General features: G+C 62.7%; 57 protein-coding genes, 1 tRNA gene and 1 pseudogene. 29 read left to right on the top strand and 30 right to left on the bottom strand.

Annotated elements, in window-relative coordinates; all coding sequences use genetic code 11:
* Positions 1-65: 65 nt before the first annotated feature.
* The 4 genes from WCZ84_RS04000 (at position 66) to WCZ84_RS03985 (ending at position 2,666) form a co-directional block, all read left to right on the top strand.
* Positions 66-1,055 (top strand): diaminopimelate dehydrogenase, encoded by a 990-nt coding sequence (locus tag WCZ84_RS04000; protein ID WP_372684969.1) that lies wholly within the window; start codon positions 66-68, stop codon positions 1,053-1,055.
* A gap of 14 nt (positions 1,056-1,069) precedes the next feature.
* Positions 1,070-1,657 carry a DUF924 family protein gene (locus WCZ84_RS03995; protein ID WP_372684968.1) on the top strand — a complete coding sequence of 196 codons (588 nt, stop codon included), beginning with the start codon at positions 1,070-1,072 and terminating at the stop codon, positions 1,655-1,657.
* 212 nt (positions 1,658-1,869) lie between these two features.
* Positions 1,870-2,208 (top strand): carboxymuconolactone decarboxylase family protein, encoded by a 339-nt coding sequence (locus WCZ84_RS03990; RefSeq protein WP_372684967.1) that lies wholly within the window; start codon positions 1,870-1,872, stop codon positions 2,206-2,208.
* Between the two features lie 95 nt (positions 2,209-2,303).
* Positions 2,304-2,666 carry a DUF4870 family protein gene (locus WCZ84_RS03985; RefSeq protein WP_372684966.1) on the top strand — a complete coding sequence of 121 codons (363 nt, stop codon included), beginning with the start codon at positions 2,304-2,306 and terminating at the stop codon, positions 2,664-2,666.
* A 44-nt stretch (positions 2,667-2,710) separates the two neighbouring features.
* On the opposite strand, the gene WCZ84_RS03980 is transcribed toward WCZ84_RS03985, so the two are convergent.
* The 3 genes from WCZ84_RS03980 to WCZ84_RS03970 are packed head-to-tail and all read right to left on the bottom strand — an operon-like array spanning position 2,711 to position 5,188.
* Positions 2,711-3,508 carry a biotin/lipoate A/B protein ligase family protein gene (locus tag WCZ84_RS03980; RefSeq protein ID WP_372684965.1) on the bottom strand — a complete coding sequence of 266 codons (798 nt, stop codon included), beginning with the start codon at positions 3,506-3,508 and terminating at the stop codon, positions 2,711-2,713.
* A complete protein-coding gene (locus tag WCZ84_RS03975) occupies positions 3,505-3,804 on the bottom strand; it encodes a biotin--protein ligase (RefSeq protein WP_372684964.1) in 300 nt (99 codons plus the stop codon). The genes WCZ84_RS03980 and WCZ84_RS03975 overlap by 4 nt, the downstream gene beginning before the upstream one ends.
* The gene (locus WCZ84_RS03970) at positions 3,797-5,188 is read right to left on the bottom strand and encodes an amidohydrolase family protein (RefSeq protein WP_372684963.1); all 1,392 of its coding nucleotides are present in this window, start codon (positions 5,186-5,188) and stop codon (positions 3,797-3,799) included. The genes WCZ84_RS03975 and WCZ84_RS03970 overlap by 8 nt, the downstream gene beginning before the upstream one ends.
* 390 nt (positions 5,189-5,578) lie before the next feature.
* Here WCZ84_RS03970 and WCZ84_RS03965 point away from each other — a divergent pair, with 390 nt between their 5' ends.
* Genes WCZ84_RS03965 through WCZ84_RS03950 form a run of 4 tightly spaced genes read left to right on the top strand, consistent with a single transcriptional unit; the run spans position 5,579 to position 10,441 of the window.
* Complete coding sequence (locus WCZ84_RS03965; protein ID WP_372684962.1) at positions 5,579-5,842, top strand: YtcA family lipoprotein; 264 nt, start codon at positions 5,579-5,581, stop codon at positions 5,840-5,842.
* Positions 5,843-5,847: 5 nt separating this feature from the next.
* Complete coding sequence (gene mdtN / locus WCZ84_RS03960) at positions 5,848-6,909, top strand: multidrug transporter subunit MdtN (RefSeq protein WP_372684961.1); 1,062 nt, start codon at positions 5,848-5,850, stop codon at positions 6,907-6,909.
* 10 nt (positions 6,910-6,919) lie between these two features.
* Complete coding sequence (locus WCZ84_RS03955; protein WP_372684960.1) at positions 6,920-8,725, top strand: FUSC family protein; 1,806 nt, start codon at positions 6,920-6,922, stop codon at positions 8,723-8,725.
* A gap of 30 nt (positions 8,726-8,755) precedes the next feature.
* Positions 8,756-10,441, top strand: a complete 1,686-nt coding sequence (locus tag WCZ84_RS03950; protein WP_372684959.1) for a TolC family protein — start codon at positions 8,756-8,758, stop codon at positions 10,439-10,441.
* Here the strand turns inward: WCZ84_RS03950 and WCZ84_RS03945 are convergent.
* The gene (locus WCZ84_RS03945) at positions 10,399-11,322 is read right to left on the bottom strand and encodes a LysR substrate-binding domain-containing protein (protein WP_372684958.1); all 924 of its coding nucleotides are present in this window, start codon (positions 11,320-11,322) and stop codon (positions 10,399-10,401) included. The genes WCZ84_RS03950 and WCZ84_RS03945 overlap by 43 nt on opposite strands.
* A gap of 107 nt (positions 11,323-11,429) precedes the next feature.
* Between WCZ84_RS03945 and WCZ84_RS03940 the strand changes: the two genes are divergently transcribed.
* The 12 genes from WCZ84_RS03940 (at position 11,430) to pxpA (ending at position 25,158) form a co-directional block, all read left to right on the top strand.
* Entirely contained in the window at positions 11,430-12,542 is a 1,113-nt protein-coding gene (locus WCZ84_RS03940; protein ID WP_372684957.1) for a tartrate dehydrogenase, read from the top strand.
* 99 nt (positions 12,543-12,641) lie between these two features.
* The gene (locus WCZ84_RS03935; protein ID WP_372684956.1) at positions 12,642-13,904 is read left to right on the top strand and encodes an aspartate aminotransferase family protein; all 1,263 of its coding nucleotides are present in this window, start codon (positions 12,642-12,644) and stop codon (positions 13,902-13,904) included.
* A gap of 66 nt (positions 13,905-13,970) precedes the next feature.
* Entirely contained in the window at positions 13,971-15,428 is a 1,458-nt protein-coding gene (locus WCZ84_RS03930; RefSeq protein WP_372684955.1) for an NAD-dependent succinate-semialdehyde dehydrogenase, read from the top strand.
* Positions 15,429-15,620: 192 nt separating this feature from the next.
* A complete protein-coding gene (torT, locus tag WCZ84_RS03925; RefSeq protein ID WP_372684954.1) occupies positions 15,621-16,694 on the top strand; it encodes a TMAO reductase system periplasmic protein TorT in 1,074 nt (357 codons plus the stop codon).
* A gap of 156 nt (positions 16,695-16,850) precedes the next feature.
* Positions 16,851-17,099: an acetyl-CoA carboxylase gene (locus WCZ84_RS03920; RefSeq protein ID WP_372684953.1), complete on the top strand. Its 249-nt coding sequence runs from the start codon at positions 16,851-16,853 to the stop codon at positions 17,097-17,099.
* A gap of 2 nt (positions 17,100-17,101) precedes the next feature.
* Positions 17,102-18,484: an acetyl/propionyl/methylcrotonyl-CoA carboxylase subunit alpha gene (locus WCZ84_RS03915; RefSeq protein WP_372684952.1), complete on the top strand. Its 1,383-nt coding sequence runs from the start codon at positions 17,102-17,104 to the stop codon at positions 18,482-18,484.
* Between the two features lie 9 nt (positions 18,485-18,493).
* Positions 18,494-19,357, top strand: coding sequence for an allophanate hydrolase subunit 1 (locus tag WCZ84_RS03910; RefSeq protein WP_372684972.1), 864 nt, complete (start codon positions 18,494-18,496; stop codon positions 19,355-19,357).
* 1 nt (position 19,358) lies between these two features.
* Positions 19,359-20,345 carry a biotin-dependent carboxyltransferase family protein gene (locus tag WCZ84_RS03905; protein WP_372684951.1) on the top strand — a complete coding sequence of 329 codons (987 nt, stop codon included), beginning with the start codon at positions 19,359-19,361 and terminating at the stop codon, positions 20,343-20,345.
* Positions 20,346-20,401: 56 nt separating this feature from the next.
* Entirely contained in the window at positions 20,402-21,955 is a 1,554-nt protein-coding gene (locus WCZ84_RS03900; protein WP_372684950.1) for a sugar ABC transporter ATP-binding protein, read from the top strand.
* 61 nt (positions 21,956-22,016) lie between these two features.
* Positions 22,017-23,033, top strand: coding sequence for an ABC transporter permease (locus WCZ84_RS03895; RefSeq protein ID WP_372684949.1), 1,017 nt, complete (start codon positions 22,017-22,019; stop codon positions 23,031-23,033).
* A 77-nt stretch (positions 23,034-23,110) separates the two neighbouring features.
* Entirely contained in the window at positions 23,111-24,367 is a 1,257-nt protein-coding gene (locus tag WCZ84_RS03890) for an aspartate aminotransferase family protein (protein WP_372684948.1), read from the top strand.
* A 53-nt stretch (positions 24,368-24,420) separates the two neighbouring features.
* Positions 24,421-25,158, top strand: a complete 738-nt coding sequence (gene pxpA / locus WCZ84_RS03885; RefSeq protein WP_372684947.1) for a 5-oxoprolinase subunit PxpA — start codon at positions 24,421-24,423, stop codon at positions 25,156-25,158.
* Positions 25,159-25,251: 93 nt separating this feature from the next.
* Here pxpA and WCZ84_RS03880 read toward each other — a convergent pair whose 3' ends face one another.
* The 9 genes from WCZ84_RS03880 to WCZ84_RS03840 form a co-directional block, all read right to left on the bottom strand.
* On the bottom strand, positions 25,252-25,608 hold the full coding sequence (locus tag WCZ84_RS03880; RefSeq protein ID WP_372684946.1) for an EF-hand domain-containing protein: 357 nt from the start codon (positions 25,606-25,608) through the stop codon (positions 25,252-25,254).
* Positions 25,609-25,627: 19 nt separating this feature from the next.
* Positions 25,628-25,876, bottom strand: a complete 249-nt coding sequence (locus WCZ84_RS03875) for a hypothetical protein (protein WP_372684945.1) — start codon at positions 25,874-25,876, stop codon at positions 25,628-25,630.
* Positions 25,877-25,966: 90 nt separating this feature from the next.
* Positions 25,967-27,253: a TRAP transporter large permease gene (locus WCZ84_RS03870; protein WP_372684944.1), complete on the bottom strand. Its 1,287-nt coding sequence runs from the start codon at positions 27,251-27,253 to the stop codon at positions 25,967-25,969.
* A 10-nt stretch (positions 27,254-27,263) separates the two neighbouring features.
* On the bottom strand, positions 27,264-27,731 hold the full coding sequence (locus WCZ84_RS03865) for a TRAP transporter small permease (RefSeq protein WP_372684943.1): 468 nt from the start codon (positions 27,729-27,731) through the stop codon (positions 27,264-27,266).
* Between the two features lie 24 nt (positions 27,732-27,755).
* The gene (locus WCZ84_RS03860) at positions 27,756-28,745 is read right to left on the bottom strand and encodes a TRAP transporter substrate-binding protein (RefSeq protein ID WP_372684942.1); all 990 of its coding nucleotides are present in this window, start codon (positions 28,743-28,745) and stop codon (positions 27,756-27,758) included.
* A 43-nt stretch (positions 28,746-28,788) separates the two neighbouring features.
* Positions 28,789-29,880, bottom strand: coding sequence for a glycerol dehydrogenase (locus WCZ84_RS03855; protein WP_372684941.1), 1,092 nt, complete (start codon positions 29,878-29,880; stop codon positions 28,789-28,791).
* A 6-nt stretch (positions 29,881-29,886) separates the two neighbouring features.
* Complete coding sequence (gene xylB, locus WCZ84_RS03850) at positions 29,887-31,401, bottom strand: xylulokinase (protein WP_372684940.1); 1,515 nt, start codon at positions 31,399-31,401, stop codon at positions 29,887-29,889.
* Between the two features lie 41 nt (positions 31,402-31,442).
* Positions 31,443-32,210 (bottom strand): SDR family NAD(P)-dependent oxidoreductase, encoded by a 768-nt coding sequence (locus WCZ84_RS03845; RefSeq protein ID WP_372684939.1) that lies wholly within the window; start codon positions 32,208-32,210, stop codon positions 31,443-31,445.
* A gap of 58 nt (positions 32,211-32,268) precedes the next feature.
* Entirely contained in the window at positions 32,269-33,717 is a 1,449-nt protein-coding gene (locus WCZ84_RS03840; protein WP_372684938.1) for an FAD-binding oxidoreductase, read from the bottom strand.
* 158 nt (positions 33,718-33,875) lie between these two features.
* Between WCZ84_RS03840 and WCZ84_RS03835 the strand changes: the two genes are divergently transcribed.
* Positions 33,876-34,754 (top strand): LysR family transcriptional regulator, encoded by an 879-nt coding sequence (locus WCZ84_RS03835; protein ID WP_372684937.1) that lies wholly within the window; start codon positions 33,876-33,878, stop codon positions 34,752-34,754.
* Between the two features lie 68 nt (positions 34,755-34,822).
* Here WCZ84_RS03835 and trxC read toward each other — a convergent pair whose 3' ends face one another.
* From trxC to wrbA, 11 genes are all read right to left on the bottom strand, one after another.
* Positions 34,823-35,254 (bottom strand): thioredoxin TrxC, encoded by a 432-nt coding sequence (gene trxC, locus WCZ84_RS03830; RefSeq protein WP_372684936.1) that lies wholly within the window; start codon positions 35,252-35,254, stop codon positions 34,823-34,825.
* A 77-nt stretch (positions 35,255-35,331) separates the two neighbouring features.
* Positions 35,332-36,219 carry a F0F1 ATP synthase subunit gamma gene (locus tag WCZ84_RS03825; RefSeq protein WP_372684935.1) on the bottom strand — a complete coding sequence of 296 codons (888 nt, stop codon included), beginning with the start codon at positions 36,217-36,219 and terminating at the stop codon, positions 35,332-35,334.
* Positions 36,219-37,811, bottom strand: a complete 1,593-nt coding sequence (locus WCZ84_RS03820) for a F0F1 ATP synthase subunit alpha (protein WP_372684934.1) — start codon at positions 37,809-37,811, stop codon at positions 36,219-36,221. The genes WCZ84_RS03825 and WCZ84_RS03820 overlap by 1 nt, the downstream gene beginning before the upstream one ends.
* Positions 37,801-38,571 carry a hypothetical protein gene (locus WCZ84_RS03815; RefSeq protein ID WP_372684933.1) on the bottom strand — a complete coding sequence of 257 codons (771 nt, stop codon included), beginning with the start codon at positions 38,569-38,571 and terminating at the stop codon, positions 37,801-37,803. The genes WCZ84_RS03820 and WCZ84_RS03815 overlap by 11 nt, the downstream gene beginning before the upstream one ends.
* Positions 38,572-38,577: 6 nt before the next feature.
* Complete coding sequence (locus WCZ84_RS03810) at positions 38,578-38,856, bottom strand: F0F1 ATP synthase subunit C (RefSeq protein ID WP_372684932.1); 279 nt, start codon at positions 38,854-38,856, stop codon at positions 38,578-38,580.
* Entirely contained in the window at positions 38,853-39,548 is a 696-nt protein-coding gene (locus tag WCZ84_RS03805; RefSeq protein WP_372684931.1) for a F0F1 ATP synthase subunit A, read from the bottom strand. The genes WCZ84_RS03810 and WCZ84_RS03805 overlap by 4 nt, the downstream gene beginning before the upstream one ends.
* Positions 39,549-39,854, bottom strand: coding sequence for an ATP synthase subunit I (locus WCZ84_RS03800; protein ID WP_372684930.1), 306 nt, complete (start codon positions 39,852-39,854; stop codon positions 39,549-39,551).
* A complete protein-coding gene (locus WCZ84_RS03795; RefSeq protein ID WP_372684929.1) occupies positions 39,847-40,188 on the bottom strand; it encodes an AtpZ/AtpI family protein in 342 nt (113 codons plus the stop codon). The genes WCZ84_RS03800 and WCZ84_RS03795 overlap by 8 nt, the downstream gene beginning before the upstream one ends.
* On the bottom strand, positions 40,185-40,595 hold the full coding sequence (locus WCZ84_RS03790; protein WP_372684928.1) for a F0F1 ATP synthase subunit epsilon: 411 nt from the start codon (positions 40,593-40,595) through the stop codon (positions 40,185-40,187). The genes WCZ84_RS03795 and WCZ84_RS03790 overlap by 4 nt, the downstream gene beginning before the upstream one ends.
* The gene (atpD, locus tag WCZ84_RS03785) at positions 40,592-41,965 is read right to left on the bottom strand and encodes a F0F1 ATP synthase subunit beta (RefSeq protein ID WP_372684927.1); all 1,374 of its coding nucleotides are present in this window, start codon (positions 41,963-41,965) and stop codon (positions 40,592-40,594) included. The genes WCZ84_RS03790 and atpD overlap by 4 nt, the downstream gene beginning before the upstream one ends.
* A 62-nt stretch (positions 41,966-42,027) precedes the next feature.
* Positions 42,028-42,624 carry an NAD(P)H:quinone oxidoreductase gene (wrbA, locus tag WCZ84_RS03780; protein ID WP_372684926.1) on the bottom strand — a complete coding sequence of 199 codons (597 nt, stop codon included), beginning with the start codon at positions 42,622-42,624 and terminating at the stop codon, positions 42,028-42,030.
* A gap of 162 nt (positions 42,625-42,786) precedes the next feature.
* Here wrbA and WCZ84_RS03775 point away from each other — a divergent pair, with 162 nt between their 5' ends.
* Positions 42,787-43,689: a LysR family transcriptional regulator gene (locus WCZ84_RS03775; protein WP_372684925.1), complete on the top strand. Its 903-nt coding sequence runs from the start codon at positions 42,787-42,789 to the stop codon at positions 43,687-43,689.
* Positions 43,690-43,751: 62 nt separating this feature from the next.
* Here WCZ84_RS03775 and WCZ84_RS03770 read toward each other — a convergent pair whose 3' ends face one another.
* A complete protein-coding gene (locus WCZ84_RS03770; RefSeq protein ID WP_372684924.1) occupies positions 43,752-44,486 on the bottom strand; it encodes an NYN domain-containing protein in 735 nt (244 codons plus the stop codon).
* A gap of 195 nt (positions 44,487-44,681) precedes the next feature.
* On the opposite strand from WCZ84_RS03770, the gene WCZ84_RS03765 reads away from it, so the two are divergent.
* From WCZ84_RS03765 to WCZ84_RS03750, 4 genes are all read left to right on the top strand, one after another.
* Positions 44,682-44,897 (top strand): hypothetical protein, encoded by a 216-nt coding sequence (locus tag WCZ84_RS03765; RefSeq protein WP_372684923.1) that lies wholly within the window; start codon positions 44,682-44,684, stop codon positions 44,895-44,897.
* A complete protein-coding gene (locus WCZ84_RS03760) occupies positions 44,894-46,345 on the top strand; it encodes a sodium:solute symporter (RefSeq protein ID WP_372684922.1) in 1,452 nt (483 codons plus the stop codon). Before WCZ84_RS03765 ends, WCZ84_RS03760 begins: the two co-directional genes overlap by 4 nt.
* Positions 46,346-46,462: 117 nt before the next feature.
* Positions 46,463-47,653, top strand: a complete 1,191-nt coding sequence (locus tag WCZ84_RS03755; RefSeq protein WP_372684921.1) for an NAD(P)/FAD-dependent oxidoreductase — start codon at positions 46,463-46,465, stop codon at positions 47,651-47,653.
* 81 nt (positions 47,654-47,734) lie between these two features.
* Complete coding sequence (locus WCZ84_RS03750) at positions 47,735-48,145, top strand: DUF2628 domain-containing protein (protein WP_372684920.1); 411 nt, start codon at positions 47,735-47,737, stop codon at positions 48,143-48,145.
* An 86-nt stretch (positions 48,146-48,231) separates the two neighbouring features.
* Here the strand turns inward: WCZ84_RS03750 and WCZ84_RS03745 are convergent.
* Positions 48,232-48,322: transfer RNA gene (locus tag WCZ84_RS03745), tRNA-Ser, on the bottom strand.
* A gap of 172 nt (positions 48,323-48,494) precedes the next feature.
* Here WCZ84_RS03745 and WCZ84_RS03740 point away from each other — a divergent pair.
* Positions 48,495-48,854, top strand: coding sequence for a hypothetical protein (locus WCZ84_RS03740; RefSeq protein WP_372684919.1), 360 nt, complete (start codon positions 48,495-48,497; stop codon positions 48,852-48,854).
* Here WCZ84_RS03740 and serS read toward each other — a convergent pair.
* From serS to WCZ84_RS03720, 4 genes are read right to left on the bottom strand one after another with little or no spacing between them, the layout of a single operon-like run.
* Positions 48,818-50,158: a serine--tRNA ligase gene (serS, locus tag WCZ84_RS03735; RefSeq protein WP_372684918.1), complete on the bottom strand. Its 1,341-nt coding sequence runs from the start codon at positions 50,156-50,158 to the stop codon at positions 48,818-48,820. The genes WCZ84_RS03740 and serS overlap by 37 nt on opposite strands.
* Positions 50,159-50,202: 44 nt before the next feature.
* Positions 50,203-51,537: a replication-associated recombination protein A gene (locus WCZ84_RS03730; protein WP_372684917.1), complete on the bottom strand. Its 1,335-nt coding sequence runs from the start codon at positions 51,535-51,537 to the stop codon at positions 50,203-50,205.
* Positions 51,537-52,229 carry an outer membrane lipoprotein chaperone LolA gene (gene lolA, locus WCZ84_RS03725; RefSeq protein WP_372684916.1) on the bottom strand — a complete coding sequence of 231 codons (693 nt, stop codon included), beginning with the start codon at positions 52,227-52,229 and terminating at the stop codon, positions 51,537-51,539. Before lolA ends, WCZ84_RS03730 begins: the two co-directional genes overlap by 1 nt.
* Positions 52,226-54,577, bottom strand: coding sequence for a DNA translocase FtsK (locus tag WCZ84_RS03720; protein ID WP_372684915.1), 2,352 nt, complete (start codon positions 54,575-54,577; stop codon positions 52,226-52,228). The genes lolA and WCZ84_RS03720 overlap by 4 nt, the downstream gene beginning before the upstream one ends.
* A gap of 44 nt (positions 54,578-54,621) precedes the next feature.
* On the opposite strand from WCZ84_RS03720, the gene trxB reads away from it, so the two are divergent.
* Complete coding sequence (trxB, locus tag WCZ84_RS03715; protein WP_372684914.1) at positions 54,622-55,581, top strand: thioredoxin-disulfide reductase; 960 nt, start codon at positions 54,622-54,624, stop codon at positions 55,579-55,581.
* Positions 55,582-56,013: pseudogene (locus WCZ84_RS03710) on the top strand (hypothetical protein); the annotation flags it as partial.

The following is a 56,013-nucleotide window of genomic DNA, read 5'->3' as shown; positions in this document are numbered from 1 at the left end:
GCCGCTGCAGATTGCCGTGGTTCGGGCATAAAATATTATTCCGACAGACCACGGCAAGGACATCCATGAAAACAGACACGATTCGGATCGGTATCGCAGGGTACGGCAACCTGGGGCGCGGGGTGCTGGCCGCACTGGCGCACAACCCGGACATGCGGCTGGCCGGCGTTTTCACCCGACGCGACCCGGCCCGCCTGTCGCTGCCCGATCCCGCGATCCCCGTGTGGCCGCTCGACCAGGCTCAGGCCCATCAAGGCGAGATCGACGTCATGATCCTTTGTGGCGGATCCAGGCAAGACCTGCCCAAGCAAGGCCCCCTGCTGGCCCAGTGGTTCAACACCATCGACAGCTACGACAACCACGCCCACATCCCCGACTACTTCCAGGCCATGGACCAGGTCGCGCAGGCGCACGGCACCGTATCCATTTTGTCGGTGGGCTGGGATCCGGGGCTGTTTTCCATCCAGCGCCTCATGGGCGAGGCCGTACTGCCGGCCGGCGCCACCTATACATTCTGGGGCAAGGGTCTGAGCCAGGGCCATTCCGATGCCATACGGCGCATCCCCGGGGTGCAGGCGGGGGTGCAATACACGCTACCGGTCCAGGCAGCCGTCGATCAGGTCCGTTCGGGTCGGCAGCCCCAGCTGAGCACGCGTCAGAAGCATACCCGCGAATGCTTCGTGGTGGCCGAAGCAGGCGCCGACACCGAGGCCATCCGCCAGGCCATCGTCACCATGCCCGACTACTTCGCCGACTACGATACCACCGTGCACTTCGTCACGGCCGACACGCTTGTCCAAGACCACGCCGGCATGCCGCACGGGGGGTTCGTGATCCGCAGCGGCCAGACGGCCGCTCATGAAAACCAGGTCATCGAGTTCTCGCTCAAGCTCGACAGCAACCCGGCCTTTACCGCCAGTGTGCTGGTCGCCTATGCGCGCGCCGCGTGGCGCCTCAGGCAGGCGGGCGACAAGGGCGCGCGTACCGTGCTCGACGTCGCGCCCGGCCTGATTTCCCCCAAATCACCGGCCACGCTACGCAAAGAGCTGGTCTAGGTACAAATCCCCACATGTCCGACCGCCATCACCCAAAACACGAACCCACCCAGCCCGAGCGCTTGGCTGGCACCGCCCGCCAGCTGCTCGATTTCTGGCGCGACGCCGGTCCACGGCACTGGTTTGCCAAAGACGAGGCATTTGACGCCACGTTCCGGACCCGCTTCCACGAAGCCCATTTCGCCGCAGCGCGCCGCGAACTCGACGCATGGCTCGTGCAGCCCGATACGTCCCTGGCACTGGTCCTGCTACTCGACCAATACCCGCGCAACGCCTTTCGGGGCACGGGGCACATGTTCGCCACGGATGGCCTGGCCCTGCACTACAGCCGGCAGTGCCTGGCGCGCGGATACCTTGCCCTGGTCGAACCCGAGCTGCGCAATTTTCTGTGCCTGCCCTTCATGCATGCCGAGGACTTGGCCACCCAGGAAGAATCCGTCGTCCTGTATGGCCAGCACTTGCCCGACTCTCTCGAATGGGCCGTCGTGCACCACGACGTCATCGCCCGCTTTGGGCGCTTTCCGCACCGCAATCCAGCCCTGGGTCGCGACACGACCCCCGAAGAAGCGCGGTTCCTCGCCGACGGCGGGTTTTCCGGCTGAACAGACTGAAACACGCCGAAACGCACTGAAAACGCACTAGAGCAGGCTAGGCGGACCGGGCGAACCAGGGCGCGGCGGAACCACCGGGCGTCCCGGGATGGCACAGCCCTGCCGGCCGCCCTTCCGGCCGCCCTGCCGGCATCAGGGTCGTGCTGGTCATGCCCAGGCCTGCGGTCTATGATGAAAAGACCCAACTGACTCAGGAGACCATCATGGCCGACACCCCTCTATACCCGCACTTGACCGCCGAGATTGCAAAAAAACGGGCCGAACTGGCCCCCGAACCGCTGGCTGCATTCAAGGCCTTCAGCAAGGCGGTGTTTGCGGCCGGCGCGCTGGATGCCAAGACCAAGCAGCTGATCGCCGTGGCGGTCGCACACGTGACGCAATGTCCATACTGCATCAAGGGGCACACCGAGGGCGCCGCCCGCGCCGGGGCCAGTGAGGCCGAAATCATGGAAGCCATCTGGGTGGCCGCCGAAATGCGGGCGGGGGGTGCCTACGCGCATTCGGCACTGGCGCTGCAGACCCTCGAAGAACGCAAGGGCTGAACGAACGGCCGATCATTCCGCCACCCAGGCATGCCGCGCACCACGCCGCGGGGGCATGCTACGATAGGCGCGATCCGTCATTTCCGATCCGAGCCATGAATCCGACGCCCACCCCCGCTTCCCACCCGGCCCCCGGGGCTGCCCAGGCCGGCCGCAACGTCGCGCTCCTGGTGTACGCCTTGCAGGTGGCGGGCTTCTTCCTGGGTGGCATCCCCACCCTGATCGGCATCATCATCAACTACGTCAAGCTGGATGACGTCCGGAACAGCTGGGTGGAAACGCACTTTCGCTGGCAGATCCGCACATTCTGGTACGGCCTGCTGTGGGGCATCCTGGGCGCGTTGTTGACCACCATCTACATCGGCATCGTCATCCTGGCCGCCAACTTCGTCTGGCTGATCTATCGCATCGTCAAGGGCTGGCTGCGGCTGAACGAAAACCAGCCGATGTATCCATAGCCAGCGCGACCCGCAGCCGATCGGCCCAGACAGAGCATCCAGGCTCAGGGCACCTTGGCACGCCAGGCATCGGTGGCGAATTTCTCGTGAATCAGCGCTTCGGCCACGGCCAGCTCGTGGGGCGTCAGCACCCCCGGCTGCAGGCCAGCCCGGCGCTTGAAAACGTCGACCATGCGGTCGATCAGTACGGCCCGCGGCAAACCCGTCTGGCTGCGCAGCGGATCCACCCGCTTGGCGGCGGACGTCGTACCCTTGTCGGATAATTTTTCGCGGCCGATGCGCAATATCTGCAGCATTTTGTCGGCATCGATGTCATAGGCCATCGTGACGTGATGCAACACGGCCGCACCGCGCCGCGCCTGCGCCGCGCCACCGATCTTGCCCGCATCGGACGTGATGTCGTTGAGCGGCTGATACCACGCGCGTATGCCGACTTCGCCCAGCGCCTCGAGCACGAAATCGTCCATGAACGCATAGGCATCCTTGAAGCTCATGCCCTCGACCAGCGCCTTGGGCGCGTAGATCGAATACGTGATCGTGTTGCCGGGTTCGACGAACATCGCACCACCCCCGCTGATGCGGCGCACGATCTCGACGCCATGCCGTTGCGCGGCGGCGGCATCGACCTCGTTGCGCACCGACTGGAAAATACCCAGTACCACGGCGGGTGCGGCCCACTCCCAGAAGCGCAGTGTGGGCAACCGGCGCCCCGCAGCGACCTCATCGAGCAGGACTTCGTCGAGCGCCATATGCTGCAACGGCTGCAGGGGCCCCGTATCGATCAGCTGCCAGTCGTATGCCCGCCAAGCCGCTTGACGACCACCGGTGGATGCGAGGTTCATGATACGGCCCTCCGGACGACCTCGGCGATTCCTTGCGCGCTCAGGCCGAACATTTCGGCGCCGGCCGGCAAGGCGGCCAGCACGCATTCGGCCACACGCTTGGGCGCGGTATCGGCCGGCAAGCCATTCAGGGCCTGGTTGATGGCATCCAGGGCCTCTGGAGGCTCGAGGAAGAAATCACCCGAGATCCGGACGCCGTGGAGCCGGCCATCGAGCACCTGCAGGTCGACCACCACCAGCTTGCCCCCAGGAATCTTGTACTCGCCGTGAAACCGCGAGCCCGAAGCTTCAGCCATGCGTACCCCCTTGTGCTGTCAGGCTGTCCTTGAAAATTTGCCCGCCTTTCATGATCATGCGCAAATGCGTACCCGGTTCGGCGATGAAATCGAGATTGTGCTCGGGTTCGCCATCGATCACGAGCAGATCGGCGAACGCACCGGCCTCGAGCACCCCGATCCGGCCATCGTACGGGTTGCGCAGACCCGACAGGGCGAGGAGTTCGCCATTGCTGCCCGTGGCCATGCGCAAGACCTCGAGGGGCGGGTAGAAGCGCGTCAGCTTGGCCAGCATGCGCCCGTGGTTGGCCAAGTGGGCTGGATTGAACAGGATGTCTGTACCCCATGCCGTCTTGACGCCAAAATGGCGCGCCATTTCGTACGCACGCACCGTACCTTGCGCCACCCGTTCCTGTTCGATGCGGGCCCGCGGATTGTCGGGATACACGTTGGCGTCTTCATCGGCCAGAAAGGGCTGCAAACTCCACCAGATACCGTCGTCGGCCATCATGCGTACCGTGGCCTCGTCGGCCAGCTGGCCATGTTCGATGGATTGCACCCCGGCGCGGATCGCACGCTGGATCCCGGCGGACGTATATACGTGGGCCATGGCGTAAGTGCCCCAGTCTTTGGCGGCCTGCACGCCGGCGCGCAGTTCTTCGCCAGTGAACTGCAGGGATGCGATCGGGTCGTAGGGCGAGGCCACGCCACCGCCCGCCATGAGCTTGATCTGCGATGCACCCAGCATGAGCTGCTCGCGCACCCGTTGCAGAACCATGGGCACGCCATTGGCAATCGAGGCAAACCCGGCTTTTTCGGCATGCCCCAGGACATCCGGGATGGCGGGCAGTTCGTAGCGCAGGCGGAAATCACCATGCCCCGACGTCTGTGAAATCATCGCCCCGGACGGATAAATGCGGGGCCCCCGCACCAGACCCTGGTCGATGGCCTGTTTGAGCGAGAAGCTGGGGCCGCCGGCATCGCGTACCGTGGTAAAGCCCCGCATCAGCGTATCGCCCGCAACGTGGCCGGCCACCAGATGCAGGTAAGGGACTTCGGCCGTCATGGCCATGGTTTGCGTCACCCCACACAACAGGGCATGCCAGTGGGCATCGATGAGCCCGGGCATGATCACCCGCCCGCCGCAGTCGATCACCCGGGCATCCCCCTGTTCTACGCCAGCTGGATCGATGGACTGGATGCGATTGCCCTGGATGCGCACGGCCCGCCCCTGCTGCAGGGCCAGTTGCCGGCCATCGAACAGGCGGCCGTTGACCAGCACCAGCGGCTTGCCTGCAGCGGCACCCGCCGCATGCCGCCCGTTGGCCGGCCCGCCCTGGAGGGCCGCGCCCGCCACGGCACGCCCCGAAGCCAACCCCCCCGCCGCCGCGAAAGGGAGCATCATGGCGGCCGCGCCCCCCAGGAAGCGGCGCCGGGAAAGGTCTGTTGCCAACTGGCGATGCACCCACGGTATCAGTGGATGCGCGCAATGGCAGCGGCACCCTGCGGCCGACCCCCGATGGGGAGAATGGAAGCGACCTGATGCCCGTGATGAATACATGGAGACTCCGATGATGTCCCGTGACCCCGAACGACCGGCCTGCCGGGGCCGACGACGCACGGACCGGCCAGCAGACGCGCAGCCCGCACGGCGCCGGGAGGCGCCGGGACCACCGGCTCACTGTACGACAAAACCGTTTTGATTGGAACAACCCGAGGGGATAAGGGATAATCATCCAAATTGCGCCGAGGCCGGATGACGCCGGCTGCCCACTGCCCAACCTGACCCTCTGCCATGCCCCTCTTCAAGCCCCTCGCCCTTTTGCTGGCTCTCGCCTGTACTGGATGCGGGCCGCGGGCACCCGCCTTTCTGTTCCTGGGCTCTTATTTCCCTTCCTGGCTGTTCGGCATCGCGGCGGGCACCGTCGCCGCCGTCCTGCTGCGGCTCGCGCTGATCCGTGCCGGCATCGATGACGTCCTGCCCTTGCGCCTGCTGGTGTATACCTGCCTGGCGGTCCTCTTCGCCATGGTCTTCGCCTTCACCTTCTCGCCTCGGTAACGCGCATGAACCCGACCCCATCCGCCCCCCGTCCCTCTCGCGGCAAACGCCCGCTCGCCATCGCGCTGGCGGTCGTGATTCTGGCCGTGACGGCATTCATGGGCTGGCGCTACTGGGGTTACTTCACGTCGAACCCCACATCGGATGATGCCCAGATCAGCGCCGACGTGGTGCACATCAGCCCAGGGATACCCGGCGTATTGCAAACGCTCGAAGTCCAAGAGGGTTCCAGGGTCGCCCGGGGCGCCCTGCTGTTCACCCTGGACCCCCATGATTACGAACTGCGCGTACGGCAGGCGCGTGCCGAGGTGGACGTGGCCCAGGCGGCACTGGACGCCCGTGAACGGCAAATGCGCGCCGAGCAGGCCAACGCCGACATCGCCCGCGAGCAGATCCACCGGGCCGAGTCCAACCTCGAACTCGCCCAAAAGACCGTCAGCCGTCTCGAGCCGCTCGCCGCCAAAGGCTACGTACCGCGCCAGGAACTCGACACGGCTCAAACGGCGGCCCGCGACGCGCAAGTCAGCCTGACACAAGCCTACTCGCAGGCCGAGGCCGCACAAGAACTGGTCGGCAAGCTCGAGGCGGCGCAGGCGGCCGTCGAGGTCGCCCAGGCATCCCTGGCGCTGGCTGAAAAAGCCCTCGAAGACACCCGCGTACAGGCACCCAACAACGGGCTCGTGGTCGGCCTCACCGTGTCGGCCGGCGAGCGCCTGGCGCCTGGTCAGGCGCTGTTCACGCTGATCAATACCGACGCCTGGTACGCCACGGCCTTCTTTCGCGAAACCGACCTGCCCCATATCCAGGTCGGCGACTGCGCCAGCGTCTACACCATGATGGCCCCCCAGACCACGCTGCATGGCAAGGTGGCCAGTACGGGCTGGGGCATCACCTCGGAAAGCGCCATCCAGCTGCCCCGGGCGATGCCCATCGTGCAGAAGTCCCTCAACTGGGTGCGCGTGGCGCAGCGCTTCCCGGTCCGGGTGCGCCTCGAATCCCCACCCGCCGAACTGATGCGTGTCGGCGCATCGGCCACCGTGGTCATCCGTTCCGGCGAACGCTGCTAGGGTGCCCGCCGTGCAGCAGTACACCCTGCCCACCCTCCTGCGCCGCGAACTCGCGCCATTCGACGGGCGCCTGAATACCGCCTGGCGCGTGGCGGCCACCTGCTCGCTCACGGTCATGCTATTCATGACCTACGGCATTCCGCTGGTAGCCATCGGCTGCTATCTGGTGCTGTTCGTGATGAAGCCGAACCAGGCCGAGACCCTGCTGATGGCGATCGGCATCTGCCTGCTGGTGGGGCTCATGATCCCGATCCTGCTGGGGATCACGCGCATTTCGCTCGAATATCCGGTCTGGCGCATGGCCGTGCTGGTGGCCTGCTCGGTGTTCTTCATGTTCCTGCAGGCCGCCAGCCAGCTGGGGCCGGCCGGCGGCATCATTGCCCTGGTGATCGTTTTCATCCTCACCATGCTGGGCGAAGTCCCAACCGGTGAAATCGCCACCCGCGCCATCCTGTATGCCGGCCTGATGGCCGTGGTGCCCATGGGTACCCTGCTGGCGTTCAATTCGGTATTCGGCCCCTCCGTAAGCGGGCGCTTGCGCGCGGCCCTGGCCGAGCGCCTGGAAACGGCACACCAGGCCTTGCTCGGCGATGCCCCCGCAAGCCGCGCCGCGGTGCGCGACGCACTGGATGAAGGCAACGAGGGCGTCGACAAGATGCTGCTGTTCATCCGCCTGTTCCACCTGGTCCCGCAAACCGAACGGCGCGCCCTCGAGCAGGCGGCCGACGCTACCCGCAGCCTGTTGCTGGCCTGCGCCGCCCTGCCGGGGCACCGCCAGGCCACCCAGATCGAAGCGCGGGCCCGGCTGGCCGCACGCTGCCAGACCCTGGCCGCCAGCCTGCGGGCCGGGCCCCGGCTGCCCCAGGCCGGCACCCCACAGGCGGATGGCCCGCAATGGGACGCCCCGCTGAGCGCGATCCAGGGCATACTGGCGCAATTCCCGGCCCCACCGCCGGCGGTGCAGATCCACAGCGCACTGGCCCCAGGGGGCTTTTTCCTGGCCGATGCCTGGCGCAACCCCCAGTATCAGCAATATGCCCTAAAAACCACCCTGGCCGCCGTTCTGTGCTATTGGATCTACACGGCAATCCAGTGGCAGGACATTCACACGGCGCTGATCACCTGCTACGTGGGGGCGCTGGGCACAACGGCCGAGACCCTGCACAAATTGACCCTGCGCATCACGGGCTGCCTGATCGGAGCCGCCATCGGGGTGGCCTCGATCTGGTTCCTGATCCCCTTCATGACCTCCGTCGGCCAGCTCATGCTGCTGGTATTTGCCGTCACACTGCTGGCGGCCTGGGTCTCCACGGGGTCCGAACGCAGCGCCTACGCCGGGGTGCAGATCGGCCTGGCCTTCCTGTTGACCGTGCTGGACGGCTTCGGTCCCTCGGTCGACATGTCGGGCGCACTGTACCGCATCATGGGGATCCTGCTGGGCAATGTCGTGCTGTACCTGGTGTTCACCCGGATCTGGCCGATCAGCGCCGCCGCCTCGGCGCGCAGCCATCTGAGCCTGCTGTGGGACAACCTGCAGCAGCACGACCAACCGCCCGGCCTGCCCAAAGCCGTCGCCCTGCGGGCAGACGCCCCCAATGCCATGCGCCTGATCGCACAGACTCGCGCCCAACTGGCCCTCATCCCTTTCGAGCCCCAAACCGTGCGCCCGCCCGCAGAGCAGATCCGCGCCCTGCGCGACATCACCGAAAAACTCGAACAGTACTATCTTCGCAGCGCGTATCCCGATACCATGGTACGGTCCGACCAGCCATCGACGCTGGCAGACGATCTGAAAGCCGTGCTGACATCCACATGAACGCCACCTGATCCCGGGTTTTACAAGACAATGGCCGTCACGCCCCACCGCCTGCCTGCAAGTCCAGCTGCCCGCCCCGCCAGGCCGCGCCACGGCCCGCAACTCGGGTGGGCCGTGCTGGCGCTCGCCTGCATGCTGGCAGGCTGCACGTCGGTCACACTAGAGCGCGCGCCCGAACGCCCCGACGCCCCCTGGTCGGGCCCCGCACCCAGCCACCAGGCCGGGCACGCGACGGCGCCCGCCGAATCCGGTATTGCTGGTGGCTCGCCCATCCAGGCCGACCAATCCGGCTATGGGGTGCCGCCTGGCATCGCCTTGCCCCCCCTGCCGCCACCCGGCGTGCAGATCGACCCACAGCATCCCCTGAACCTGGTCCAGCTCATCGACATCGCACAGCGTGAAAACCCACTGACACGCCAGGCCTGGAATGCGGCGCGCTCGGCAGCGCTGGGCGTGGGCATGGTCGAAGCCACATTCCTGCCCATGCTGTCGGCCAACGTGCTGGCCGGTCGGCTCGACAGCCGCTACCCTCTCAAACACGACATCCTGGGCCATGATGCAATCCACGTGCGCAACACCGGCGTCATGCCGCTGCTGGCGCTCAGTTGGCTGCTGTTCGACTTCGGCCAGCGCGCAGCCCTGCTCGAAGGGGCCGAGCACGCCTCGTTTGCCGCCAATGTCCTGTTCAACGCGACCCACCAGAAAGTCATCCGCGACGTCACCGATCAGTACTATCAATACATGGCGGCGCGCGAACGGGTCGATCTGGCGCAGCGGGCCCTGGGCCAGCAGCGTCAGGTGCTGGCCGCAGCCCAGGCGCGCCTCGATGGCGGGGTGGGCACGTCGCTGGACACCGCCCTGGCCCGCCAGGCCGTCGCCCAGGCCCGGCTGCACCAGGTCAACAGCCAGGGGCTCGAAAAAACCACCCGGCTGGCCCTGCTCAGGGCCATGGGCCTGCCCCCCGACACCCCGCTGAAGATCGCCGACCCCGCCCCTGCCCCGCTGCCCACGGCCGTCGATCCGCTCACCCGCCAGGCCTTGCAGCAGGCCCTATCGCAGCGCCCCGACCTGGTGGCGCAATACGCGGCGGCACAGGCGGCGCAAGCCCGGGTGCGGGCCTCCGAAGCGGATTTCCTGCCCAAGGTGTTCCTGGGGGCCGTGTACGGCCACCAGCGCAACGGCTTTCAGGCGGGCAACATGCCGCAGATCGAGATCCCGTCCACGTCCAACGGCGTCATGCTGGGGGTGACGCTGCCCTTGTTCGACGGGGGCCTGCGCCGCAGCCGCCTGCGCGCCGCCGAGATCGATGCCGAACAGGCGCGCGACGACCTGCAGACCCTGCAGCGAAACGCCCTGAGCGAGATGGTGGCTGCAGAAACAGCGCTGCAGTCCGCCCTGCAAAGCCACGACACGGCCGTCGAACTGGTCAAGACGGCCCGCACCGCCTACGATGCAGCGCTGGCGTCCTATCGCGAAGGCCTGGGCACGCTCACCGTCGCCACCGAGGCTGCCACCCAGCTGTTGATGGCACGCCAGGCCCGGACGGATGCCCGCATGGCCAGCCAGATCGCCGCAGCCAACCTGGCCTTCGCCACTGGGGCCATGGTGCAGCCGCACGAGCACTGGCTGCCCAACGAACCTTCTGTGGGCAAAAACAAGAACGCAAAGCGCCTTCAGGGCCTGGCGGTCGGCAAGGACACCATGGTGGCAAAATGATGCGCCAGGAACTCGACACAGACCTTGATTTTGGCAGAATGTTCCAGGCGCTGCGGGTACACCGCCCAGATGTTGGCAATTTGGCGATAGTCTGGCAGGATGACCCGCAGGCGCCCTGATTCCAGATATTTGCCGGCATCCCATACAGAACGCAGCACAATCCCGTGGCCGGCCACCGCCCAGCTCAGGGCCACCTCGCCGTTGTTGGTAATGAGAGGGCCGTTGACCTTGACATTACTGACAGTCGAGCCGCAATTCAGGGCCCAGATGCCGACCGGGTGGTCGCGTTCCCGAACGATCAAACAATCGTGCCGGGTCAGCTCTTGTAGCTCGCGCGGCTCGCCCCGGCGCTCGAGATAGTCGGGCGACGCGCACAGCACCCGATGGTTGTAGGCCAGATGGCGCGCGATGTAATTCGGGTCGATCAGGTCGCCAATGCGGATGTCCAGGTCGTAATGCTCCAGCGCCAGGTTGACCAGCTGGTCCAGCACCTCGATCTGGATCTGGATGTCCGGGTAACGGCGCGTGAATTCGGCCAGGGCGGGTGCCACCACCTGCCGGCCGAAGCCAAAGCTGGTGGATACCTTCAGCCGCCCGCGGGGTTCCTGCTTGTATTCGGCCACCGTATCGTGCAGCTGCTCGATGTCCTGCAGGATTTGCCGGGACAGCGCGTAGATTTCCTCGCCCTGTTCGGTCAGGGCGACGTGGCGGGTGCTTCGATGAAACAGCATGACGTCCAGCTCTGCTTCCAGCGCCTTGATGTTCTTGCTGATGTAGGCCGGGGACACGCCCATCATGCGGGCCGCCTGCGAAAAATTACCGTATCGGGCGGTCAGACAAAAGACCCTAAGCTGACGGCTATTAACATTTTCTTTATCCATCGGTCAAAACTGTTTTTACATATTGGGAATTGTATAAGGCCTGTCTTGATCTTAGACTGATTTCACATGAAGAGAAACAGAGCCACCAAGCTTGAAGGGAGATCTCGATGACGGAATACCGGATTGCCACGATCCCGGGGGATGGCATCGGCAACGAAGTCATGCCCGAGGGGCAGCGTGTCCTGGAAGCAGCCGCGCGCCGCTATGGGTTTTCCCTGCGATTCGACACGTTCGACTGGAACTGCGAATACTATGCGCGCCACGGGCGCATGATGCCGGCCAACGGCCTTGAGCAGATCCGGCATCACGATGCCATCTTCCTGGGCGCGGTCGGCTTTCCTGGGGTACCCGACCATATTTCGTTGGGGGGCCTGCTGCTGGAAATCCGCCGCGGCTTCGATCAATACGCCAACGTGCGCCCCGTGCGCTCGCTGCCGGGGCTCAAGTCGCCATTGATCGACCGGATGCCAGGCGACATCGACATGATCATCGTGCGCGAAAACACCGAGGGCGAATACTCCAGCGTAGGTGGGATCATCGGCAAGGGCACTGCCGGCGAAACCGCCGTCCAGGTCAGCTCGTTCTCACGCCGGGGGGTCGACCGCATTCTCAAGTACGCGTTCGACACGGCCAGCCAGCGTCCCAGGAAACATGTCACCTCCGCCACCAAGTCCAACGGCCTGGCCATCACCATGCCGTACTGGGACGAGCGCTTTGCACAAATGAGCCAGGCCTACCCCGGCATTCGGGTCGACCAATACCATATCGACATATTGTCTGCCCGATTCGTGCTCAGCCCCGAGCGCTTCGACGTGGTCGTGGCGTCCAACCTGTTTGGCGACATCCTGTCCGACCTGGGCCCTGCCTGTACCGGCACCATCGCCGTCGCGCCCTCGGCCAACATCAACCCCGAAAGGGCTTACCCGTCGATGTTCGAGCCCGTGCACGGCTCGGCACCCGACATCTTTGGCCAGAACATCGCCAATCCCATCGGCCAGATCTGGTCGGGCGCCATGATGCTGGCGCATCTGGGCGAAACAGAGGCGGCGGACGGCGTGATGGATGCGATAGAAGCCGTCTTGTGCAACGGCCCCCGCACCCCCGACCTGGGCGGCAATGACTCCACCAGCACGGTCGGCAAAGCCATCTCCGCCGCACTCCTTCAAGAAGACATGCATGACTTCCCTCACAAGACACAGCGCCGAATCCCCCAAAACTGATACAGAGAAGCCAGCGCTCGAGCACAGGAACTCACGAAGCCGGCCCATGATCGAACAGTTTTCGAAGATTCATTGACCTATCCATGACAGGAGACAACCATGTCTGCTGAAAAAATCACCCACTTGTCCCCCCTGCTCCACCAGGCCAGCCACGTGCTGGCCGAGCGCGGCGAGGGGATCTATCTGTATACCCGCGAAGGAAAACGCTACATCGACTGCACGGCCGGTATCGGGGTCACCAGTACAGGACATTGCCACCCCAAGGTGGTGGCCGCCGTGCGCGAACAGGTCGGCAAGCTGATCCACGGCCAGTACACCACCATCATGCATCAGCCGATCCTGGACTTGTCTGCCCGCTTGGCCGAAAAAATGCCTGGCGACATCGACACCTTCTTCTACGCCAGCGCCGGCGCCGAGGTGGCCGAAGGCGTGATGCGGCTTTTGCGCCATGCGACCGGCCGGCCCAACATCATCGTGTTCCATGGCGGTTTTCACGGCCGCACCATGGGGGCGGCCTCCATGACCACCTCCGGCACGGCCTACACGTCGGGCCTCCAACCCCTGATGGGCGGGGTGATCGTGGCGCCCTTCCCCGCGGCCCTGCGCTACGGCTGGTCCGAAGAACAAGCCACGGATTTCTGCCTGCGCGAACTCGACTTCATCTTCGACACGCTCAGTGCGCCACAGGACACCGCCGGATTCCTGGTCGAACCCATCCAGGGCGAAGGCGGCTTCATCCCGGCCAACCGGCGCTTCATGCAAGGTCTGCGCGAACGCGCCGATCGGCACGGCATGCTGCTGGCGGTCGACGAAGTACAAACGGGCAATGGCCGCACGGGCAAATACTGGGCCCATAGCTACTTCGACGTGCAACCCGACATCCTCATGACGGCCAAAGGCCTGGCCTCGGGCTTCCCACTCTCCTGCTTCGCGGCGCCCCGCGCGCTCATGAAAAAAGGCCGGCCCGGGTCACAGGGGGGTACTTACGGGGGCAATGTGGTGGCTTGCGTGGCGGCGTTGGCCACCATGGACGTCATCGAAGAAGAACAACTGGTAGAGAATGCTGCCCGTCAAGGCCAGCACCTCAGGCAAGGGCTGGAGGCCTTGCAGCAGAAACACCCCGACATCGCCGAGGTACGCGGGCTGGGCCTCATGCAGGGCTGCGAATTCCACAAGAACGGCAAGCCCGACGGCGATCGCGCCGCGCGCGTCGCCCAAGCCTGCGAGGACCAGGGTTTGCTATTGCTGCGTTGTGGCCCCCAGCGGCAGGTCGTCCGTTGGTTGCCCCCGCTGATCATCACGCAGTCACAGGTCGACGAAGCGCTGGGCATTTTTGGCAAAGCGCTGGAATCGGCCCACTGAACGCTTGCGCCCAGCGGCTGACGGGGCGCATCGCACCCATGTTCTTTCATATTTTGCAGGTTCAACATGATTCAATCTTCTCTTCTTGATCCGATATCCGGCTACATCAACGGTCAATGGGTCGATGCCGACTCGGGCGCCCGATTCAACGTCATCAACCCGGCCACCGCCCAAGTCATCGCGACAGCGCCCAAAATGGGGGCGAGCGAAACCGAACGCGCCATTGCCGCTGCGAACGCCGCCCTGGCGTCCGTACCCAGTGCCGAAACCCGCCAGAAATGGCTCATCCAAGCGCGCGATGCCCTCTTGGCCAACAAGCAGGAAATCGGCCGCATCCTGTGCATGGAACACGGCAAGCCCTGGCCCGAGGCCCAGGGCGAGGTCGAGTATGCAGCCAGCTTTTTCGACTACTACGCCAAGGTCATGCTGGAATTCCTGGCCCCCGAACCTCAACCGGGACAGTTCAAGGACTGCACCTGGACCATCCACAAGCGGCCCGTCGGCGTCGTGGGGCTCATTACGCCCTGGAACTTCCCCATTGCGATGATCGCCAAGAAAATCGCGCCGGCACTGGCCGCGGGATGTCCTTCGATCATCAAGCCAGCCACCGACACACCGCTGACCATGGTCGCGGCCTTCAAGATCTTTCATGATCATCTGGACCTGCCGGCCGGGATGCTCAACCTGGTCATGGGCAGCTCGGGGCAAATCGGCGGCGTACTCATGAAATCGCCCATTGTGCGCATGATCTCGTTTACCGGCTCCACCGAAGTCGGTCAGCTGCTGATCGGGCAATCCACGACCGACGTCAAGAAACTGGGCCTCGAGCTGGGTGGCAACGCACCTTTCATCGTTTGCGAAGACGCCGACCTGGATGCCGCCGTCGACGGCCTGATGGCCAATAAGTTCCGCGGCGCGGGCCAGACCTGTGTCTGCGCCAATCGGGTTTTCGTGCACAGTGCGGTCTACGACCGCTTCACCCAAAAACTGCTCGCGCGCGTCAACGCACTGAAGGTGGGCAATGGCATGGACGAAGGCGTGGACATCGGCCCGCTGATCAATGCGGCCGGTTTCGACAAGGTCAAGGAACACGTCATGGACGCCGTCGCCAAAGGCGCCAAAATCGAAGCGGGGCCGGATCCCAAGACGCTGGATTCCGCCAAGAGCCTGATGTACCCGCCCACCGTACTGACCGGGGTGACGCACGACATGCGCTGCTGCCAGGAAGAAACCTTTGGGCCGCTGGTTCCGTTGATCCGCTTCGACGACACCGACGCCGTGCTCGAACAAGCCAACGACACCCTGTTTGGCCTCGCGGCTTACGTATACGGCCAAAACAAGCAGCGCGATGCGAACCTGATCGCGCGCCTGCACTTCGGGCACTGTGGCTACAACACGGGCATGGGCCCGGCTGCGCACACACCATTTGGCGGGATGCTCACATCGGGGCTTGGACGGGAAGGCGGGCAAGCCGGCCTACTGGAATATGTCGAACTGCAGACCGTACCCGACGGCACCCGCTGACAGACCGAGACCCCAGGAGACCCCAGGAGACGCCTGAAACCAACCGTCCAGAAATCCCGCCAAATCCACAACGGGCGTTCCCGAAAAGGTAGGTCACGTCAATTTACGATCTATGGGAGTAGGCGATGCGTAAATATTAATAACATATTTATAACTTTATCAATCAAAACATCGAGGCAATAGGATAAATTTATGCAACCGAACAAATTCAAAATCACCATACTGGCCGTCAGCCTCTTCATGGGGCTCAACGTCGCTGCGCACGCAGAGACCAACTGGTCAGCGCCCGCCAATTTCACAGCGGACGGCACGACGACGGAAGGCGTCTATGAGCCGATTGCAACGGACAAAATAACGAAGGAATGGAAGATCTGCGCCCTGTTTCCCGACATGCATCATGCCTATTGGTTGGCGGCAAACTACGGGATCATATCGGAAGCCGAACGCGATAAAGTGCAGTTGGACATGTTCCAGGCCAACGGATACACAAACCTGGACAAGCAGATGGCCCAAATGGATAACTGCATCACCCAGCAATACGATGCCATCATCCTCGGGGCCATCAGCGATCAAGGCACATGGGCAGGCATTCACCGGGCCAAGCGGGCCGGCATACCCGTCATCGACTTCGTCAACGGGGTTACGAGCGAGGATATATCGGCACATGCCCGTGTAAGCTTTCATGACCTGGCCGTTCAAACCGCCAAGTATCTGATTGATCATTCCGACGGGGAAAAGATCAAAGTAGGCTTTTTCCCGGGGCCCGAAGGAGCGAACTGGTCTGATCAGGCCGTCATCGGGTTCAACAAGACCATCGAAGGCACCAATGTCGAAGTGATCGTCACAAGAAGGGCGGATACGGAGCTCAACACGCAACTCAATCTCATACAGGATGCATTGCTGGCGTACCCCGACATGAATGCGATCGTTGGGGTTGACGTGGCTGGCGCCGCCGGAAGCGTTGCCGTTCGAAACCTGAAAAAGGCAGACTCCGTGAAGGTCTACGCCTTTGACATCGATCCACAGGTGTACGAAAACATCCTCAATGGCACCGCGGTGGCATCGCCAACGGACTTCACGGTCATCCAGGGGAAAATGGCGGTAGACCTGGCCGTGAGGCTGTTGGAGGGCGAGACGCTCAAAGCCAAAATGGTGGGCCCCATACCTGAAGTCATCGACATCAAAAATGCAAAGACCGTGCCGCACGACGACATGTTTGCGCCATCCAACTTCAGCGCCACGTACTCCTATGCTCCCGCCAAATGACGACGGGCCGGAATTCGTATCCTTCAATTTACTGAATCAAACAACAGGTAAATACGATTAACCATCATTCAATTCATCAGGGCAGCCTTGCAGCATCACACAAGGCTGCCCCGCGATGATAGTCAAGCAATATTGACGTATGCCAGGAGCAAAGACATGAGCGTTGAAATAATAAAGAGCCAACTGCCAGGCATCTTCTACCGCAAACCCGATCCCGACAGCGAGCCTTTCAAGAACGCAGGAGACTCCGTCAACGAAGGGGACATCGTCGGTATCATAGAAATCATGAAGCAATACACGGACGTGAAATCCACGGTCTCGGGGAAAATAACCGAATTTCACGTGGAGGATGGTGCCAGCATCGACGTGGACATGCCTCTCCTAAGCGTAGAACCAGAGAAGTAAGCATGAAGGCAGCAAGAATAAGCAAGATCCTGGTAGCGAACAGGGGCGAGATTGCCGTTCGGGTAATCCGGGCGGCCAAAGAGCTGGGCAAAAAAACCGTAGCCATCTACAGCGACGCAGACCGGGATGCACTCCACGTCAAGATGGCCGATGAATCGGTCAGGATCGGGCCCAGTCCGGCCAAGGACAGCTATCTGTCCATGGGCGGCATCATTTCCGCCGCAAAGGACTTCGGCGCCGATGCGATTCACCCCGGGTATGGGTTCCTGGCCGAATCTGCAGAATTCGCGGATACCGTGCAGTCCGAGGGCCTCATCTTCATCGGGCCGTCCGCAGAAACGATACGGTCGATGGGCAACAAAATAAAAGCCCGAGAAATCATTCGCGCGGCAGGCGTGCCGACCGTTCCCGGTAGCGCCATCTCGTCGGACAGCGTCGAAGATGCCCTGGACACAGCCGATGCCATCGGCTACCCAGTCCTCATCAAAGCGGCCGCCGGCGGTGGCGGGCGAGGGATCAGGATCTGCAACGACCGGCAGGATCTGCAGAACCAGTGGAAGATCGCCCGGTCCGAGGCTTATTCTTCATTCGGCAGCAACGAGACCTACGTAGAAAAATACATAAAAAACGCGAAACACATCGAAGTGCAAATCCTAGGCGACGGCGTCCATCAGATACATCTGTTGGAGCGCGATTGCTCGATCCAAAGAAAGCGTCAAAAAGTATGGGAAGAAGCACCGGCACCGATTCTTCCCGGCGACGTACGGGCTGCCATACACCAGAGTGCAGTCGACATCGCCAGAAATATTCATTATTCGGGTGCGGGAACGATCGAATATCTGTTCGACACCGATGAGAATCGGTTTTATTTCATGGAAATGAATACAAGAATACAAGTCGAACATGGGATAACCGAAGAAATAACCGGGATAGACATCGTCAAAGAGATGATAAAAATCGCCGAGGGGAACGAACTGTCGATCACGCAACAGGATGTGGCCAGTCGGGGCGCATCCATTCAGGTCAGGGTGATCGCCGAAGACCCGGAAAACAATTTATTGCCGAATATCGGGAAAATCTCCAGAATGAACTGGCCGTCAGGGCCTGGGGTACGGGTGGACCACGGGCTGAGCGTGGAATACTTCGTGCCACCCTATTACGACGGGCTGCTGGCAAAAATCATCGTTCACGATGCGTCCAGGATTGACGCACTGAAACGAATGGCCAGGGCGCTGGACGAAACGGCAATAGAGGGTCTGAAGACAAACATCAAGCTATTGCAGGCATTATCGATCGATGATGGCATAATGGCTGGTGAGTTCAACACGAATTACTTCGAAGACTGGTTGCGCGACAATGGCTATCTCAAGAAAGTACGGAGCTGACTTATGACGATGGTGTCTGAATATTCATTCGGCGGTGACGAACATCTGTTCGTCAAAATATCCGAAAGCATGTCGATACAGGCATTTGCAAAAGCGTTGACGATCGCCGAACGGCTAAAGGCCAAAAATATCGACGGCGTCACCGAAATATGCCCGGCCAATGCATCGCTTCTCGTGCGGTTCGATCCAGACGTGATAGCGCCGGAAAAGATAAAAAGCATCACAGAAGAAATCGATGGGACACTGAGCGGCACGGCAACGAACATCGACACGCGGTTCATCACCATCCCAGTGTTTTTCAATGACCCCTGGACCACCGCCACCGCTCAGAAATTTCGAGACAGGCGCCAGGAACCGGACTTGTCGGACATTGAATTCGCGGCCAAGTCCCACAACATGGCAAGTGTCGATGAATTCATACACCGATACAGCGCGGCGCCCTGGATCGTCACTATGGTCGGGTTCGTGGCCGGCTTGCCGTTTTGCTATCAGCTGGTGCCGAATTCCGAGCAAATACAACTCCCCAAATACCTGCGGCCGCGTACCGATACCCCCAAACTGACGATCGCGCACGGCGGTTGTTTCTGTTCGTACTACTCCGTCAGGGGGGCCGGTGGGTACCAGATGCTCGGCATTTCACCTGCACCGATATTCGAAGCAGATTCCAAGCTGACGTACTTTCAGGATTCGATGATCTTTTTCAAGCCAGGGGACATCATCAAATACAGGCCGATCAGCCAGAAAGAATACGAACGGCTGGCAGACGAAGCAAACAAAGGGACCTTGCAGCTGGACATAAAAAACGTGACTTTTTCAATCGAAAAATTCATGAATGACCCTTCACAGCCAAACTTAGCCATCGAGGAGAAATAAGATGATCCAAGTACTAGATGGGGGTCTTTCTACTACGATCCAGGATCTCGGACGGCCCGGCTACTACCACGTGGGGATCCCTTTAAGCGGCGCGGCAGACATAGAAGCGTGCACGATCGCAAACTGGCTGGTTCGCAACGAGGCTGATGCAGCGGTGCTCGAAGGCACGCTGTTGGGTCCGAAGCTGCAATTTCATGCGGATACGGCGATCGCGGTGACAGGCGCCGACGTCGAGGTAAAGGTCAACGACACCGTGCATCCCATGTGGGAACAATTGAAGATAAAAAAGGGCGACGTCGTTTCCTTCGGGTATCCCAAAAAAGGCGCAAGAATATACATTGCGGTCGCCGGCGGCATCGACGCGCCGTTGGTGCTGGGCAGCCGGTCCACTTATCTTGCGGGCGGCATTGGCGGGCTGTCCGGGCGCCGGCTCAAGGAAGGCGACTCACTGTCCACCGTTCAGCAACAGGGCGCCCCGACGGCGGCCACTCACGGCGCTCCAGCCGAGCAGTTGCGCGACGGGTCCAGCCCCACCCTATTGCGCGTGGTGTCAGGGCTCTTCAGCTACAGGCTGACCGACCGTTCCCTGGACGCTTTCTATAACGACGAATGGAAGGTGACCAACGAATCCGATCGGATGGGTTATCGGTTTTCGGGCGGAAGAAAAATAGAATTCGCACCCCGCCCCATTCCACCCTTTGGCGCGGGCTCAGACCCCTCGAACATCGTGGATGCCGGCTATCCCTATGGTTCCATCCAGATTCCGGGCGGCATAGAGCCGATCATATTGCACCGCGACGCGGTCTCCGGCGGCGGCTACGCCACGATAGGCGCGGTGATCAGCGCCGACATGGACAAGATCGCGCAACTGCAGCCAAATGCCAAGGTGCGGTTCCAGATGGTGAGCATGGAAGAAGCGCTCGAGGCCAGGAAGGCCCGAAAGCACCGGCTGGATACGCTGCGCGATCATATCAAAAGGCCGGTTTGACATTCGATTCGAATCAAATCGACCACCGCTTGTGAAATGGGTGAATTATGGGCGACATGAATGAACAGAAAATGGGCCTGATCGTCGAAGATGTATCCATGGCGTTCGGGCCCAATCAGGTATTGAGCAATGTCGGCCTGCACATTCGCCCAGGCACCGTGCACGCGCTTTTGGGCGAAAACGGGGCTGGAAAATCGACGTTGGTGAACATCATAATCGGAGTGCACAAGCAGACCCAGGGGAACTTATACCTGAATGGCAGTTTGATATCGAACAATTCTCCACGGACGTCACGCCAGCTGGGGATCAACGCGGTCCTGCAGGATCTGGGGCTGGCGCCGACGCTGAGCATCGTCGACAACCTGTTCCTTGGGCGTGAAAAAACCAACAAGCTGGGGGTACCGCAAAAAAAGCACATGCAAAGCCTGTGCCAGGATGTCTGCGGGAAACTCTCGATTCACGACCCGGTCAACACGACACTGGAAAACCTCAGCGTGGGCACCCAGCAACTGGTTGCCATAGGCCGCGCCATCATGGGTAAAAAGGGCGTCATACTTTTCGACGAGCCGACGGCAAGTATTTCCCGAACAGAAACCGACAATCTGTTCAAGGTGATTCGAAACCTGAGGGACGAGGGCTGGGCCATATTATATATAACCCACCGTCTGGAAGAATTGACCGAAATAGCCGACGAAGTGACCGTGCTATACAACGGCACCGTTTCTCTTACGTCGGACATCAAAGCGGTCACGGTGGATGAACTCATCCACGCCATGTGCGCCGAGAGCTTCAGCGACTTGTATCCGCCACTTCCCCAATTCAAGGCCACCAAGGACCGGCCCGCCCTCGAAGTCGAAAACCTGTCCACCGCGGACGCCAGTGTGACGGATTGCAGCCTGCACGTCCACAGGGGTGAAATCGTTGGCATCGCGGGCCTGATAGGCTGCGGCAAGGATCGGCTGGGTGCGGCGCTCTTTGGCAGTATCGAGTCCGATTTCAAGCGCTTCACGATCGACGGCAAAGACGTCGGCCAAATACGCCCGGCAGCCATGCTGGATCTCGGGGTCTCGCGGGTACCAGGGGATCGGCACGCGGAAGGGCTGTCCCTGATTGGAACGGTGGGCGAAAACATCAACATGGGCGCGGAGCACAGGCTCAATGCTTTCAGGCATGGCGTCGTGGACAACAAGGCACTGAGAAAAAACGCCGATCAGATCATCGATGCGATGGATGTCCGGCCACCCGACAAGGACGCCATCATTGGCCGATTATCGGGCGGAAACCAACAAAAGGTGTTGATTGGGAGATCCATCCAAAGCACCCGTTCCGTACTGATTCTGGAAGAACCCACAAGCGGTGTGGACGTAGGGGCCAAAGAACATATATACAGAAAGGTTCTGGCGCTCCTGAACGAAAAGAAAGTCGCGATCATCATGATTTCCTCTGACCTGGAGGAAGTCAGCCGGTTATGTCATCGCGTGTACGTCATGCACCGTGGAAGAATCGTGTCCGAACTCGGCCAGGAAGAGATCAGCTCAGACCAGATCCTGAAGGCATCGTTTGGCATTACCCAAGCCACCCGTGAAAGATCCGAGAGCCCAGCCGCCTGATCACCGATTTCACGTATAAGTAAATGACAAACCAGACCAAATAACTTAGTGAGCGATAGCAATGCCTAGATCATCACAGGTATCCGCAAATTATTTTGCAGTTATTTTCAAGAAACTGATCGTCAAGACCAATCTGGTCATATTGCTGCTATTGGCATCGGTGATTGTTTTTTCAATATTGAATCCAATTTTCATCAGCTCGACAAATATCTCCAACTTAAGCACCCAAGTCGTCTTTCTGTTATTGATCACCGTAGGGCAGATGCTGGTTCTGATCACAGGCGGGTTCGACTTGTCGGTCGGCGCGGTGACGGCACTGACCAGCATTACCAGCGCCATGGTGATGGCGTCGGTATCGAATGGCGGCACCGAGAACGTCGCGCTGGCCATCACCCTGGGGCTCCTGGCGGCACTTGGCATCGGGCTGATTTGCGGGATCATCAATGGTGTCACGGTCAGCCTGCTGAAAGTCAATCCATTCATAGCAACGCTTGCGACGGCATCGATCTTTCAAGGCGCCACGCTGCTCCTGAGCTCGGGTCAACAGATCAGCGGCATTCCAATGAGCTTCGTCATCGGTTTTGGCTCGGGCGACGTATTCGGGATTCCGGCCTTGTTGATCGCAGCCATACCGGCCATATTGATCGTCGCCTTCTTCGTGATATTTCAGCCTTACGGCAAGGCGCTATATGCCATTGGCGGAAACGAAAAGGCTGCCCACGTGACTGGAATCCCCATCACCAAGTACGTCAGCCTGACGTATCTGACCTGTTCCGTACTGACGGCTTTCGGCGCCTGGCTACTGACGGCGCGGGTGTCGGCAGGCCAGCCGCTGCTCGGCAGCGCTTTTCCCCTCGAGTCGATTACTGCGGCAATCATTGGTGGCGCCTCGTTGCGCGGCGGCCGGGGCGGCATCGGCGGCGCAATAGGCGGTGCGATATTTGTCGTGATGTTGTCAAACGGCATGGACCTGGCAAGACTGGGATCGAACTGGCAAATGGTCACTTTGGGCGTGGTATTGATCGCCTCCGTGATCATTGACGTCAAAAAAGAACAATGGAGAAAACAGGTTTTCTAGATGGACCGCCGTTCATCAGGCCTTATGCGCGTGAACGGCCATTATTTACAATGTGCTTCATTACTTAGAGTATTCAAATGACAAAATTGAGTCCTGTCCTGAAACAATCCACGAATTTGGTCGTTCAATCAGGCCACGGATGCTGGTTGAAAGCGACCAACGGCAAGGAATACCTGGATTTCACATCGGGGATCGCGGTCACCAGCACGGGCCACTGCCATCCGAAAATAGTGGAGGCCGTACGGGCGCAAGCAGAAAAAGTGGCGCACGTGCAATACGCGGTTGCCTTGCACGAGCCATTGCTGAACCTGACGGATGCGCTTGGTACCGTGCTTCCAAAATCGCTCGACAGCATCTATTACGGCAATTCTGGCGCCGAAGCGGTCGAGGCAGCCATACGGCTTGCGCGCATGGCGACCGGCAGGCCGAACATCATTTCCTTCATGGGCGGCTATCACGGCCGCACCGTGGCCAGCGCATCGCTCACGTCGGCAAGGGCGACGGTCCGCTCTGGATTCTCACCCCTCATGGCGGGCGCCTATGTCGCTGCGTTTCCCCATGCCGCGCGCTGGAACATGAGCGAAGACGAGGCCGTGCGCTTCGCACTGGCCGAACTGGACCTGTTGTTCAAAGCGATTTCCGATCCGCGAGATACGGCCGCATTCATCATTGAACCTGTTCTCGGCGATGGGGGCTACATACCCACGCCTGTAGAGTTCATAAAAGGGCTCAAAAAGCGGGCGGATGAGCACGGCATACTGCTTATTTTTGACGAAATCCAATGCGGCGTCGGCAGAACCGGCAAATATTGGGCGCAATACCATTACGACGTGACGCCCGACATCCTGATATTCGCAAAAGGCATCGCCAGCGGATACCCGATCTCCGGCATCGCAGCACCCGAATCCCTGATGCGCAAGGCATGGCCCGGCTCGCAAGGGGGGACGTACTGCGGCAATGCCGTAGCCGCCGCTGCCGCCATCGCAACGATCGAAGTCATTGCAAACGAGTCGTTGGTGGAAAACGCCGCGCTGCGCGGATCCGAACTCAGATCGTCGCTCGATCAGCTGGTTAAGGACCACCGCAACATGTCATGTAACGTGCGAGGGCTGGGCCTCATGCAGGGGATCGAATTCTTCGACGCAGACAGAAAGGCGAACTGGAAACTGGCAGAAGAAATCCGCGCCGAAGCCGAGAATCAGGGGCTGTTGCTGCTGACTTGCGGCCAGGAAGGAAATGTCATAAGAATCGTGCCGCCGTTGATTGTTTCCAAGAAAGAACTGGAACAGGGCATGGATATATTTTCCTCCGCCATACAGGCTGTTTTAGGCTAGCATCGCGCCGATTATGCATTCATTCAAGCCGGCCATGTAACATCTCGAGGAACATGAAAATGAAGGTGACAATAAACTGCGATATGGGAGAAAGCTTCGGCATCTATCAGCTAGGCGATGATGCCAGTCTCATGCCGCTGATCGACTTGGCGAACATCGCATGCGGATTTCATGGGTCCGATCCCAACCACATGGCAAAAACCGTCGAACTCGCCTGCCGGCACGACGTTCGCATTGGCGCGCATCCGTCCTTGCCCGATCTGCAGGGTTTCGGCCGGCGCGAAATGAAGATTCCCAGAGCCGAGCTGGCCAACATCATTATTTACCAGGTGGGGGCTCTGAACGGTTTCCTGCAGAAAGAAGGCTTGAGCCTGAACCACATCAAGCCACACGGCGCATTGGCCGGAATGGCCTTCAAAGACCCTGAAATCGCTCACACCATCTGCGACGTGGCGGATATTTTCCAGGTGCCCATCCTGGGGTTGCCCGGAACGGTCGAAGAAGACGTGATCCGGCAAAGAGGGCATCCGTTCATAGCCGAGTTTTATGCCGATCTCGAATATGATGACAAGGGCTTATTGATCATTACGCAGAAGCACGCGCCCGTCGACCCCGCACTTGCGGCAAAGCGCGTGGAAAAGGCGGTTACCAAAGGTAAGATGGACAGCGTTTCGGGCAAGGAAATCAGCGTATACGTGAATTCCGTGTGTGTCCATTCTGATACGCCTAACGCGGTCGAAGTGGCAACGGCCGTTCGCGATGTGCTGAATAGGCTGCAGAAACCTAGCTGACGCCCTATAACCTATATGTTGCAAAACAGGCAGTCAAGGGCCTTGATGAATCATCACGACCCTTGAGCGCGCCGCCGGTATCTCATTGCACCTTCATTCGCGCGATAAGAACCCGTCGCCATCGCGGTCCTGGCGGTCGAAGTCGGCCATGACCGCATCCATGAATTCGGTTTTCCCGATGGTGCCATCCTGGTTGGTATCGACGCGGGCGAACTGCTCGATCGTCAACACACCCGCGGCCTCGGCCGGCGTGACCCGGCCATTGCCATCTTTGTCGAGATTGGCGTAGGCCTCTTCCATGAACTGGCGGTACTCGGCCCGGCTGACCTGGCCATCCTGGTTGGCGTCGAGGCGGCTGAAGTGGTCTTCCGTCCAGGCCGATGGGCCTTGCTGGGCCCACGCCGACGCACTGATCAGCAGTGTCGCCAGAAGAAACAGATTTTTTTTCATGATGTGTTCCCCCTGTGCCTTAGCGGCAACCCATGCGATTGCCCAAATAACCCCCCCCGCCGATACCGGCCGCCGTTGCCAGTGTCTTGCCACTGCCACCGCCTATGGTGCTGCCCACCAGGCCGCCAATGACGGCGCCGCCCACCGTGGCTGCGATGCAGTCGAATTCAGACGCATTGGCCTGCCCGCCGCGCGCACCCATGGGCGACTGGCACGCGGCCAGAAACCCGGTGGCCAGCACCGCTGCAATCAACGCTGTTTTGCTCATGAAGAGACCTCCTGCTCAATCAGATTCAAGCTTCGAGAACTTCATCATAGCGTGAAAAGCGCTTAGGTGATGCGTTTTGCATGCCGGCCATCAGCCAAACATCATGTGCGGCAAATAGGTCACCATCGATGGGAAGAGGATCGCCAGGAGCACCACGAACAGGTAGACGCCCACGAAGATACCCATATAGCCCAGGCAACGCCCGGGGGTCACGCCGGCCAGGCCACAGGTGATGTTGAGCAGCACGCCCACGGGCGGTGTGGCCCCGCCGATCTGCATGAGAATGGCGAGGATCACGCCAAAAAAGATGGGATCAAAGCCATAGCCGATCGCCAGCGTATGCAGTAGCGGGCCGAATATGGTGGCGATGGCCAGGACCTCCATGACCATGCCCAGCAGCAGGACGAAGCCGATGACGATGGCCAGAAACAGGTATGGGCTGCTGGCGACGGACTGGATCCAGGCCCCAAGCGTATCAGGCACGTTCTGCCAGGCCAGAAGCCAGCCAAAGATGGCGGCAAATGCGATGATCGCCATTACCATGACGGTCACGCCAGCCGAGGCAATCAGGATCTGCGGCAGGTCACGGAGACGAAAGCCACGATAATAGAACCGGCCGACCAGGAACGCATATACCACCGCGACGGCGCCCGCCTCTGTCGCCGTGAACACCCCGCCGGCGATGCCGCCAATGATGATCACAGGCATGGCCAGCGCCGGCAAAGCCTGGCGGGTCGCCGACTTGATCATGGACCAGCCGGCAAAGGGCTCGCGCACGATGCCTGGCTGCCGCCTGGGCGAGGTGAGCACATACACCACGGCCATCAGGCACAGGGCGATCAGGTAGCCTGGAATGACCGCCCCAAGAAACAAGGCCCCGATCGAGACATTGACAATGGAGCCGTAAAGAATCAACAGGATGCTCGGGGGCACGATGGGCGCCAGGCAGCCCGCACTGGCCTGCAGCGAGGCCACGAAGGTCGGCTTGTAGCCCTTGTCGATCATGGACGGCACCAGCACCGAACCGATGGCTGTCGTGTCGGCCACGGCCGAGCCGGATACGTTGGCAAAAATGAGGCTGGCAAAAACGCCGGTCTGGCCCAGCCCGCCCCGCAAATGCCCGATCAGGGCCTGGGCAAAGCCGATCAGGCGGCTCGTCAGGCCGCCATGGTTCATGAGCTCGCCCGCCAGCACGAACAGCGGAATGGCGAGCAGGGCAAAACTGTCGGCGGCGTTCGCCGCCCGTTGTGCAAAAATCAGGACGGGCACGTCACTGACGAGCAGCATGGTCAGGACGGAAAGACCGATCGAGAAGGCGATCGGAATACCGATGGTCAGGAAGGCGAACAGCAGCAGGAGCATGAAGACCGCTTCCATGTCGATCTCCTTAGTTCGCGTTCTGGCCAGACAGCCGGCGCTTGATGCGCAGGCCGTATTCGATCAGCATCAGTGCCGAGCCCAAAGGAACGGCGGCATAGACCCAGGACTTGGATATGCCCAGGGCGGGGGTGATCTGCGTGCGGGCCATCTCCATCAGCAACAGCCCGCCAACCAGCAGCGCGCCGAACAGCACCATGCACGCCAGATCGATCAGGTTCAGCATCCAGACCCTGAGCCGGCCGCGGTAGCGCACAAGCAGGATCTCTACGCAGACGTGCTGGCCGCGCACCAGGGTGCTGACCATACCGACATACACCAGCCAGACCAAGGCATAACGAGCCACCTCGTCGGCCCACGGCAAGGAGTATTCAAGCACGTAGCGGCTGACCACCCCGAGAAAGGTGGCCAGCACGATGGCGATGAAACAGAGGATCACGATCACCTCGCTGAACAGGGGATGCCAGGATTTGTTCATCGGGTGACTCCATTCAGGCCGTGATCATTTACCCAGTTCTTCGCGTACCTTGACCACGTAATCGTAAATGCCGCGCTGCTTGGCGTAGTCATCGACCATGGGTTCGAACAAGGCGTTGAGTTCGGCTTGATCGAGCTCGACCACTTCGACCCCATGCTTCTCCTGAAGCTCTTTACGTGCTGCCAGCTCGGCCTCCAGGCCCGTCAGCGGACGGAACCAGATCCCGGCTTCACGCGCCGCATCGATGAAAATCTGGCGATCCTTCTCGGGCAGCTTCTGGAAAAACTTCTCGCTGACTTCCCAGACGGCGGACTGATACATGTGACGGGTCACCACCGCCTTGTTTTCGACCTCGTAGAATTTCATGGCCAGCATACCGGGGTCTTCCTGCTCGTGGCCATCGACCACGCCCGTCTGTACCGCAGTATAGATTTCATTGAACCCCATGGGGGCCGCATTGAAGCCCATCGTACCCAGCACCTGGAGATACAGGGGCGAGTTGGGCGAACGCAGCTTGATCCCCTTGAGGTCGGCCACGGACTTCACATCCTTGTCTTTCAGGAACACGTTGCGATGCGCCTGGTCCACGAACCAGAGGATCCGCACGCCCGTGCTGTCCAGGACTTTCTGGGCCAGATCCTCGCCGATCGGGCCGTTCATGATCTTGTGGACTTCGTCGAAATTGGACAGCAGGCCCGGCAGGCCGATGATTTCGGTTTCCTTGACGTAGTTGGGCAGGATGGCCGAATAGCCGAACATCATGTCGAGCAGCCCGGCCTGCATCTGTTCGAACATCTCGGATTCACTGCCGAGCGTGCTGTTGTAGTACACCTTGAAATTGTAGGCATTGTCTGTTTTTTCACGGACGATTTCTTCGAATTTCTTGATGTACGGGTTCATGTAGAATTCTTCGGACTGGATGCTGCCGACCCGCACGGTCGTTTCAGCATGCAGTGCCGGCGCCCCCAGGGACAGGGCGACGGCTGTAGCGCAGATCGAGAGCCATTTGTTCATGGTGAGTCTCCTTGGTGTTTCACACCATCATGGATTCAGTCCATCAGCCTCTGGTGTTTGACTGATGAACGTCGAGAATTGCAGCCGAAAGTTGCTTTTGATCCAACGGGTGGGTAAAGGCCCCGATGTATGGCGCCCGTTCCCACGTGATCTGGGCGATCAGCTCGGCTGCCTGAGCAGGATCACCCTGCAAGCCAAGTCCGGTCAGGGTTCTGGGTAAACCCATGCGACCATAGAATGCCAGCAGGTCTGCCATGAAATCCGCAGACCGGCCTTCAAGCCATAACTGAACCAACAGGCCGAAAGCAACCTGCTCTCCGTGCAGGGCGGCGGCCGGCCCCGGCACCGCGGACAGCCCGCGAGTCAGCGAATGCGCGATGGACAACCCGGCACTTTCGAAGGCAAGCCCCGACAGCAATATGGTGGCCTCGACCGTACGCTCGAAGTCGTCGTTGACCTGCTTGCCCCTGACGGCCCGCAACGCCCCTTCGGCGTGTGCCCGCACGGTGTCGTAGCAGAGATCGGCAATCGACTGCGACAGCAAGGTGGCCTGGCCCGCATGGAAATTCTGGCGGCCGGCGCCGATGCACTGCGCCGCCTCGAATTTCTTGGACAGCGCATCCCCCACCCCCGAGACGAAGAACCGCTCTGGCGCCTGCACCAGCACGCTGGTGTCGACCAGAACCAGATCCGGGTTGGTGGGCATCAGGTCGACCTGGTCCACGGCATGATCGGGGGTATACAACACGACCAGCCGGCTGGTGGGGGAATCATTGGAGGCAATGGTGGGCACAATGAAGATGGGCCGCCGGGTCTGGATGCGAACCCCCTTTGCACTGTCGATGGTCTTGCCACCGCCGACGCCCACGATCAGATCGGCCTGCGCATCCGCTGCCAGGCCCGAGAGCCGGTCGATCTCCTGACGCGTGCATTCGCCATTGAAGGGCGTGATGGTGGCTTGCCGGGCGAGGCCGCCGAGGCCCTCTTGGAGGCGCGGCAGGAGCAGCCCCTGCACGACCGAATCGACGATGACGAATGGGCGCTGCGCCCCCAGGGACGTCGCCAGCGAGCCGAGTTGCGCCAGGGCGCCGTGGCCCTGAATGTAGCGATGGGGTGCGGCAAAGACTTTCAACATACTGGGTCACCTCGGGCTGATGGCGGACAAGCGGTGGTTGATATCGAACAGCGCCCTGGCCGCGTCACGGTAGATGCCGTGCATGTCTTGGTACCGCCGGTGCTGTTGCGCATCCGGCTCGTGATGCGCCACGATGCTCACCGTGTGCTCTGCGGCCGTCGGTAAATCGGGGAAGGCGCCCACGCCGACCGCTGCGACCAGAGCCGCCCCAAATGAGGCATCGGTAATGCGCGGCATGGCGATCGAAATCCCCAGCACGTCGGCCACGATCTGGCGCCAGGTGGCGCTATGCGATCCGCCGCCGATGATGCGGGCTGCGGTCATCCCCCTGCCCTGTTCTTCGAGCGCCTGCAATACGTCATACAGGGAAAACGCCACCCCTTCGTATAGGGCGCGAACGAAATGTCGACGTTCATGCGCGAAGGTAATGCCAAGAAAATCTCCGCGCAGCAGCGGATCCCAATAAGGTGTGCGCTCACCCTGCAGATACGGATGGAACAGCAGGCCGTCGGCCCCGGCCGGAACACGGGCCGCGTCGTCATCCATGGCCTGGAAGGCGCGGGCGCCCGTCATCCCGTTGCCGGAAAAAAACGTGTCGCGCAACCAGCGGTGCGCAGAGGCACAGGAGTTGGTGGCACCAATGGCGTACCAAAGATCGGGCACGCAGAATGGGTAGTGGATCACGGAGGCCGTGGGTCCGGGCTCGGCATTGACCATGGTGATCGTGGCGGCCGTCGCCAGCTTGACCGCGCCGGTACCCAGCGCGACCGCCCCGGCGCCATAGGTTTCTATGGAGGTATCGGAGCTGCCGCACACCACGGGTGTACCGGCGGCCAGGCCACTGGCCCGGGCGGCTTCGGGCGTAACCTGGCCCACGACGTCCGTCACGGCGACGAGCGGCGGCAACTGCGCCGGATCCAGCCCGATCATTTCGCAGAGGCGATCCGACCATTGCCGGCGCTGCGTGTCATACAGCAAGGTGCCTGCGGCTTCCGTGTGATCGGTCTCCCAGGTATCGGTCAGTTGGGCCCGCAGCCAATCCTTGGCCACATACAGGCGCTGGGTCCGCGCCAGTGCCTCGGGTTCATGGCGCGCCAGCCAGAGCAGCTGCGGCTGCGTCCAGGTGGCGGCGGGGACGTTGCGGGCGATTTCGAAGATCTCGCTGCCGTGTTTCTGCTTGAGCTCGGCCGCCTCGAGGTGGCTGCGCGTGTCGCTCCAGAGTATGGCTGGCCGGATGACCTGGCCGTGCCCATCGACCAGGACAGGCGTGTGGGCACCGGCGCTCAGGGCAACCGCGCCAACCTGTTCGGCAGGGACCGCGCCCTGGCCCAGCGCCTGCCGGACCGTCGCGCACAAGGCCTGCCACCAATCCTGCGGATTCTGCTCACTCCAGCCCGCGTGAGGGCTGTGCGTGGTGAGTTCCGCGCTCGCCGACCCGACGACCGCACCCTGCAGATCGATGACCGTCGTCGTCAGGCTGCCGGCACCGATGTCGATACCTATGTAATAGTGCTTCCCCATCGAATTAATGTGTCCCTGTCATCATTGGTCTCGAGCCCGCCTCAACCCCAGTAAAAATCACGCCGGCCCCCATCCATGCAGATCAGTTCGCCGTTGATGAACCCGGCATGACCAGAGCACAGGAAAGCGGCCAATGCGGCCACTTCTTCGGGCAGGCACAGGCGCCCAACCGGATTCTGCGTCTGCAGGCGTTCCATCATGTCGGCGGAGAACTGGGCGATCAGTTCGGTCGCGACATAGCCCGGGGCAATCGCGTTCACGGTGATTCCGTAGGTGCCCACTTCTTTGGCCATGGTGCGGGTCAAGCCGACGATGCCCGCTTTGGCAGCCGAATAGTGCGCCACCCCGGGACGCCCCCCACCGGTGAAGTTCATCGAGGAGGTATTGATGATGCGCCCGAAGCCGTTGCGGCGCATGGGAGCGACGACCGCCCGCGACCACAGGAACGTGCTGTCCAGATGGACGTGCAGCATCCGTTGCCAGGCCTCGAAAGGCATTTCTTCCACCCGCGCCGCCGGCTTGACCCCGATCCCTGCATTATTGACCAGGATATCCAACCGGCCGTGCCCAGACAACACGTCGGTGACGGTGTGCTCGACCACCTGCGGATCGGTGGCATCCCCCACGTGAAAATCCGCCTGTATCCCCTCGGCCCGCAAGCGGTCCACCGCCTGGCCGGCCGCCTGCGCATCGAGATCGTTGAGGATGACGACGGCGCCTTCACGGCCCAGGGCGCGGGCATGCGCCAGGCCAATGCCGCGCGCGCCGCCGGTCATCAGCGCCACACGCCCCGATAAGCCCAGATCCATGATATCGCCCCCCTGCCATGTATTGAAAACCGCGGCGCTTTCCGCCATCAGCCCGCGATCAGCCCGCCAGCGGGCTGGCCAGGCCGAGCTTTCCGGGACACAGAATCCCCTGGGGATCCAGACCCGACTTCACCCCCTGCAACAGGCTCATGCCCGCCGTACCAAACTGCGCCCCCATATGGGGCCCCAAACGCATCCCGACGCCGTGGTGATCGTTCATCACCCCGCCCGCCTCCAGGGTGGCCTGCACCGCGGCATCAACAATCCGGTCGTGCAATGCCACGGCCTCTTGCAGATTGTCGGGCCCTTGCGGCACGTTGATCCTGGAATAAATCATGGCGCCCCATTCATACCAATGCGATAGATGGGTCTTGACGGTAAGGCCCCACTTGGGATCGATCGACTGGGCAATCGCCCGGGTGACGTCGTCGTACAGCCCCTGCAGGGAACTGAAATCCGATACCGCATCCATCGTCATCCAGATTTGCGGCAGCGCCGGCGTATGAGGCGGATGGGACATCCCATAGCGATCGTCCCACCACACGGCACCGATCTGGTCATCGAGAGCCTGGCCGCCGTGAGCCCGGCAGATCTGGCCGCAGGTTTGCGCTTCGAGTTCGACCAATGCTTCATGCTGCCCTTGAACCATCAGCACCATGGTCTCGCCCTGCAGGCCCGCGCGCACGATTTTCTCGAGACTGAGCACCGCCGCATGCGCGTCATACAGGCGGATCACCGCAGGGCGCAGGCCCGAGGTGACGATCTCGCGCCCCGCCGCAATCCCGGCGGCGAGCGAGGGAAAGTGAAAGGCGCAAAAGCGCCGTGCCTTCGGTTGCCGCTGTATCTTGACGCGCGCAGCCGTGACGATGCCCAGCACCCCCTCGCTGCCCACGAAAAGCTGGCTCAGTTCGGGCCCGACGCCGTGCTTGGGCACGGCCGGCAATTGAGCGACCTGGCCGTCAGGCAGGACCACCTCGAGAGAAAGCACGTGATCCTGGATGTTGCCATAGCGTGTCGAGAGCACCCCCGAGCCCCGCGCGGCGATTGCCCCGCCGATCGACGCCCACTCGGCCGATGCCGGATCATGGGTGAAGGTCAAGCCCTGCCGGGCCAGTTCGGCATCGAACCGCTTGACGTTCATCCCGCATTCGACAGTACAGGTGAGCGACGTCTCATCGATTTCGCGAACACGATCCAGACGCGTGAGGTCCAGCAGCAAGCCGCCCAGGTTGGCGTTCGCCGCGCCCTGCACGCCTGAGCCGCCACCCAGCGGCGTCACGGCCAGCCCGGCGCGCGACGCCAGGCGCATGATGTCCGAGACCTGCGCCACGGTCGCCGGCGCGACGGCGATTTCAGGCTGGTTCAGCGGCTCGCCATAGTGCGCGTGCACGATCGTCAGCCAGCTTTTGTCGCCCGGGTAGCGCTGCCGTGCCTGTTCGCCGCTCCAAACCTGGTCGGCCCCCACGATCCGGGCCAGCTCGGCGGCCACGGCGTCACGAGTGGCCAAAGGCATCGCCTGGCGACGACGATATGCATCATGCGGTTGACTGCCCACACGTTTCTCCTTCGATACAGTCGAATTTCAATTACCTTGATTGATTGTAGGGAGGCGCTAAAATAAATAAAAGTTGAATATCCTGACCTTTTGATTCAGAAATCCTGAACATGCGCGAACTCAATCTGGACCGCCTCAGAACCCTGGTGACAATCGCGGAACAAGGCTCTTTCGTCGCGGCGGCAAGGGCGCTGCATCTCGCCCCGCCGACCGTCAGCCTGCACATCAACGAGCTGGAAGAGCGGCTGGGCGTCGAGCTGCTGCTGCGCAAGCGCAAAAAAGCAGAACCCACCGGCGTTGGGGCGGCGCTGATCGCCCGGGCACAACGCCTGCTGAACCAGAGCGATGCCATGCTGCAAGACATCCAGATGCACGCACAGGGCAAGATCGGCCGGGTCCGGGTCAGCGCGGCTACGCCGGTGATCGCCTACCTGCTGCCCATGGCGCTCAGGCGCCTTTCCGAAAAACACCCTGGCGTAGAAGTCGAACTGGCCGTGCTCAATTCGCGCGAGGCCATGGACCGCCTGGCCAAAGGCCTGCTCGACATCGCGGCGGTGGCCCTGCCACAAAGCCAGATGGCCGAAGTCCAGGTACGCCCCTGGAGAAAGGATCCCGTCGTTGCCCTCGTTCCGGCGCACTGGAGCAGCCCAGACAAGGCCACGGCGGCCTGGCTGGCCGCGCGCCCGCTCATCCTCAACGATGACAGCACCCAACTGGCCCGCATCATCAACGAATGGTTCGCTGCAGATGGCCTGCGGCCCCAGGCCAAGATACGCGTCAATTACAATGACTCCGCCAAGAGCCTGGTCGGCGCCGGCTACGGCGCCACCTTGCTGTCCTACGAAACCCTTCATCCGCAAATCGACGAGCGGATCAAGATCCTGTTCCTCGATCCGCCTCTGTGGCGCCCCATGGGGATCGCCCACCGCAGCGGTCCCCAGGAGATCGCAGTCCAGCATGTGCTGGACGAACTGAATCGTATCCGCTGAAGCCGTCACCCATCACGCAAATCAAAACGGGCCCCCTGCTCGCCCAGATGACCGGCCAGGGCGTCCGCTCAAAGATTCGAGTTCACCCATTGGCGAAACTGCGCCGCCGGCAAGGCGCCGGACACCCGCGCGACCTCGCGGCCGCCCTTAAACATCACCAGGGTCGGGATGCTGCGGATGTTGAAGCGCTGCGCCAGCGCCGGCTCTGTTTCAGTATCGACCTTCAGGAAGCGCACGCGCGGCTCGAACTGCCGGGCGGACTGCGCGAATACGGGCGCAAACTGGCGGCACGGGCCGCACCAGGGTGCCCAGAAATCCACGACGACCGGCAGGTCACTGCCTATATGCGCATCAAATGCCTGCTGGTTGGCCACGATGGGCGCGCCCGTGAACAGGGGTTGTGTGCACACGCCACAATGACCTTCATCCTGCAGACGGTCGGCGGGTACGCGATTCTTGCGGTGGCAGTGCGCGCATGCCACGATCAATGGGGAAGTCATGTCGAAAGGCCTGTATCCAGCCGGAAAACAACGATACGATGCATATGGGGGCGACGGCCCGGCATGCAAGATCCACCTTATTCATGGGCAATGATGATGTCCATGATCTCCTGGGTGATCTGGTCTTGCCGTACGGCCGACAGCTCGCGGCCCAGCTGGGCCAGGCGCTCATCGACCGATTGCTCGGCCTGCTGCATCAGTGCCAAGCGGGCCGCATTCTCGGTGACCATGGCTTCAGCCGAGGCCCGGAACACGCTGGCAAACAAATGATGACGCACCAGCGCCGACAGCTGGGCGGCCGGCGCCAGGGTGAAATCCGGCAGGGCCCGCGAAGGCCATCGATCCGGCGCCTGCAGCAGGGCCGGCGGCAAGGGCAACAAGCGGCTGACCACCGGGGTCCGCATCCCATGCCCGGCCCGGCGCGTGTACGCCAACCAGACGCCCAGCTGGGTCAGCGGCCGGCCTCGGCTGCGCCGCTCGATCTGCGCCACCACCTCGCTGGCCAGGCGCGCCACCCCGTCGACCGACGCCGGCGGCAGCAGACGCTGCGCCACCACGAGCCCGTGCCCCTCGAGCGCGGCCTGCATCCGTGCGCCCACGCACAGAACCTGCAGGCCGCCTGTCGGTCGGCCTGCAGCCGACATTCGCGCGTGCAGCCGCGAGACTTCGGCCGCCAGCAATTCATTGTAATTGCCGCAAAAACCGTGGTCGGAGCCAAATGCCACCACGATCCGATGACTGGGGTCGGCGGCCCCTGCGCCAACGACCTGCCAGCCCGACCTCATCCGATAGGCGAATGCGGAAAACCCCCGGCGGATGGTGGCCTGATAGGCTTCGATGGCCATGGCCGCCTCTTCGTAGGGTGCCGCATTGATGGCCGCCAGACTTTTCATGGTGCGGACGATGCCGCGGATGCTGGCGAGCGTCTGACCCTGGCGCGTCAGCGCCTCGAGCGACTGGGCCATTACGACACGCGCCGCCCCGGCTCGACCGGGTCCATGCCCAACGCTTCACGGGCGCTCTGGAGAATGCGCTGACGGCCTTCCGCACCCAGCGACAGATTTTCCATCGCACGGGCCTGCAGGTCGGGCAAGGCCTGGCACGCCGCCGTACGCACCCGCACCATGGCCGTCATGATCTGCGCCGGCGCTAACGCATCGAACAGCCCTTCCATCGCCGCAATCAGCACCGCCAGCTGCTCGATGACGGCCATGGGATCCCGCTCGGCCTGCCGCAGCGCCGTGCGCACGGCGGCGCCCCGGGCCAGGTGGGCGCGCGCGGTGTCGTCCAGCCGCGTGCCAAACCGGGCGAAATCCTCGAGTTCCTCGAACTGGGACAGCGTGACGCGCAGGTTACCCGACACATCGCGCAGGCTGCGATTCTGGGCCTTGCCCCCCACGCGGGAAACGGACAGCCCCAGATCCACCGCTGGAAACTGATTCTTGCGCACGAGGCGCGGCGACAGATAGATCTGCCCGTCGGTGATGGAAATGAGGTTGGTCGGGATATAGGCCGCCAGGTTTTCAGCCTCGGTTTCGACAACGGGCAACACCGTGATGGCGCTGCCCCCCAGCGCCTCGCTGAACTGCCCGGCCCGCTCGAGCAGGCGCGCATGCACGTAGAAAATGTCGCCTGGAAAGGCTTCGCGGCCAGGCGGGCGGCGCAGCAACAGCGACAGCTCGCGGTACGCGCGCGCGTGGTGCGTCATGTCGTCGAACACCAGCAGGACGTCCTGCCCCTGGGCGGCGAAATACTCTGCCATGGTCATCGCCCCATACGGCGCGATATAGGCCAGGCCCGGCGCCTCTTCGTCGCCCGTATTCATGACGATACTGCGACGCAGCATGTCGTTTTCGGCCAATGCCCGGATCACGCGGGCAACCGCGTCCCCCCGCTGACCAATGGCGCAATAGATGCACAGCACCGAACCCTGACGCTGATTGAGCATGGTGTCGATGGCCATGGAAGTCTTGCCGGTCTGCCGGTCGCCGATGATCAGCTGCCGCTGGCCCAGACCCACCGGAATGGCGGCATCCACGGCCTTGATGCCGGTCAGCAGGGCCCGTGACACCGGCGCGCGCTCGAGAATCCGCGGGGCCTCGGCCTCGATGGGCCGCTGCAGGGCCGCGCGCACCGGCCCCCGGCCATCGATGGGCCGCCCCAGCGCATCGACGACCCGCCCCAGCAGGCCCGCGCCCACCGGCACGCTGACCACTTTGCGCGTACGCCGCGCGCTTTCACCGGGCCGAATGGATTCGGCCGGGCCCAGCAATACGACACCCAGCCGATCGGGCTCGAGGTCGAACACGATCCCGTGCGCACCGCTCGAAAACACGATGAGCTCGTCGGCCAGGGCCTGAACGAGCCCGGTCACCGTCGCTACGCCGTCACCGACGTCGGTGACCACGCCCATTTCGGACAGGGTCGGCTCTGGCGTGGGCAGATCGAGCAGCCGGCTGCGCCAGCGGGCGAAGGCCTGATCGGGATCCCCCGGCACAGACCCGCTGGCGCCCCTGGCTGAGCGGCCCCCCATCAGACCGGGCGTCTCAGTGGCCATCGGGCCCCTCTTCGTGACGCATGGCGGCCGCCTGATGCTGGGCCACCATGTCGTCGAGCTCGTCCATGTAGCTGTCGACCGTCCACGCCACCTGCATCCCCCCCACCTGGATGGCCAGGCCGGGGGCCTGTTGCGCATCGGTGGCGAACGTCAGGCGGACGCCCGGAAGCAGCGCCTGCAGATCGGCATCGAGCCGCTGGCGTATCTCGGGTGCCAGCGGCTTCTGTGTAGTGACCTGCGCCGGCTGGCCGGCGGCGATTGCCGTGTTGAGCTCGGTGGCCATGGGCTGGATCTGCGCGACGGCCTTTCGGGCGATGGCGGCTTCGAGCGGCTCGTCGGCGAGATCCGCGAGCACTTTACGGGCCATATCGAGCACGGTGTGCCCGCCCGCCTGATGCAGCCGCTGGATGAACTCCTGGCGCTCGCGTTCGAGGTGCGTATGCCAATCGGCCTTCTCCTGCCCGAGCTGCTGGCGCGCTTCGGCCAGCAGCTGCTCGCGCTCGTGCTCGGTGGCCGCGAGCGCCTGAGCCACCTTGGTCTCTTGCTGGGCGAGCGTGCTTTCAAGTTGCTGCTCGTACTGCAGCCTGGCGGCGGCGGCCTCTTGCTGCGCCGCCTCGGCCTCGGCCATGCGGCGCGCGATGGCGGCCTCGCGCGCATCGATGCCATTGAGGATGGGCAGATACAGGAAGCGGCGCAGCAACCAGACCAACAGCAGGAAATTGGCCAGTTGCGCCAGGACGGTGATCCAGTCGATGGACATGGTGTCTCATCCCCCGGCTGCGGTGCGCACGGCATCCCAGAACGGATTGGCAAAAATCAGGATCAGGGCGACCACGAAGCAGTAAATACCGGAAGACTCCACCATGGCCAGGCTGACGAACAGCGTGCGCGACAAAGTGGGCGCGGCATCGGGCTGCTGCGCAATGGCCGCCATGGCGGCGGCAGCGGCCCGGCCCTCGCCCAGAGCCGCGCCAAACGACCCGATGGCGACCGTCAGGCCGGCCGTCAGGATGGAGATCAAGGCAACAAGGGTCAGTTCAGTCACGGCATGTCCTCTGGTGAGACCTCGGGGCTGGAATCCGCCATCACGGATGAAATGTATACGGCCGCCAGAATGGCGAAGATGTACGCCTGGATGAAGCCAACCAGCAGGCTGAACAGATCCATGACGACCGGAAAGAAGAACGGCGCGATGCCCAGCAGGATGGCCGCGATGACGGCGCCACTCATGACGTTGCCATACAAGCGGATGGACAGCGACACGCCTTTGGAGAGTTCACCGATGAGGTTGAAGGGCAGCACGATGATGGAGGGCTGCGCCAGCCGGGCCAGGTAGTGCCGCACCCCGCCATGCATGATCCCGAACGCGGGCACCGCCAGCAATACGGCCAGCGTGAGCGCCACGGTGGTGGACAGCGAGCCCATGGGAGAGCGGAATCCAGGGATGATGGCCAGCAGGTTGGCCGCCGCGATGAACAGGAACAAAGTGCCGGAAAAGATCATGACCTGGCGCACCGCGGTTCGGGTAACGGCGTGGATCTGCCCCTGGATCAGCTCGACCATGACTTCGAGCGCATTGCGCCAGCGGCCCGGCGGCACGTCGGGGCGCAGCCGGCGCGTGACGAGCCAAGACACCCCGACCAGCACCGCCATGACGATCCAGGTATTGACGATGGTGGCATTGAGCCGCAGGCTGCCGATTGCCACCACGATACTGGTATCGGGCGTGAGTTCCATTCAGCAGCCCCCCTTTGGAAAAGGCCCATGGCGTACGCTGCGGACGCGATGGACGATCACCCAGCGCGCCAGGAAGAACGCCAGCAAGAACCCGGCAGGCGCCCATAGCGGATGCACCGTGTGCGCCAGCCCCAGGGCCGCCCCCAGCAACAGCGCGGCACGGCCAAGAAAACTGGCTGCCAGGATCAGCGCCGGCCGGCGGCTGCCCAGGGCACGACGCATACCCCACCACAAGCCGAGAAAGAACAGCAGGCTGACGGGTAGCCCGACGGCAAAGCCGAGCAACAGGGCGGACGCATCAATCATGATCGGTTTCCTTGCCGGACGGATGGCCCGGCCCGGGATGATCGTCGCGGGCACGGCGGCTTTCGCGGCTGACCCAGTTCGATACCACGATGATACCAATTACGAGGCCACCCAACATGAGCGCGATCGGCCACGAGAAAGGCTGAGGCGCCACCCGGTCGAGCCACAGGCCCAGCAGGGCCCCGCCCACCGTGGGGATGGCCACCGACCAGCCGATGACGCCAAAAGCGCTCAGGCCCTGCAGGCTGCTGAACGGCGGCCGCCTGCGGGCATGGCTCATGCGCTGCGCCTGGCGGCGAATCGGGTCCAGGGAGGTGTCGTCATCGGGCGTCATGGGGCGGGTTTTCTCAAATCGCTGAAATGGCGCAAGATGCCGATTTCAAGGCGCGACAGGGCGGTGCGTGCAACCCGTTCGGTTTCATCCACCCGCTTGAAGCTGGACTCGAGCACCCCCGACAACGTGTCGAGGTCATCGCCCTGCACGCCGCGCTGTATCGAAATATCGACCTGATGGCCCCACTTGACCAGCAAGCCATGATCGATCCCGAAAAACGACTCGCGGCCATCTGGGCCACGCAGCACCAATATGGAAGGCACCAGCGACGCCACGTGGTCGGCATGATTGGGCAGCATGCCGAAGGCCCCGTTTTCGGCCACAGCCTGCAGACTGACGGCCTCGCCCTCGAACAACAAGCGTGTGGGCAGGCGCAGGCTGACGCGCATGCTGCGGCTCAGGCTCATGCAGCGGCCTCCGGGCCCTGCAGGGCACCCTTCATGTAGTAATCCATTTCGTTGTCGCTGAAGCGGATCTGTTCCAGAATGGTTTCACAGCCGGCCAGCGTCTGCAAGATCGGCACGCGCTGGCCGGGCGTGCCACTGAACTGTTCGGCCACATGAAAAGGCTGGGTCAGGAAACGTTCGAGGCGCCGAGCGCGGGCCACCACGGCACGATCCGCTGCGGAGAGTTCCTCGAGCCCCAGCATGGCGATGATGTCGCGCAGCTCTTCGTACTCGGCCAGCGTACGCTGTACGGCCCGCGCGATTTCATAGTGGCGATCACCCACCACCGCCGGCGTCAGCATCACCGAGGTCGAAGCCAGGGGATCCACGGCTGGATACAGGCCTTCGGCGGCCCGCTTGCGCGAGAGCACGACCGAGGCCGACAGGTGCGAAAAGATATGCGCGGCCGCCGGATCGGTGAAGTCATCGGCCGGCACGTAGACCGCCTGTACCGAAGTGATCGCACCGCGATGGGTCGAGGTGATGCGCTCTTGCAACGCCGCGAGTTCGGTCGCCAAAGTGGGTTGATAGCCCACCCTGGAGGGCATACGCCCCAACAGGCCAGACACCTCGGCCCCGGCCTGGACGAACCGGAAGACGTTGTCCATGAGCAGCAGAACGTCTTGCTGCAGATCGTCGCGAAAGTATTCGGCCATGGTCAGCGCCGATTTGCCCACCAGGAAACGAACGCCTGGGGCTTCGTTCATCTGGCCAAACAACAGGACGGTCTTGTCGCGTACGCCCGCCTCGCCCATCTCGCGGTATAGTTCTTCGGCCTCGCGCGAGCGCTCGCCAATGCCGCAGAACAGGCTGACGCCCTGGTAATGCTGGACGGTGTTGTGGATGAGCTCGTTGATGAGCACCGTCTTGCCCACGCCGGCCCCCCCAAACAGGCCCGCCTTGCCGCCGCGCCCGATGGGTGAGAGCAGGTCGATCGCCTTGATGCCGGTCTCGAGCAGTTCATCCTGCACCACCCGATCTTTCAGCGGTGGGGGCGGCCGGTGAATCGGGCGCCGGATTGTGGCGGCCGGTTCGGGCCCGCCATCGAGCGGCCGGCCGAACATGTCGAGCATGCGCCCCAGCACGGCCTGACCCACTGGAACCTGAATCGGCTGGCCAGTCGCCTGAACGGACGCCCCGAGGCCCAGCCCCCGCACGGACGCAAGGGCCAGGCACCGTACCCGGCCGGCACCCAGCAAGGTGGCGACTTCGAGCGGCAAATCGCCCGCCAGGAGCATGTCCTGGATGCGCGGGCTGGGGCCCGGGAACACGGCATCGACCACATCGCCGCGGATGCGGACCACCTTGCCCCAATGAGGCTCTGCAGCCATCAGCCCCCCCAAGCCGTCTCAGGATGGCCATGCACCTGCGCAGGCCAAGCCCATGACCGACCTTAACCGATTGCGAGCTTTGCCGCCACATCGACGAGGCGGCGGGTCTGATGGGCAATGGCCGCTTTGTTGTCGTCCGTCAGTGGCTGACCCTGGGTGTGGCTGAAGCCATACGGATTGCCCCCCGACTTGAAGATGGATTGGTCCGTAAAGCCTGGCGCCACCACGATGCCGCCCCAGTGGAATACCGTGGTGTACATGGAAAGGATCGTCGCTTCCTGCCCACCGTGGGTATTCTGGGCCGACGACATCGCCGACATAGGCTTGTTGGACAGGCTGCCCTGCGCCCATATGCCCCCCAGGGTGTCGATGAAGGCGCGCATCTGGCTGGCCATCACCCCGAAACGGGTAGGGGCTGAAAACAAGTAGGCATTGGCCCATTCCATATCCTGGGGCGTGGCCACGGGGATCGAAGCCATGCGCTCGGCCTGGGCTTTCCAGGCGGCCTGGCCAGCCACGACCTCGGCGGGCGCCGTTTCTTTTACCCTGAGCAGGCGGACTTCGGCGCCGGCCGCGCGCGCCGCCTCGGCGGCGACTTCGGCCATTTCATGGTTGGTGCCATAGGTCGAGTAATACACGATGGCCAGCTTGACGCTCATTATTTCGCTCCTGTGCGTTATTTGAAAACGGGCGGGCAGCCAGAACGGCAAGTGCCGTCTGGCGCCACACTTCTGAATGATTCATTCATCATAGCCGCTGCAGATAGAAAGAAAAACAGCAACAATGGCATTATATAGTTCCATATATGAGACAATGCCCTTATGACGTCGCTCGACCTGTACGCCGATGATCTGATCTTGTTCGCCCACATCGTCCAGGCGGGTACCTTCACACTCGCCGCCGAACAGACCGGCTTGCCCAAATCCACCCTGTCCCGACGCCTGTCCGACCTCGAAAACCGCCTCGGCGAGCGGCTAATGCAGCGCAGCACCCGTCGTCTTACGCTGACCGAATTCGGCGAAAAAATGCTCATGCATGCGCAAAATATCCATGATGCGGCTGAATCCGCCGCTGACCTGGCACGCAACCGCCAGACCATCCCCCAGGGCATCCTGCGCGTTTCGCTACCGCCCGAATTTCAGGAATTCGGCGTCGTGCCCATCCTGGACCAATTCACGCGGCGCTACCCGCAGGTCCCCATCGAACTCGACCTGTCTGCGCGCCGGGTCGACCTGATCACCGAACGGTTCGACCTGGCCATCCGGGCCGCCACGCGCCTGCCGGACGACAATGCCCTGGTCGCCCGCCACCTGGTCACCATGGGCGGCGGGCTGTACGCCAGCCCCGATTATCTGGCACAACATGGTACTCCGGCGCGGCCCGACGACCTGGCCCACCACGCTGGATTGCTGCTGATCGCCAGCGACGGCCGCCCACAAATGTGGCGCCTGATGCAGGCCCAGCAGATCTGGGAAGGCATGCCCCAGCAGCGCCTGGCCGCCAATTCCATCGGTCTGCTGCGCGCCCTGGCTGAGCAAGGCCATGGCATCGCAGGCCTGTCGGAACCATCGGCTGCCGATCTGGTGCGGCAAAAGCGCCTGAGCCGGGTCCTGCCCGACTGGGCGTTGCCCGCCACGACCTTATGGTGCGTAACCCCCGGGCGCCGGCTGCTGCCGCAGCGCAGCCTGGCATTCATTGCGCTGCTGAGGGACATGCTGCGGTAAGGCTGGGCCCGGTGAGACCCGCCAGACGCAACGCGCGCCATCAACCGCGCCATGGATTGACCTCATTTTTTGCGCAGATCCTTTACATACACGCCTGCCTCGCGGCGATCCACCTCGAACAAGCCAATCGCCGTGACCAGCTCGCTGAGCTTGGCGTATCCGTAGTTGCGTGAATCGAAGTCGCCTTCGGCCCGACTGATATATTGGCCCACGGCACCCAAAGGCGCCCAGCCAGCCTCATCGGAGGCGGTCTCGATACCCTCGCGGACCAAGCGCAGCAAAGTGGTATCGCCACGCAGCTCGAGACTGGAACGCGGACTTGGCTTGGCAGGCAGGCCTGTCTCGGTCTTTACGGCAAAGACTTCGGTGTAGATGAAGCGATCACACGCCGCCACAAATGGTCTGGGCGTTTTCTTTTCCCCGAAGCCGTATACAAAACAGCCCGATTCCCGGATGCGGGCAGCCAGCCGCGTGAAATCACTGTCGCTGGACACCAGACAAAAGCCAGAGAAATGCCCCATGTACAACAAATCCATGGCATCGATGATCATGGCGCTATCCGTGGCGTTCTTGCCCGTCGTATAGCGAAACTGCTGGATGGGCTGGATGGAGTATTGCAGCAGTGTTTGTTTCCACTGACCCAGGTTCGGCGTGGTCCAATCGCCATAGATCCGCTTGACGCTGGCGACGCCCAGTTTGGCGACCTCGGCCAGCAGGCCTTCGATAATGGACGCCGGCACATTATCGCCATCGATCAAAATGGCCAGGAATTGGGTTTTACTCGCAGAATCGGGCATTCGGGGTTCCTTGGGTAGCGTACACGGGCACTCAGGGGTGGATGAAATCGGGTGCAAACCGATGGTATCAGAGCAAGCGCACGGCAAACGGATGCGCCGGGTGCCAGCGCCCCAAAAATCGCTTTGCAATGAGCCGGGTTCGTGAAAAAATAAGATACATCAAAACCTGCGCAGTACCCACCCAAGAGGCCCAATATGCGAGCCAGCCGTGGGTTTTATCTGGTTTCAACCATACTGCAGTTGATCTGCTGGGTTGCCATGATCTGGCCAGGCGCCCTGTTGGCCAATCGGGTCGAGCCATTGATTTGGGGCTTGCCATTCATTTTCTTCTGGTACATCGCCTGGATCTTCATCATGTTTCTCGGGCTGGTGGTGCTGTATTTCGTCGAGCACCTCAATAAAGGCCCATGATGCCCGACTGGATCATCGTCACCACGATCACCGCAGCGTACCTTTTGGCCACACTGGTCATTGGCGTACGCGCCCGCCGCAGTGGTGAGCAAAACACTCTCGAAGAATACGTCACGGGCACCCGCAGCCTGGGGTTGGTGCTCATGTTCTTTATCATGGGCGCTGAGATTTTCTCGGCCTTCGCCTTTCTGGGCGGGCCAGGCTGGTCTTACAGCAAGGGGGCGCCCGCCCTGTATATGCTGGCGTACACGGCGCTGATGGCAAGCCTCGGCTGGCTGATCGCGCCACGTATCCACCAGATGGCGCGGCGTCTGGGCCACATGACCCAAGCCGACCTGCTCGCAGACCATTTCAAGAGCAAGGGCCTGGCGGTGTTCATCGGCATCATCAGCATTCTGGGGCTGGTCCCCTATCTCACGATCCAGGTGGTCGGCACCGGCCTGATGTTTCAGTTTGCCACCGACGGGCGCATTCCGTTCTGGCTCGGCTCATTGCTGGCCACCCTCATCGTGACGCTTTACGTCTACACCAGTGGCTTGCGCGGCATCGGCTGGACCAATTTCTTCCAAGGCGTACTCATGGTGGCCATCGCCTGGGTCCTCGGGTTTGCCGTGGCCAACCAGCTATATGGCGGCATCACGCCGATGTTCCAGCGCATCGCCGAGCAAGCCCCGCAGTACCTCACCATTCCCGGTGGCGGCGCACCCGTCCCATGGGCAGCGTTTTCCAGCGCGATTCTGGTAAGCGCACTGGGCGCGTGGATGTGGCCACATCTGTTCATGCGTTTTTACTCAGCCAAAAGCGTGCGCACCTTGAAAAAAAGCTTGATGTTGTATCCGCTCTTTGTCTACGTGATGGTGCCGATCCTGATCATCGGCTTTGCGGGGATTTTGCTGTATCGCGACGCCCCCCTGCAGAACCCGGACACTGTGCTCCTGGACATCGTAGTAAAAACCGCACATTTCTCACCCTGGCTCGTGGGCCTGATGCTGTCCGGTGCTCTGGCGGCCGCCATGTCGACCGGCGCCAACATCGCCCACAGTGCGGCCACCGTCGCCGCACGCGACATCATCGCACGGCTTCGCCCGATGCACGATGCCAGCGTCCTGCGCCTGACCCGGCTTCTGGTCGTGCTGATCTCGGCCGCGGCCTACTCGCTTGCGCTGCTCAATCCGGCCTCGCTGGTCACGACCCTGCTGGGCGCCTATGGCGCCATCGTGCAGTTGCTGCCCCTGACGCTGGCTACTTTGTTCTGGCCCCGCGCGACGCGCAGTGGCGCATTCGCCGGCCTGACCTGTGGGACACTCGTGACCCTGCAGTTCGATTTTGTCTGGCCCCCACCCTATGCCATCAATGCCGGCATCTGGGGGCTGGCGGTGAATATCGTGGTACTGCTGGGCGTCAGCGTTGTGACCGCCTGCTTACCCACTCGATCAGAACAGGGTTGACGCCAACCTGGCGCAGCGAATTGACATGCACATCGTCTATGACAGCCACGCAGGGACGTGTCCCACCTGGGCGCGCCCCAGCAGCCACTTTACGTTGGTCATACACATGATACGGCCATGATCGACCGCGTGGACTGCCTGGTCATTGGCGCCGGCGTGGTGGGCCTGGCCGTGGCCCGGGCCTGCGCGCTGGCGGGGCTGGAGACCATCGTGGTCGAGGCCGAGTCAGCGATCGGCACTGGCACGAGCTCGCGCAACAGCGAGGTGATCCACACTGGCCTCTATTATGCCCCCGGCTCGCTGAAAGCGCGGCTGTGCGTGCGTGGGCGCGACCTGCTGTACCACTACTGCCGCACGCACGGCGTAGCCCATGATCGCTGCGGAAAGCTGATCGTGGCTACCCATGATGGCCAGATCGCGCAGCTTCGGCAACTTGAGCAGCGAGCCCACCGCAATGGCGTGGATGACATTCATTGGCTGACAGCCGCGCAGGCTTGCCGCCTGGAGCCCGAATTGCATTGCATCGCCGCGCTGGCATCCCCGTCGACAGGAATCATCGACAGCCACGGCCTGATGCGGTCCCTGCAGGGTGACTTCGAGGCGGCCGGCGGCATGGTCGCACTGTGCTCCACCGTAACCGGCGGCACGCTCCACGCGGGGCGCGGCGTAATGCTGCGGGTCGCGGAAAACCGCCATCGGAATGCCGACGCGCCCACCCATGCCCACCGCGCCCACCCAGCGGCCCCGCCCTCGGCCACCCCAGGGCAGACCACGGACATCATCGCCCAATATGTCTTCAACTGTGCTGGACTGTCGGCGTCGGCCGTTGCCGCCTGCATGGATGGCATGCCAGACGCCTGCATTCCCACGATCCGATATGCCAAGGGCAACTATTATGGCTATAGCGGCCGGAATCCATTTTCGCGCTTGATCTATCCAGTGCCGGAGCCCGCAGGCCTGGGGGTGCACCTGACGCTGGATCTGAACCGGCAGATCCGGTTCGGACCCGATGTGGAATGGATCGATACGGTGGACTACACAGTGGCGCCGGGGCGCGCCCGGCAATTCTATGGCTCGATACGCCGCTACTGGCCTGGCCTGCCAGACGGCGCCCTGCGCCCCGACTATGCCGGCATTCGGCCGAAGATCCAGGCACCCGCCGGCACCGAAACCGACTTCCTGATCCAGGGTATCGAGACGCACGGCATACCCGGGCTGGTACACTTATACGGTATAGAGTCACCCGGGCTGACTGCGTCCCTGGCCATCGCAGAGCATGCGCTGGCCGTCGCTGGAATCAGGCCCTGAGGCCTAGCGCCCCCACCGGATGAGGCATGCCGGCACCTGGCGCAGAAGGCGTATCCATCGTCTTGCACATGAGGGGCTCGCATGCGTATGTTCACCGTCTATAAAAACCAGATCAACGGTTATACGGACGCAGTCAAACAGGGGTTTTCCTGGCCTGCCCTGTTCTTCGGCCCCTTCTGGATGCTGGTGAAGCGGTTGTGGGGCATGGCCATCCTGTGGTTTTGCCTGCTGATTGCCATGGCCCTGGTCGGTCAGTTCCTTGAGACAGCCACACAAAGGCACGTCCAGGATCCAGAATCGCTCGACACCCTGCTCTGGATCACGCTGGTTGCGATCGCAATCGACATTTTCCTATGGCTGTACCCCGCATTCCGTGGCAACCGCTGGCGTGAAGGCCGCCTACTACGAGGCGGCTACATACCCGTCGCGACACTGCGAGCCCGTAACCCGGATGCAGCCATTGCGACTGCGATTGCAGGCGTGATGGCCTGAATCGCCGTCGAGGCCGACAAACCAAAAGAAAACGGCACCCTGGATGCCGTCTTGATTACCGTATCTGCTTGATTTTATTGATGTTCTGGCGGAGAGGGTGGGATTCGAACCCACGGTACGCTATTCACGTACGCCTGATTTCGAGTCAGGTACATTCGACCACTCTGCCACCTCTCCGGCTCGACCGCGGTCAAGACGCGCATTCTAGCATAGATCCTGTGGTGGCCAGGCCCCTGCCAACAGGTCTGCACCACTGAAAACCGACCCCGAAAACCGACCCATTGTCGAATGCCGCGCGAGATCCTATAGTAACCACAAGGACACAAGGATTTTTCTGCCGGAGGGCACCATGGAGCTGCAAGCCCTGAATTACGTGGTGGACATCGATGGCGACGGCCAAATCGCAGGCTGGGAAGCCGTACACGCCGTCAAGTGGGGCTTTTCCCTTCCAGGGCGGTTGATCATCGAAGGCCTGGGCCACATCCCCATCGTGGCCGACACCTTAGGCATCCAGGCGTCAGCCGCTACGGGGTACGCCAGCTTCAACAGCCTGCTGGCCACCATCCTGAACCTGCTGTTCTGGGTGCTTTTGTTTCTGCTGATCACCCACATCGGGGCCAACAAGAAAACGGTCGATCCCGAACCCCCCGAAACAGAAGGCAGCCCATCGCGCTATCGGGGGCCCAAGGTTTCCAAGCCGCCCATGTAGGGTTGCAGCACCGGCGGCACGGCGACACGGCCATCGGCCTGTTGCCAGTTCTCCAGTACGGCCACCAGGGCGCGGCCCACGGCTACGCCGGAACCGTTCAACGTATGCAGGTATTCGGGCCGCGCTTTGGGGCCTTCGGGCCTGAAGCGCCCATGCAGCCGGCGCGCCTGGAAGTCCAGGCAATTGGACACCGAAGAGATCTCGCGCCAGGTGTTCTGTGCCGGCAGCCAGACTTCCAGATCGTAGGTCTTGGCCGCCGCAAACCCCATGTCGCCCGCGCACAGGGCCACGACCCGATAGGGCAGGCCTAAGGCCTGCAGCACGTGCTCTGCCTGGCCGACCATTTCATCCAGCGCCTGCCATGACTGCTCGGGCCGCACGATCTGCACCATTTCGACCTTATCGAACTGGTGCTGCCGGATCAGCCCACGCAAATCACGCCCCCCGCTGCCGGCTTCCGAGCGAAAACAGGGCGTATGCGCCGTCAGGCGCAGCGGCAGGTCGGCCGCATCGAGGATGCGGTCGCGCACCGTACCCGTCAGGGGAATTTCCGCCGTGGAAATCAGGTACAGGTCTTCATCCTGCCCTTCGTCATCCGGCGTGCTGCCATGCCCCCCACGGGTGACCCAGAACATGTCATCCTTGAACTTGGGCAACTGCCCAGTCCCGTACAGGGTGGCGCTGTTGACGATATACGGGGTATAGCACTCCTGGTAGCCATGCTGCTCGACGTGCAAGTCCAGCATGAATTGGGCCAAGGCCCGGTGCAGGCGCGCAACCGGCCCGCGCAGCAGCATGTAGCGGGCGCCGGCCAGGCTGCGGGCGGCCTCGAAATCCAGCCCCAGCGGCTCGGCCAATTGAACGTGGTCACGCACCTCGAAGCCCGGCCCCGGCGGATTGCCCGCGGGATCGGCGGACCCCGGCAGCCAGCGGCGCACCTCGACATTGCCGCTTTCGTCCAGGCCGTCGGGCACGCTGGCATCGGGCAGGTTTGGCAAAGTGAGCAGCCAATCGGTCAGTTCTTTCTGAATCGCTGAAAGCGCTTGCTCGAGCGCCTTGAGCTGCCCGGGAATCTGCTGGGACTCGGCCATGAGCTCGCTGGCATCCTCACCCCGGCCCTTGCGTTGGCCAATCTGCCGGGCCAGCGCGTTGCGCCGGGCCTGCAGGGCCTCGGTGTCCACCTGCACCGCCTTGCGCCGGGCCTCGAGGGCCTGATAGCGCCCCGTATCGAACGTCAGGCCCCGCCGGGCCAGCGCATGAACGACGTGGTCAGGATCCTTGCGCAGCAGATTGGTGTCTAGCATGGTGTCGGGCAGATGAAAATCGTCAAAGCCGGTATTGTAGGCAATTACTTCTTGTGCGCCGCATCCAGGCTGCGCAGGAACGCAAGCTTCTCGGCGATCCGGGTCTCCAGGCCGCGCGGCACGGGCCGGTACCACCCGGGTTCATCCATCCCTTCGGGTAGATAGGTTTCACCAGCGGCATAGCCATTCGGTTCGTCATGCGCGTAGCGGTACGCATGGCCGTGGCCCAGCTCCTTCATGAGCTTTGTAGGCGCGTTCCTGAGGTGCGCGGGCACTTCGCGGCTTTTGTCGTGCCTGACGAAGGCGCGCGCCTGGTTGTAGGCGGTGTAGCCTGCATTGCTTTTCGCCGCGACAGCCAGGTAGATGACCGCTTGGCCCAGTGCCAGTTCTCCTTCCGGGCTGCCCAGGCGCTCGTAGGTGAGCGCGGCTTCGTTGGCGATCTGCATCGCGCGCGGGTCGGCCAGGCCGATGTCTTCCCAGGCCATGCGCACAATGCGCCGGGCCAGGTACCGGGGATCCGCGCCGCCATCCAGCATGCGGGTCAACCAGTACAACGCGGCATCCGGATGCGAGCCTCGAACGGACTTGTGCAGCGCGGAGATCTGATCATAGAACTGGTCGCCGCCTTTATCGAAGCGCCGGCTGTTCAGCATCAGCGCATTTTGCACGAAATGGGCATCAACCTGCGTGACGCCCGCGACACCCGCAGCCGTACTGCACTGTTCGAGCAGGTTGAGCAGCCTTCTGGCGTCGCCATCGGCGTAGCCGACGACGGTGTCCGTCGCCTGTTCGTCGAGCACCAGCCCGCCCAAGGCCTGCAGGGCACGCGCCAGCAGCTGCTTCAGCTCTGGCTCGCTGAGCGGCTGCAGGACGTATACCTGAGCCCGCGACAGCAGCGCCGAGTTCACTTCGAACGAGGGGTTTTCCGTCGTGGCGCCGATAAAGGTGACCAACCCGCTTTCCACGTAAGGAAGCAGCGCGTCCTGTTGGGCCTTGTTGAACCGGTGGATTTCATCCACGAACAGGATGGTATGCCGGCCCGCGGCCAGGTTCTGTTCCGCCTGCTGCATGGCGGCGCGAATATCCTTTACGCCCGAAAACACGGCCGATAAGGCGATGAACTCGCAACGGAAGGCGGTTGCCGTGAGCCGTGCCAAAGTGGTCTTGCCCACCCCCGGCGGCCCCCAGAACAGCATGGAGTGCGGCGTACCCGATTCGAGCGCCAGACGCAGCGGCCGGCCCGGGCCCAGCAAATGCGCCTGACCCACCATTTCGCCGACATTGCGCGGGCGCAGGCGCTCGGCCAGCGGTGCACGAACCGACACCGGCGCCGGATGGGCCGACGGGTCGGGCGGCAGGAGGTCGCCTTGTGGCGTCATCAGTTCATCCGAACCAGGTCGGCGCCCGCCGGGACCTTGAAATCAAATGTATCGTCGGGCAGGGCCACCTGGACCTGAAGGTCTGAAAAATCGATCTGCGTGGTCTGCCCAAACGCGTCCAGGAGTTCGAGGCGCCGGGGGAGATGATCGGCCAGGCCGATATCCACGTGCACGAAACCCGCGTCGGCGTTACGCGGCACGGCACGCAGCCATTCGAGCCCGTCGCGGGCGGGCTGGTCCTGCAGGTCGAACGCGTCGGCCAGAGACCCCGAGCCAAACAACAAGGCGGCCGGTGAGGCCCCGATGGCCTGGTCTGCCTGCCGCTCGGTGACCTGTTCGAGATCGGGGTCGTATTGGAACACGCGCTGACCGTCCGAGACGATCAGCTGCTCATGCGGCTCGAGCGTGTGCCAGCGGAACCGCCCTGGGCGCTTGAAGGCAAACTGCCCACGCTGTGGCGCGACCCGGGCCGCCTGGCCCGGATTGGCCTGCTGTTCTTGCCGGAATTGGCCGGTGGCGGACTGGACTTGATCGACGAATGCCTGCAGTTGCGCCCTGGCGCCCTGGGCGGCCATGGACCCTGCAGGCGCGAGCAGGACAAGAACCAGCACGCACAGGCTTGCGCGCAGCCACCAGGCCGCCGTATCCCGCCGGATTTGGACCCGCCCCGGAAAACACGTTGGGTCGTTCATTCGTCATCCCCCTGAGCGCCGGCCGGGACAAGAATTTCACGGTTGCCGTTGGGCTGCATGGCCGATACCAGGCCAGAGCGCTCCATTTGGTCGAGCAGGCGGGCCGCCTTGTTGTAGCCGATGCGCAAGTGACGCTGCACCAGCGAAATCGACGCCCGCCGATTCTTGAGGACGATGGCCACCGCTTCGTCGTACAGGGGTTCGGACTCGCCATCCGCAAGCCCCGGGATACCCGCAGCCGCCGCATCCGCATCGAGTTCTGTCGTGCCCTCGAGCAAGCCCTCGACGTAGTCGGGCTCGCCCTGCTCTTTGAGCGCATCGACCACGCGATGGACCTCGTCGTCGTGCACGAAAGCGCCGTGCACGCGAACGGGCACGCTGCTGCCCGGGGGCTGGTACAGCATGTCGCCCTGCCCGAGCAGCGTCTCGGCGCCCATCTGATCCAGTATGGTGCGCGAATCGACCCGCGAAGATACCTGAAAGGCGATGCGCGTGGGAATATTGGCCTTGATCAGCCCCGTGATCACGTCCACGCTGGGCCGCTGCGTCGCCAGGATGAGATGGATGCCCGCCGCACGCGCCTTCTGTGCCAGGCGGGCAATGAGCTCTTCGACCTTCTTGCCCACGACCATCATCAGGTCGGCCAGTTCGTCGATCACCACCACGATGTTGGGCAGGGTCGACAAGGGTTCGGGCGCATCCGGCGTCAGTGAAAACGGGTTGGGCAAAGGACTGTCCTTCTTTTGGGCCTCACGCACCTTGGCATTGAAACCGGCCAGGTTGCGCACCCCCAGCTTGCTCATCAGCTTGTAGCGGCGCTCCATCTCGGCCACACACCAGTTCAGCGCGTTGGCCGCCTGGCGCATGTCGGTGACCACGGGCGCAAGCAAATGCGGGATGCCTTCGTAGACCGACATTTCGAGCATCTTCGGGTCGATCAGGATCAGACGGACCTGGCCGGCGTCGGCCTTGTACAGCAGAGACAGGATCATCGCATTGATGCCCACCGATTTGCCCGAACCAGTGGTACCGGCCACCAGCAGATGCGGCATTTTGGCGAGGTCGGCCACCACCGGATGGCCGGCGATGTCCTTGCCCAGGGCCATGGTGAGCAAAGAGGCGCTGGAATGATAGACCTGCGAGCCGAGGATCTCTGACAGGCGCACCACTTGGCGGCGCGGATTGGGCAGTTCGAGCCCCATGAGATTCTTGCCCGGAATGGTTTCCACCACCCGGATGCGCACCAGGCTCAGGGCGCGCGCCAGGTCCTTGGCCAGGTTGACGATCTGGCTGCCCTTGACCCCCGTGGCCGGTTCGATCTCGTAGCGGGTGATGACCGGCCCCGCCTGGGCCGCCACCACGGTGACATTGACGCCGAAATCGGACAGTTTCTTTTCGATCAGGCGCGAGGTGTACTCGATGGTTTCGGGCGAGATCGTTTCCTGCACCTGTTCGACCGGATCGAGCAAGGAGAGCTCTGGCAGGCTGCCGCCCATGGCTGGATCGGCGGCAAACAGATTCTGCTGCTTTTCCTGCTGCACCCGCACGGACTTGGCCACGGTGGTGACCGTGGGCTCGATACGGACCGGCTGCTCGTGGACCATGTGCGTCTGGCGCGTTTCCACGGATTCTTTGCGCTCGGCCTGCGCAACAGCCCCCACCTTGCGATCCTGGCGGGCATTCTTGAATTCGAGCAGGCGCATCCAGGCGCGCTCGAGCACGAAACCCAGCCGCTCGCAAAGAACCAGCCAGGAAAACCCGAAGAACAGACTGGCCCCCATGACGATCAGGGCGAGCAACAGCAAAGTGCCACCGGCCCGCCCAAGGAGGTCGGCCAGCGCCCACGCCAGCAGCTGCCCCAGCTGGCCGCCCGCCCCGGCTGGAAAGCCCGACCCCCAGACCGGCAGGCGCAAGGCCTCGATGCCCATGCAGCCCACGAACAGCAGCACGAACCCCAGGCCGGATTCCCAGCGCACACGGGGCAAGGTGTCGGGCACCGCGCCTGGCAGCACAACCCGGGTGAGACGATAAAAGCCCTTGATGAGGCGCTTGAGCAGCAACAGCACCCATAGCCACGCGCTGGCCCCGAACAGGTAGTAGAGCAGATCGGCCACATGGGCGCCGAAAGTGCCGCCCCAATTGCGCACCACCCCGGCATGGACGGCATGCGACCAGCCCGGATCGGAAGCCGACCAGGTGGCCAGCACCAGCACCAGCCAGCAGCCCACGGCGGACAGCATGATCCAGCGGGCCTCGCGCACGAGGCTCGTGAGACGTGTCTGCATCGGAGAAGGCCCGTTGCGCACATTGCGGGATGCGCGCGAAGCGGCTGCCGGTAATCTTGCCATCACGACATTATAATTGGCGAGACGAACTGGAAGGATTTTCTGCTATGTCCAATGTAAAACACGCCAAACTGATGATATTGGGCTCCGGCCCCGCGGGCTATACGGCAGCCGTGTATGGCGCGCGCGCCAACCTGGATCCCGTGCTCATCACCGGGCTTGAACAAGGTGGCCAGCTGATGACCACCACCGAGGTCGACAACTGGCCGGCCGATGCCCAGGGCGTTCAGGGGCCAGAGCTCATGCAGCGCTTTCTGCAGCACGCCGAGCGCTTCAACACCGAGATCGTCTTCGACCACATCGCGTCGGTCGATCTCTCGGGTCATCCCTTCGTGCTGACGGGCGACACGGGCAGCACCTACACTTGCGATGCCCTGATCATCGCCACGGGGGCATCGGCCCAGTACCTGGGGTTGCCGTCAGAGCAGGCGTTCATGGGCCGCGGGGTCTCGGCCTGCGCCACCTGCGATGGCTTCTTCTACAAGAACCAGGACGTCGTCGTGGTGGGCGGGGGCAACACCGCCGTCGAAGAAGCCCTGTACCTGTCCAATATCTGCCGCAGCGTCACCCTGGTGCACCGTCGCGACCAGTTCCGTGCCGAACCCATCATGGTCGACAAGCTCATGGCCAAGGTAGATGGCGGCAACATGAAACTCGCCTTGTTCCACGAACTCGACGAAGTGCTGGGCGATGATTCCGGCGTCACAGGCGTGCGGCTGCGCAACAATCAAACGGGCGACACCCACGAACTACCCGTGATGGGGGTGTTCATCGCCATCGGCCACACGCCGAATACCCAGCTGTTCGCCAACCAGCTCGACATGCAGGATGGCTATCTCATCACCCGCAGCGGGCAGCAGGGCCTGGCGACCATGTGCTCCGTCGAGGGCGTGTTTGCGGCGGGCGACGTGCAGGATCACGTGTATCGCCAAGCGATCACCAGTGCCGGCACCGGCTGCATGGCAGCGCTGGACGCCCAGCGCTGGCTCGATACCCGATCCAGCTGAGTGGGCAAGACCCTCATCCATTCCCTGGCCGAATTCAAGCGCCTGCAGGCGCTCGACAAGCCGGACGCCCCCGCCGCGGCCCCACCCAAGGCGGCTGCCTCGCCCGGCCGGGCACCTGCCCGGCCCGCCCCCCCGGGGCCGTCTCCCACCCCGCTCGACGAACCAGATCGCGCCCTCTTCCGGCAGGCCATGCGCCATGTGCGCCCCCTGCCCGATCGCGGGCCCCGCGCACGCGCCCGGCCGCGCCGCGAACCAGAGTCCTGGCTGCAGGCACGGCGCCAGCACGCGCAAGGCAGCCCCGCCCCCCATGACAGCCCGCGACGGGTGACCCAAGCCCCCCCAGAAGCCCCCCTGCGCCCCCACACGGCCGTCCATGACCCCGATGCCCGGGCATTCCTGCAAGCCGGCTGCGGCACAGACCTGCTTCGCAAT

Source organism: Castellaniella sp. (assembly GCF_041675725.1).
Taxonomy (GTDB): domain Bacteria; phylum Pseudomonadota; class Gammaproteobacteria; order Burkholderiales; family Burkholderiaceae_B; genus Castellaniella.
The sequence above is the reverse complement of the archived record's forward strand: the minus strand, read 5'-3'. Positions and strand labels throughout refer to the sequence as shown.

Excerpts from the sequence above, each read along its gene's own strand:
- WCZ84_RS04000 (WP_372684969.1), top strand. The coding sequence starts at position 66 with ATGAAAACAGACACGATTCGGATCGGTATCGCAGGGTACGGCAACCTG.
- WCZ84_RS03750 (WP_372684920.1), top strand. The coding sequence starts at position 47,735 with ATGCGTATGTTCACCGTCTATAAAAACCAGATCAACGGTTATACGGAC.
- WCZ84_RS03775 (WP_372684925.1), top strand. The coding sequence starts at position 42,787 with ATGACGTCGCTCGACCTGTACGCCGATGATCTGATCTTGTTCGCCCAC.
- WCZ84_RS03930 (WP_372684955.1), top strand. The coding sequence starts at position 13,971 with ATGATTCAATCTTCTCTTCTTGATCCGATATCCGGCTACATCAACGGT.
- WCZ84_RS03835 (WP_372684937.1), top strand. The coding sequence starts at position 33,876 with ATGCGCGAACTCAATCTGGACCGCCTCAGAACCCTGGTGACAATCGCG.
- lolA (WP_372684916.1), bottom strand. The coding sequence starts at position 52,229 with ATGAACGACCCAACGTGTTTTCCGGGGCGGGTCCAAATCCGGCGGGAT.
- WCZ84_RS03730 (WP_372684917.1), bottom strand. The coding sequence starts at position 51,537 with ATGACGCCACAAGGCGACCTCCTGCCGCCCGACCCGTCGGCCCATCCG.
- WCZ84_RS03740 (WP_372684919.1), top strand. The coding sequence starts at position 48,495 with ATGGAGCTGCAAGCCCTGAATTACGTGGTGGACATCGATGGCGACGGC.
- WCZ84_RS03905 (WP_372684951.1), top strand. The coding sequence starts at position 19,359 with ATGATCCAAGTACTAGATGGGGGTCTTTCTACTACGATCCAGGATCTC.
- WCZ84_RS03825 (WP_372684935.1), bottom strand. The coding sequence starts at position 36,219 with ATGGCCCAGTCGCTCGAGGCGCTGACGCGCCAGGGTCAGACGCTCGCC.
- wrbA (WP_372684926.1), bottom strand. The coding sequence starts at position 42,624 with ATGAGCGTCAAGCTGGCCATCGTGTATTACTCGACCTATGGCACCAAC.
- torT (WP_372684954.1), top strand. The coding sequence starts at position 15,621 with ATGCAACCGAACAAATTCAAAATCACCATACTGGCCGTCAGCCTCTTC.
- WCZ84_RS03920 (WP_372684953.1), top strand. The coding sequence starts at position 16,851 with ATGAGCGTTGAAATAATAAAGAGCCAACTGCCAGGCATCTTCTACCGC.
- WCZ84_RS03790 (WP_372684928.1), bottom strand. The coding sequence starts at position 40,595 with ATGAGCCTGAGCCGCAGCATGCGCGTCAGCCTGCGCCTGCCCACACGC.
- WCZ84_RS03995 (WP_372684968.1), top strand. The coding sequence starts at position 1,070 with ATGTCCGACCGCCATCACCCAAAACACGAACCCACCCAGCCCGAGCGC.
- WCZ84_RS03965 (WP_372684962.1), top strand. The coding sequence starts at position 5,579 with ATGCCCCTCTTCAAGCCCCTCGCCCTTTTGCTGGCTCTCGCCTGTACT.
- WCZ84_RS03820 (WP_372684934.1), bottom strand. The coding sequence starts at position 37,811 with ATGGCCACTGAGACGCCCGGTCTGATGGGGGGCCGCTCAGCCAGGGGC.
- WCZ84_RS03970 (WP_372684963.1), bottom strand. The coding sequence starts at position 5,188 with ATGATGCTCCCTTTCGCGGCGGCGGGGGGGTTGGCTTCGGGGCGTGCC.
- WCZ84_RS03935 (WP_372684956.1), top strand. The coding sequence starts at position 12,642 with ATGTCTGCTGAAAAAATCACCCACTTGTCCCCCCTGCTCCACCAGGCC.
- WCZ84_RS03845 (WP_372684939.1), bottom strand. The coding sequence starts at position 32,210 with ATGGATCTGGGCTTATCGGGGCGTGTGGCGCTGATGACCGGCGGCGCG.
- WCZ84_RS03975 (WP_372684964.1), bottom strand. The coding sequence starts at position 3,804 with ATGGCTGAAGCTTCGGGCTCGCGGTTTCACGGCGAGTACAAGATTCCT.
- WCZ84_RS03950 (WP_372684959.1), top strand. The coding sequence starts at position 8,756 with ATGGCCGTCACGCCCCACCGCCTGCCTGCAAGTCCAGCTGCCCGCCCC.
- WCZ84_RS03865 (WP_372684943.1), bottom strand. The coding sequence starts at position 27,731 with ATGAACAAATCCTGGCATCCCCTGTTCAGCGAGGTGATCGTGATCCTC.
- WCZ84_RS03870 (WP_372684944.1), bottom strand. The coding sequence starts at position 27,253 with ATGGAAGCGGTCTTCATGCTCCTGCTGCTGTTCGCCTTCCTGACCATC.
- WCZ84_RS03895 (WP_372684949.1), top strand. The coding sequence starts at position 22,017 with ATGCCTAGATCATCACAGGTATCCGCAAATTATTTTGCAGTTATTTTC.
- WCZ84_RS03805 (WP_372684931.1), bottom strand. The coding sequence starts at position 39,548 with ATGGAACTCACGCCCGATACCAGTATCGTGGTGGCAATCGGCAGCCTG.
- WCZ84_RS03880 (WP_372684946.1), bottom strand. The coding sequence starts at position 25,608 with ATGAAAAAAAATCTGTTTCTTCTGGCGACACTGCTGATCAGTGCGTCG.
- WCZ84_RS03800 (WP_372684930.1), bottom strand. The coding sequence starts at position 39,854 with ATGATTGATGCGTCCGCCCTGTTGCTCGGCTTTGCCGTCGGGCTACCC.
- WCZ84_RS03985 (WP_372684966.1), top strand. The coding sequence starts at position 2,304 with ATGAATCCGACGCCCACCCCCGCTTCCCACCCGGCCCCCGGGGCTGCC.
- WCZ84_RS03815 (WP_372684933.1), bottom strand. The coding sequence starts at position 38,571 with ATGTCCATCGACTGGATCACCGTCCTGGCGCAACTGGCCAATTTCCTG.
- WCZ84_RS03770 (WP_372684924.1), bottom strand. The coding sequence starts at position 44,486 with ATGCCCGATTCTGCGAGTAAAACCCAATTCCTGGCCATTTTGATCGAT.
- WCZ84_RS03760 (WP_372684922.1), top strand. The coding sequence starts at position 44,894 with ATGATGCCCGACTGGATCATCGTCACCACGATCACCGCAGCGTACCTT.
- xylB (WP_372684940.1), bottom strand. The coding sequence starts at position 31,401 with ATGGGGAAGCACTATTACATAGGTATCGACATCGGTGCCGGCAGCCTG.
- WCZ84_RS03945 (WP_372684958.1), bottom strand. The coding sequence starts at position 11,322 with ATGGATAAAGAAAATGTTAATAGCCGTCAGCTTAGGGTCTTTTGTCTG.
- trxC (WP_372684936.1), bottom strand. The coding sequence starts at position 35,254 with ATGACTTCCCCATTGATCGTGGCATGCGCGCACTGCCACCGCAAGAAT.
- WCZ84_RS03900 (WP_372684950.1), top strand. The coding sequence starts at position 20,402 with ATGAATGAACAGAAAATGGGCCTGATCGTCGAAGATGTATCCATGGCG.
- WCZ84_RS03875 (WP_372684945.1), bottom strand. The coding sequence starts at position 25,876 with ATGAGCAAAACAGCGTTGATTGCAGCGGTGCTGGCCACCGGGTTTCTG.
- WCZ84_RS03860 (WP_372684942.1), bottom strand. The coding sequence starts at position 28,745 with ATGAACAAATGGCTCTCGATCTGCGCTACAGCCGTCGCCCTGTCCCTG.
- pxpA (WP_372684947.1), top strand. The coding sequence starts at position 24,421 with ATGAAAATGAAGGTGACAATAAACTGCGATATGGGAGAAAGCTTCGGC.
- WCZ84_RS03795 (WP_372684929.1), bottom strand. The coding sequence starts at position 40,188 with ATGACGCCCGATGACGACACCTCCCTGGACCCGATTCGCCGCCAGGCG.
- WCZ84_RS03990 (WP_372684967.1), top strand. The coding sequence starts at position 1,870 with ATGGCCGACACCCCTCTATACCCGCACTTGACCGCCGAGATTGCAAAA.
- mdtN (WP_372684961.1), top strand. The coding sequence starts at position 5,848 with ATGAACCCGACCCCATCCGCCCCCCGTCCCTCTCGCGGCAAACGCCCG.
- WCZ84_RS03910 (WP_372684972.1), top strand. The coding sequence starts at position 18,494 with ATGGTGTCTGAATATTCATTCGGCGGTGACGAACATCTGTTCGTCAAA.
- WCZ84_RS03755 (WP_372684921.1), top strand. The coding sequence starts at position 46,463 with ATGATCGACCGCGTGGACTGCCTGGTCATTGGCGCCGGCGTGGTGGGC.
- atpD (WP_372684927.1), bottom strand. The coding sequence starts at position 41,965 with ATGGCTGCAGAGCCTCATTGGGGCAAGGTGGTCCGCATCCGCGGCGAT.
- serS (WP_372684918.1), bottom strand. The coding sequence starts at position 50,158 with ATGCTAGACACCAATCTGCTGCGCAAGGATCCTGACCACGTCGTTCAT.
- WCZ84_RS03980 (WP_372684965.1), bottom strand. The coding sequence starts at position 3,508 with ATGAACCTCGCATCCACCGGTGGTCGTCAAGCGGCTTGGCGGGCATAC.
- WCZ84_RS03765 (WP_372684923.1), top strand. The coding sequence starts at position 44,682 with ATGCGAGCCAGCCGTGGGTTTTATCTGGTTTCAACCATACTGCAGTTG.
- trxB (WP_372684914.1), top strand. The coding sequence starts at position 54,622 with ATGTCCAATGTAAAACACGCCAAACTGATGATATTGGGCTCCGGCCCC.
- WCZ84_RS03940 (WP_372684957.1), top strand. The coding sequence starts at position 11,430 with ATGACGGAATACCGGATTGCCACGATCCCGGGGGATGGCATCGGCAAC.
- WCZ84_RS03890 (WP_372684948.1), top strand. The coding sequence starts at position 23,111 with ATGACAAAATTGAGTCCTGTCCTGAAACAATCCACGAATTTGGTCGTT.
- WCZ84_RS03855 (WP_372684941.1), bottom strand. The coding sequence starts at position 29,880 with ATGTTGAAAGTCTTTGCCGCACCCCATCGCTACATTCAGGGCCACGGC.
- WCZ84_RS03915 (WP_372684952.1), top strand. The coding sequence starts at position 17,102 with ATGAAGGCAGCAAGAATAAGCAAGATCCTGGTAGCGAACAGGGGCGAG.
- WCZ84_RS03720 (WP_372684915.1), bottom strand. The coding sequence starts at position 54,577 with ATGGCAAGATTACCGGCAGCCGCTTCGCGCGCATCCCGCAATGTGCGC.